The organism is Bacillus sp. SIMBA_005, from assembly GCF_046535585.1.
Lineage (GTDB): Bacteria > Bacillota > Bacilli > Bacillales > Bacillaceae > Bacillus > Bacillus pumilus.
Window position 1 is genome coordinate 115344 of sequence record NZ_JAWRWI010000007.1, and the last position, 57671, is coordinate 173014.

Below are 57671 nucleotides of genomic sequence, written 5' to 3' on the forward strand. Positions count from 1 at the left end.
AAAAGAAGAGGTGGCTGAATCGCTGGAGCTTTATGTCTTAAAAGGACTATCTGCAGCAACATAATTTTTTTTGAGTTCAAATGACCAAATTGTATATTTAGTCATTCATCTATGGGAGGAAAACAGCAATGAATTTAATTCGGAATCAATGGAAAGACATTGTAACGAGCAAAAAACTACTGATCCCGATTTTAGCTGTCTTATTTATTCCGCTGATTTACAGTGGTGTATTTTTAAAAGCGTACTGGGACCCTTATGGTACAGTTGATCAATTGCCTGTGGCGGTTGTCAACTTGGATGAGGGCAGTCATTATGACGGGAAAACCCTTCAAGTCGGCGATGATTTAGTAAAGGAATTAAAGAAAAACGATAATTTTAAATGGAACTTTGTCGATAGTCATGAAAAGGCCATAAAAGGATTAAATAACGAGGACTATTACCTCGTGGTGGAAATACCAAAGAATTTCTCGAAAAATGCAAGTACAGTGCTAGAAAAGCATCCGAAAAAATCGAATCTGAAATATTATACGAATCCGGGCGCCAACTATGCAGCGTCACAAATTGCGAATAATGCCATTATCAAATTAAAAGATTCGGTTTCAAAAGAAGTCACAAAAAATTATGCCGAGGTCATCTTTGATAATTTCAAAACGATTGCAAAAGGATTAGATCAAGCAAGCGATGGTGCGAAGAAAATTGATGACGGAACAAAAAGCGCAAAAGATGGCAGTACGAAATTAAAAGACAACTTAGCCAAATTGGCTGAAGGTACGTTAACCTATAGCGAAGGTGTTCATCAGTTCGCAGGGAAAATGGGTGAACTGAACACAGGCATACAGTCTTTAGACAGTGGACTTGGTCAGCTTTTAACAGGCTATCAAACCATTGATCAGAAATTTGGAGAGCTTGGTTCAGGAATTGATACATTAACCGAAGGATTAAACACAAGCCGAGAAGGACATCAGCAGCTCGCTTCTAAAATGCCGCAATTCACAGCAGGCATTGAGCAGCTAAACAACAAAGCACAATCCTTTTCAGAAAAAATTGCAGCAGTAGAAAAAGTTTTATCGTCACCAGAATTAGCGAATCTTGAAAAAATGGCGCCTAAACTCGATCAGGTGAAAAAAGACGCAAAAACGTTCAGTACAAAACTTGCTTCATTAAAAGAAGCATTATCAAATCGAGATGCTAAAGTAAAAAGCATTATCCAAAACAGCTCTATGACAGATGAAGAGAAAAAGGCGGCAATGGATCAGCTGAACAGTCTGCCTAAAATTGAACTGCCTGATCTGTCTGGACTCGAACAAAGCTTAGCGGCCTTGCAGGAACTGCCTGATGCAAGTGAGGTTCAACAAGCAGTTGCATCTGCAAAAGCGCAGCTGCAGCAAGTCAAACAGCTGCCAGAGAAAACAGAACAGCTATACACATCTACAGTCGCGATTCAAAATGCGATCGACCAAATGACATCTGGTACGAATAAATTGTATCAAGGTGCACTGAAGCTTCAAACAGGTCAAGGCCAATTACAAGATGGCCTGCAAACAGCAAATGGAAAGCTTGATTCGGCGAAAAGCGGAGCGGATAAACTTGCAAATGGATCAAGTCAGCTTAGCGCAGCGTTAAATAAGCTGGAAAGTGGTTCAACAAATATCCAAAGCAATACATCTAAGCTTGCCGAAGGCTCAAAATCGCTTGATAAAGGATTGGGAGATTTAAAAAGCGGTACAGGTAAGCTGTCCAATAAATTGAAAAGCGCTGCTGATGAAACAGGTGAAATTGATGCAAATCAAGATAATTACAATATGATTGCAAGCCCTGTTAAAACAGAAAACGATACAGCGAAAAAGATTGATAATTATGGAACAGGGCTCACGCCTTATATTTTATCCATGGGACTCTTTGTTGGGGCTCTAATGCTCACCGTCGTATTCCCAATGAAAGACCCTGCTGGACGCCCTAGAAATGCGTTTGAATGGTTTGTCAGCAAATATAGCGTGCTTCTGCTTGTCGGTATCCTTCAAGCAGTCATTGCAAGTACGATGCTCATCTTTGGACTTGGTCTTGAGGTGGAAAGTCTCTGGCGCTTCTATCTATTTGCAATCGTCGTCAGTCTGACATTCTTAGCGATTATTCAGCTGCTAGCCACAACAATGGGGAACCCAGGACGCTTCATTGCCGTCATTATCTTAGTTCTTCAGCTCGCAGCAAGTGCTGGTACATTCCCGCTTGAGCTTGTACCGAAGTTCTTCCAAGTTATTCATAGTCTGCTTCCAATGACGTATACAATCAATGGATTTAGAACGATCATTGCAAGCGGTGATGACAGCTATTTATGGCACCAAGCAGCGATTCTCGGTACAGTTGCGATCATCATGATGGCGGCAACAACCGCATACTTTGCTTGGAACGTAAGAAAAATGAAACAAGACGAAGCTTAATCAATGAATCCTTTCTCTTGATGGAGAAAGGATTTTTGATTTGAAATTAGACATCTTGAACCCGAAGCGATATATTTTAAGAAGAGATGCTATAAAAGGCATACATGGAAGGAATTGCTTTCACACAAAGGAGGAAATGCCGAATGACAACTGAAGTAAATGAAACCGTTCAGCTGATTCAAAAGCTCGTATCGATTCCAAGTCCGTCAGGGAATACAGAAAAGGTGATCGGCTTTGTTGAACGCTTTTTACAAGATGTAAATATTGAGACAAAACGAAATCGTAAGGGCGGCTTAATTGCCACTATTAAAGGAACTGATGACAAGGAACACCGCATGCTGACAGCACATGTCGATACGCTCGGTGCGATGGTAAAGGAAATTAAATCAAATGGACGGCTTCGTCTTGCACTCATTGGAGGCTTTCAATATAACTCAATTGAAGGCGAATATTGTGAAATTGAAACAGCAGCAGGTCATACATACACAGGTACCATTCTGATGCATCAAACATCCGTTCACGTCTATGCGGATGCTGGAAAAGCAAAACGAAACCAAGAGAATATGGAGATTCGTCTCGATGAAAAGGTGCAAAATGCAGACGATGTCAAAGCACTTGGCATTCAAGTAGGGGACTTTATCTCATTTGACCCTAGAGTGGAAGTGACGTCATCAGGTTTTATTAAATCAAGACACCTTGATGACAAGGCAAGTGTAGCGCTTTTGCTGCGACTCATCCACCGCATTCAAAAGGAAAACATCACTTTGCCGCATACGACGCACTTCTTAATTTCTAATAATGAAGAAATTGGCTACGGTGGAAACTCCAATATTCCAGAAGAAACGGTGGAATACCTTGCTGTTGATATGGGAGCGATCGGCGATGGTCAATCAACAGATGAATACAGCGTGTCTATTTGTGTCAAGGACTCAAGTGGTCCTTATCATTATGGATTACGCAAGCATTTAGCCGCATTAGCAGAAGAGAATAATATTGATTATCGTCTAGATATTTACCCTTATTACGGCTCTGATGCATCAGCAGCGATTCGAGCAGGGCATGATATCATTCATGGACTGATTGGTCCGGGAATAGATTCCTCGCATGCTTTTGAACGAACGCATGAAGATTCCCTTGTCCATACAGCGAATCTTCTTTATCACTACGTGCAATCGTCATTAATCACAGCATAAAAAAAGAACCCCATTGATCGGGGTTCTTTTTCATTAGCTTGAAAGCTGTGTCGGTTCAGGTACATCTTGTCCAGTCATCACGCGATGTCCTTTTTCAGGGTCATATTGCCCTTCCCATTTAGACATCACAACAGCTGCAAGTGCATTTCCTGTTAAGTTAACAACTGTTCGTGCCATATCCATGATACGATCTACACCTGCAATAAATGCTAGACCTTCGGCAGGCACACCGATTGTTCCTAATGTGGCAAGTAATACAACGAAGGACGTACCAGGAACGGCAGCCATACCTTTAGATGTTACCATCAGTACAAGAATAAGTGTGAGCTGCTGGACAATCGTAAGATCAATGCCGTATACCTGTGCAAGGAAAAGCGCAGCGATCGCTTGATACAAGACGGAGCCGTCCAGGTTAAATGTATAACCGATTGGGATAACGAAAGAAACAATTCCCTTTGGACATCCAATGCGCTCCATTTTATCCATGACTCTTGGTAAAACTGTTTCAGAGCTGGATGTACTAAAGGCAAGAAGCATTTCGTCTTTCATGTAGGCAAGAAATCTGAAAATATTGACGCCAATCATCTTTCCAATAATTCCGAATACAACGATAAGGAAGAGAGCGAGCGCAAAATAAACAAGACCTACAAGCTTACCTAATGAAATAAGAGATTCAAGACCAAATTTTGATACAGTCACACCAATGAGTGCGAAGACACCAAATGGTGCAGCTTTCATCACAACATTGACGACATGGAACATGGCGTGTGATACACCTTCAAAGAAGGCGAGCACTGGTTTGCCGCGTTCACCGATGGCTGAAACGCCAAGAGCAAATAGCACAGTGAAGAAAATAATCGCAAGCAAATCACCTTCCGCCAATGATTGGAAGAAGTTCGTTGGAACGATATGAAGGAACGTATCAGCAATTGATTTGCTGCTTTGCTCTTTTTCCGTTTCAACATACTGGCTAATATCTTGTTTTTCCGTATTTCCAAAGTCAACGCCTGCACCAGGTTGAACAAAGTTTGCAAGCACAAGACCAAGAATAATCGCAAATGTTGTGATAATTTCAAAATAAAGAATGGTTCTAAAGCCAAGTTTCCCTACCTTTTTACCATCACCTGCACCTGCAACACCTAAAATTAAGCTAGATACGACAATTGGTATAACAATCATCTTAATGAGTCTTAAGAAGAAGTCTCCAATTGGTTTTAAATAAGTCTCAACGCCTGGGTTACCGAAAAAGATTGCCCCAACAACGACACCGAGAATAAGACCGATTAGGATTTGTGTAGCTAATCCAAATTTTAATTTTTTCATAGATTTCCTCCCTAACATATTCATTAAAGGAATATTCCCATCATATTAAGTTTTAATATATGAATTAAAGTATAACTAAAATTAAAGAGTTTCGTCCACGATTAAATTATATTAAGAAAATACAAAATTGTTTGAAAAAATGAACATTTAGAACCTCCATTATTGATTCAAGTCAATAAAAAGTGCCTTCGGAACTAAAACTCATCAGATGAAAATACTAAAAAACCCTTTTAGACCAAGGGTTTTACCTTTTTACCTATTTTTCAGAAAAAATAAAAAGCACTTTTGACTCCAACTGATGACGGAGGAAAAAAGTGCTTTTTAATTCAATTTTTTACCTTATTTAAGATAACTTACTTGTGAGCATTCCTCACATTCATTACCGTAACACTCGTGTTGTTCCATTAAATCATTTCCACATTTGGTGCATTTTTTTGAGGGCAAATTTCTAAAAAACTCTGTGATTTTTCCTAGCATTTGTCATCCTCCAATACGTTTTGTTGCTATCATTGTATTATAACAGATTAGTAATTGTCAATCTGTTTTGTAACAATAGGCAAGAAGAATGCTTTTTTCATGAAAAATGGGTATATTGTAAGAAGGGGATTTTTAGAAAAGGAGGGAAAAATGACGATGAAGTTAACTGTCATTGGATGCTATGGAGGGTTTCCGGCCGCTGGTGAAGCGACGTCGGGGTATCTTTTTGAATCAGATGGCTTTCGTCTACTTGTAGACTGCGGGAGCGGTGTTCTTTCCAAACTGCAGCAATACATAGATATAGAAGAACTTGATGCTGTTCTCCTTTCTCATTATCACCACGATCATATTGCAGATATCGGACCACTCCAATATGCGAAGCTAGTGGGATATCATTTAGGAAAAAGCAGCGGTCCGCTTCCGATCTATGGACATACAGGTAATCAAGAAGCATTTGGGCGGCTTGCGGATGACGTACATACTAAGGCAAAAGCTTATCAGCCAGAAGAGGGTATTCAAATTGGTCCATTTCAAATTGATTTTTTGAAAACGGTTCATCCGGTAGAATGCTATGCGATGAGAATTCAGAAAGAGGATGCTGTGGTGGTGTATACAGCAGATTCAAGTTATCAGGAGGCATTTGTCCCATTTAGCAAGGAGGCAGATCTACTGATTGCTGAAAGCAACTTCTACGCTGGACAGGACGGATCGGGTGCAGGACATATGAATAGCACAGAGGTGGGCAAGCTTGCAATGGAAGCAAATGTTGGGGAACTGATCATCACCCACCTGCCCCATTTTGGTCGTCATAAAGACCTAGTCAATGAAGCACATGCGTTATATACTGGCAATATACAGCTTGCCCATTCAGGGCTTAGATGGAACAAGGAAGGAAGATAGAGAGATGCTGTTTATCGATAACGAACAACATTATGATCCAATGATTAATTTGGCAATTGAAGAATATTGCTTAAAATATTTAGACCCAGAAGAAACGTACTTGCTGTTCTATATTAACCAGCCGTCGATTATCATTGGAAAGAACCAAAATACAATAGAAGAAATCAACACAAAGTATGTCGAAGACAACGGCATCAAAGTTGTCCGCCGTCTGTCCGGTGGCGGGGCAGTTTATCATGACAAAGGAAACTTAAACTTCAGCTTTATCACAAAAGATGATGGGGACAGCTTCCATAATTTTAAAAAGTTTACGGAGCCAGTCATTCAGGCGCTTGAAAAGCTAGGCGTCAAAGCTGAATTAAGTGGCAGAAATGACATCATGGCAGATGGTCGGAAAATTTCTGGAAATGCTCAGTTTGCTACAAGAGGGCGCATTTTCAGCCATGGCACGCTCCTATTTGATTCAGAAATTGAACATGTTGTTTCGGCTTTAAATGTGAAAAAAGAAAAGATTGAATCAAAAGGCATTAAATCCATTAGAAGCAGGGTTGCCAATATTAGTGAACTAATGGATCAAAAGATGACAACAGAAGAATTTAGAAAAATTCTGTTAAGCTACATTTTCGACACGAATGGGGATGTTCCTCAATATCAGTTGACTGAGAAGGATTGGGAAAAGATTCACGAGATTTCTCGTGATCGATATCAAAAATGGGAATGGAACTACGGCCGTTCGCCGAAATTTAATTTGCAGCATTCTAAGAGATTCTCAGCAGGCTCCATTGATCTTCGATTAGAAGTGAAAAAAGGAATGATCCAGGATTGCAAGATCTTTGGTGATTTCTTTGGTGTAGGGGATATTGCTGATATTGAAAAAAGACTCATTGGGCAGCAGTATGATCGCAAAACGATCAGCGACGTATTAGAGGATATGGACATGCGCCACTACTTCGGCAACGTATCAAAAGAGGATTTTCTTGATTTGATTTATTAAGAGGGACAAGCACAGCTAGAGATAGCGGTGCTTTTTTGATTGAAAGAAATGAAAGCGATTTACATTTGATCTTGTGGATTTTTTCAATTGTCTATTATAATAGAAAGGAGGAATGTTTGGCCATAAAATGAATGGTTATTCATTCATTGATGACATGTAAGGGGTGGGAGAATGGATTTGATCAAAAATCTAGAGCAGACGGCGATGACGAAAGGAGAAGATATCGCACTGATCTTTGAAGGAAATCAGTGGACCTACCGAGAGCTCATGACAAGTATCGAGCGCTTTGCAGATGGTTTAGTGAGCGAAGGGTTTCAAGCCGGGGATCATATCGCGCTTATTTTAGGAAATTCACCGCATTTTGTCATTTCTTTTTTTGGTGCTTTAAAGGCAGGGCTTGTCGTAGTACCAATCAATCCAACATACACGCCTAGTGAAATTGGCTATATGCTGATTACAGGTGATGTAAAAGGCTTTGTTGCCCCTGAACAGCTACTGCCAGTGTACGAGCAGGTGTACGAACAGCTTCCGTCTATTGAACGGGTGATTATTTGTGCAGAAAATGAATCTGCGTGCAGATCAAGTTTTAAGGAAGTATCAGATCAACTTGTCTTCTTTGGAAAGCTTGTGTCTGGCCATGCGAAAGAGAGCGTGCATCCTTCTATTCATCAGGATGATACGGCAGTTATTTTATTTACATCTGGCACGACAGGAAAACCAAAGGGTGCGATGCTGACTCATTTCAACCTGTATTCAAATGCTAGAGACGTTGCTGAGTACCTATCCATTGATGCAAAGGACAAGGTGATTGCCGCATTGCCGATGTTCCACGTATTTTGTTTAACGGTTTGTATGAATGCGCCACTGATTCATGGCGCGACCATCTATGTCCTGCCGCATTTCAGCCCATCAGAGCTTTTGCGAATGATGGAAAAAGAGAAGCCCACGTTATTTGTTGGTGTTCCGACTATGTATAACTATTTATACCGCCAGGAAGGGCATGAAAAAGCGATGTCCTCTGTGAGAATTTGTATATCAGGCGGTGCCTCAATGCCTGTTGCTTTACTTCACGGTTTTGAGAAAAAATTTGGTGTCACGGTGCTGGAGGGTTACGGATTATCAGAAGCTTCCCCAGTCACTGCATTCAACCCTCTTGATGGAAAGAGAAAACCTGGTTCAGTCGGGACCGACATTATGAATGTGAAGAATAAGATTGTGAATGAACTAGGAGAAGAAGTCGGTCCAAATGAAGTCGGAGAGCTCATAGCAAAAGGACCCAACATTATGAAAGGCTATTATCAAATGCCAGAAGATACTGAAGCTGCACTTAGAGACGGGTGGCTGTACACCGGTGATTTAGCAAGAAGAGATGAAGAAGGATACATTTATATTGTCGATCGGAAAAAGGATATGATTCTCGTTGGCGGTTATAATGTGTATCCAAGAGAAGTAGAAGAAGTGCTTTATCAACATGAAGCTGTAGCAGAAGCCGTTGTCATCGGTGTGCCGGATCCGAACACCGGAGAGGCTGTCGTCTGTTACATTTCCCCTAAGAAACATGCTCACATCGATCAAGAAGACATCATCACACATTGTTCACGCTTTTTAGCGAAATATAAGCAGCCCCAAACGATCCATTTCATAGATGATATTCCAAAGAACACAACAGGTAAAATTTTAAGAAGAGCACTAAAGGAAAAGTATCAAGCAGAGGAAAGTAAATAAGAAAAGGGAGTCTCTCTTATGAAGAGACTCCCTTAGTGTGTACAGGTTCTATAACACTGTTCAGAAGACAAAGAGATAAAATTTCAGCTCTTTTGAATGGCTTCTTTTAACTGTTTCTGAAAAGAATGAGACTGTTTTTGATTCAGCTCATAATAAGTCCCATCTACTAAAAAAACAACCTGCGAACGGTTTGTCCAAAGCTGAAAGGTGGTGCCGTTTGTTCGGCCGTACATCACCTTGGCGATATAATCTGGTTTCTTTAAATTTTTTTTGAGATGATTGCTTGTTTGTTTGCCTTTGTTTAATTCTTCTATTAAATCTTCTGCTGTGTCCTTATCATCTATTTCATAAGAAATGGACTCGTTTTCAGATGAAAGGAGCAATTTTTCTGCTCGATTCTCATCAAAGATGTCGCTCGTCCGGCTGAATACATAAAAGAAGGTAATAAGTAAAAGTCCAAAGATCACAACTCCTGCAAGGATTTTCTTCATTTCGATCCTCCAACTCACTATTTTATATGTAGCATCTCCGATTTTTGAGTAGCATAATCATTTTTTTCGTGAAAGCTTTTTCAGATAGGGCATGCTATGATGGAGCCACATGAGACAGGTTCTAAACAAAAGAATGGATGCTTAGAATAAAGAAAGGGATGGAAAGGAGGCTGACCTGTGCGAGGACGTAAATGGGTAGCTCTTGCAACGGTAGCATACATATTGTACGGTCTTTTTATTTATTCTTATTTGTTTCTATTTGGGGATGCATCGGTTCCTGACAGTGTAAAAGGAACAAGTGCAGATCCGCATACCTTTATGACAAGCCATGAGCTTGTCATCAGCGAGAATTTCTCGAACATACGTAACTTGCTGTTTTTCATGACAATTCCATTAGATTGGTATGTCTTTTTTCTTCTGCTCATTTCAGGGTTTTCACGAAAATTAGCAGACTGGAGTCTGGCAGCAGCTCGTTTTACATTTTTAAGCAAACTTGTATATGTGTTTGTATTGTCGCTGTTGACAATGCTGATTGCGCTTCCCATTAAGTGGATCGGCTATCAGCTGTCTTTGCACTACGGAGTATCTGCTCAAAGTACGGCAAGCTGGTTGAAAGATCAAATTCTAGATTTCTGGATTCAATATCCGCTTCTTGCCCTATGTGCAATTATATTCTTTTGGCTTATTCAAAAAAGAAGAAAGCGCTGGTGGCTGTATGCTTGGTGTCTGACAGTCCCATTCACACTATTTCTCTTCTTTATACAGCCAGTCGTCATTGATCCGTTATATAACAGTTTTTATCCACTAAAGGATCAAGCTCTTGAGAACAAGATCTTAACGCTTGCAGACAAAGCTCATATCCCGGCAGATCATGTATATGAGGTCAATATGTCTGAGAAAACGAACACGATGAATGCTTATGTCACAGGGATTGGTGAAAATAAGCGTATTGTGTTATGGGATACGACACTGCAAAAGCTGAAAGATCGCGAAATTTTATTTATCATGGCGCATGAAATGGGACATTACGTCATGAAGCATGTCTATATAGGATTAGCAGGATATTTAGTACTGTCGTTTGCGGGATTTTTTGCAATCGACCGTCTCTATTTTTATTTCTATCGCAAAGGAGCAGTTCTATTTCGGCTGAGGGAGCCGCGCGATATCGCCGCTCTTCCGCTTCTTCTCATGATTGTATCGATGCTGTCATTTGCAGCATCACCTTTTACAAATGCAGTTTCAAGACATCAAGAACGTGCAGCAGATGAGTATGCGATAAACCTGACTAAAGACGGAGAGGCAGGGGTGACGTCTTTTCAAAAGCTTGCAAAATCAGGACTGTCTCAGGTGAATCCACCACTTTTAGTGAAGGTCTTCCGCTACGGGCACCCAACGATGATGGAGAGAATTATGGAGATGGAAAAAGCAGCGGAAAAAGAGGAAACATCGAGGAAGCAATAAATAAAATCCGGCTGCATCAGCCGGATTTTATTTATTCTTTTTTAGTTAGAAGCCGCTTGAACGTTGATTAACCCTTTTCCGTAATAGAAGGAGTTACCAAGCGGTGTTGCTGTGTTTTCTAAGCGCTGACGGACCTGAGAAGTTGATAGGTTCGGGTACTTAGAAAGGATAAGCGCTGCTGCTCCTGCTACATGAGGAGACGCCATAGACGTTCCAGTATAGGAAGTGTATCCACTGCTTGGTACAGTACTTAAAATAGAAGTACCAGGTGCAGAAACATCTAATTCAGGACCTGCGCTGGAAGACGTATTTCTGACATTGTTGCTGTTTACATTGGCAACGGCAATGGTAGAATCATATTTTGCTGGATAGCCAACGGTACTTGTAGAACCAGTGGAACCTGAGTTACCTGCAGCCGCCACAACAACGACTCCGCGATTATTCGCTGTATCAACGGCATTTTTAAGCGCTGTTGAACCGTTTGGTCCGCCTAAGCTCATGTTGATGACATCCATATTATTGGCTACTGCCCATTCAATACCGCTAATGATCCAGCTATATTGTCCGTCGCCATAGCGGTCTAATACTTTAACAGCATATAGGGAAGCACTTGGAGCGACCCCAAGAACACCAATTGTGTTATCAAGGGCAGCGATCGTTCCGGCTACGTGAGTTCCATGTGATTGAAAGTCTTGGGTGGCATTTGGTTCTGAAGGGACGAAGCTGGCACCGCCTGCAACATTTAAGTCAGGGTGTGCAGCGTGGATGCCCGTATCAAGGACAGCTACTTTGACATTAGCACCTTTATAACCTTGAGCGTGTACAGCGGGAGCTTTGATTTGAGGGATTCCATAAGGGACGGTTTGTGCATATGCTTCTGCTTTGTGGTCTTCTTCTACGTAAGCAATGCTAGGGTCATGTTCAAGTTTTTTCGCGGCTTGTTCGGACATTTTTACTTGTGCGGCATTAATGAGACGATATTGCTTTTCTAGTTTTCCACCATTTTGAGTGACGGCTTGTTTCTTAGAGCTGTTTGTGGTGGCGGAGGCTTTAAAGCCAACAATATAGCTCTTTTCACTATCTGACTTTGAGACCGTCTCGGCATTTGCCATGGAGCCTCCAAACCCTGCTGAAAACAAAAGAGGGACAGCCAATAAAACACTTGTCATCACATTTTTCTTTTTCACGCACAATCCACATCCCTTTTTTTTATTTCAGAATAATCATCCGTAGTCTATAAGAATGATCCGTTTGACTATTCTGTATATTCAGTTTAATGGAAGTAGGCAAATAAGAGTAGACCTGAATTTTTGTGAAAGTCCTAGCGAAAATTGGGGAATTAAGTCACTTGGAAATGATGGTAAAATATGTTTATTCTACTATTTCAGCGGTTATCTATTAAAAAGGAAGTGTGCTTTTTTTCTTATGATCCATTTCTGGAGAAATATTCGATACACGAAAAGCCTTAAAATAGGTAGAAACGTCTAGCATCTATTTCGAATTTCGATATAAAAAAATATTATTTTATCATTGTTTTTGTCATTTAAAAAGAACCTGTTTACATAACAGGTTCTTTAAGTAGGAGAGGATTGAGTTAAATGGCTGACCACATTGTAATCAAGCACCTTCCATTTACCATCTTTCCATTCCACATAATTTAAGCAAGCATTGACGAGTCTCGTGTTCTCAAGACCAAGATGTTCATCCGCTAAGGTGGTGAGTAAAGCATGGATGGCAGCGCCGTGTGCCACGATTAGGACTTGTTGATTCGGATAGGCTGCTCTGACTTTCTCAATGCCTTCTACCATTCGATCTTGGATTGTCTCAAGCGGCTCCATATTTGGATACTGTTTATTTGGAAACAGCTTTTGGCGCTCCTCAAATGACATGCCTTCAGCATCGCCATAATCACGCTCAATGAAATCATCCATGATGACAAGAGGCGCATCTACATGTTTTAAAATCAAATGTGCTGTTTCTTTTGCCCTTGTAAGTGGACTGGAAATGACAACATCCCAATGGGCATCTTTTAAATAAAGGCCCGTTTGTTCAGCCTGCCATTTACCAGTATCATTTAAAGGGATATCTGTTCGTCCTTGAATTCGTTTCGCTGCATTCCAATCTGTTTCCCCGTGTCTGACTAGGCAAATTGTTGTCAATCAAATCCCGCCTTTTCTATCTTTTCTTCTATTATACTAAAGCAGAAGAAAAAAGACTGGATTAGCGATTTGTGAGACTTGTTAAGGATTCGACTGAGCTGGCAACTTGAGACACCGTTTGTTTGACTTCCTTCAGTTCGTTTAGGAAGGTTTGAAGGTCTATTTCAATTTTTCCATTTTGATTTTTGCTTAAGTTCATGCTGCTGACGATATCATCGAAGAGCGAATTGATTTGAGTCATTTTTTCTTTACTATCTGTCACGAGTAAATTCACGTCCCCAATGTGCTGAGACACAATGGAGATTTGTGAATTGGTATTGTTGACAAGTTCAGATACGGTTGACACCGTTTTCTTTGTGTCTTCTGATAATTTACGAACCTCGTTTGCGACGACAGCAAAGCCTTTTCCGTGTTCGCCTGCTCGTGCAGATTCGATGGAAGCATTTAAAGATAACAAGTTCGTCTGCTCTGCAATGCCTGTGACAATCCCAAAGATTTGTTCAATCTGTTTTGCGATTTCTTCTAAACGCTTAATTTCTGTTTCAATCTTTGTCATGCTGCCATCAATTTGGTTCATTTGTGTTTGTTGAATTTCTAATTCTTTTTTACCGCCGATCGATTTTTCCTCAACCTGTGCTGAAATTTGCGTTCCAGCTTGTGACATGTCTGCCATCTCATCAGATTTTGATACAAGCTTGTCCACTGCATTTGTTGTGTTAGAGAAGAGAGAAGCAAGTGAATTTGATGTTTCTGTGATCTTTGTATGGAGCTCCTGCTGCTGCTGTTCTGCTTCATCACGAATTTTAGAATATTCATTTTGGAACGTATCAAGGACAAGCTGCTGTTCTAAATTTAAAATTTTCGTCGTCGCTTTCACTGCTGTCTGATATTCTTTGAAATCTTGGATATGCTGAGCAAATAAATCCATAATCGATAGCAGAAGATCCTGGAATGCTGCCATATACCACTTAGGCTGAAGGCCAATCCGTAAATGAACTTGCGCAATTTTAATTCGTTTTGCCACATAGGCTTCATCAACCACACCTGCAAACATTTCACTAATATGAATGCGGAGTGTTTTTTTCAGACGCTCGACAGAACTATTATCCTGAATGATATGCATCAAGGAAGACTCAACTTCTAAATTTTTATAAAATTTATCAACGATATGTGCGATATCGTCCTGAACAATTGGATTGAGCTGTTTTAGAATCAATAGGTCATGCTGCGTCAGATCTATCATCTTGATTTGTTTTGCGATATCCGTATTGTCAGAAAAGTTGATACGTTTTATTCCATCGTCCTGCTGTGTGAAAAAAGCAGTGTTTTTTCTTTTCTTCTCTTTTTTAAATAACAATGTTTTTGTCCCCCTATAATCATCACAAATTATCAGACTTTATATTATCTATCGGATAATATTGGATTTTTTAAAGGGAATCAGTAAAATTTTACTGTTCTTTATATGACCTTTTTAGTGGTTTCTTTGCTGGGCCTTCTACTACTTCTCCAGTAATAGAAAAACGAGAGCCGTGACACGGGCAATCCCACGTGCGGTCGCTATTATTCCAAGCGACTTCACAGCCTAGGTGAGTACACGTTGTATCGACAAGAAAAATGTTCCCGTCCTCTGATTTAAAGGCACCGCATTTTTTATGTTCATAAGAGACAATACCGCCTTCACCTGGCTTTAAATCATCAATGGTTTGATCGGTTCGTTTTAATTTACCACTGATCAGCTTGGCTGCGACATTGCTGTTTTCTTTAACGAAATCTTTGACGAAAGAATCAGAAACAGGCCTTGATGGCGTAAAAATGGATTCGGATGGATTCGATTTTCCTTCAATCAAATCACCGATAAGAGTAGCTGCGACATGGCTTGTTGTCATGCCCCATTTTCTAAAACCGGTCGCAACAAAGATATTTTGATGGTGTTTGGTCAGGCGGCCGATGTAAGGGATTTGATCCATTGTCACCATATCGTGTGTCGACCAGCGATACAGCACCTCTTCAATTCCAAGGGTGGCGTCTCCAAAACTTTCTAATCCTTCATAGTGAGCAGATTCATCTCCGCCTTGTCCAGTTTTATGACCTTCTCCTCCGATGAGCACCACTTCCTCACCCTCCCATTCTGCCGTTCTTAAAGAATGAGCAGGCTGGTCGATCCCTAAGTACATTCCATCTGGGAGCGGCTTCGTTGTTTTGGCTGCTACCACATAAGATTGCTCTGGGTGAATGCGCGTGAAATAAAGTCCTTTCCCATCATAAAAAGGAAAGTGCGAACAGGAAATAATATAGCGGCCTGTCAGGTGATGGCCGTTTTTGGTGACGACAGCAGGGCGGTTTCCTTCGTTCACGTCAACAGCAGTTGTCTGTTCATAAATACGTACACCTCGCTCTAGGAGCTGGTCAATGAGCGCATTGAGATAATGAAGGGGATGGAACTGTGCCTGCTGCGTCATTGCTAGGGCAGCCTTGATGTCAGCATCAAAAGGAAGCGCTGTTTTCCATTCCCGATCAATCCCAAGCTGTTTGTAGGCATCTAATTCCTTTTTTAATTTTTTGACACCGTTTTCTTCCTTTGTATAGAGGTACGCATCTTTGACTTCTAGCTGACAATCAATGTCGTACTTTTGAACGCGTGCTTGAATCAGCTCTTTTGCTTTCTCATTTGCTTCTACATACAAACGGGCTTTGGGCATTCCAATTTGCTGGATCAGCTCATGGTAGTACACATCGTGCTGTGAGGTAATCTTAGCTGTCGTATGTCCGGTCGTACCTTGCAGCAGTTGACCAGCATCAATGATGATGACATCCAGCCCGCGTTCTGTCATTTCAAACGCGGTAGCGATACCGGTAATACCGCCGCCGACAATGATGACATCTGCTGTGAGATCCTCATGTACTGCAGGAAAAGAATGCTTTTGACTATCCGCAATCCATAACGATTTTGCCTGTTCCAACCCCTTATGTTCTTGTTCCATATTGTCGCCTCCAGTTAGTCACTTGTTGTGTATAATTTTTCCTCGATGAAGAAAAACATACATTCGAAAGGAAACTAGTTCGACATACATAAAAAAATAGCCAACACATAAAAATAAACAAGATAAAAGGAAGGAGTGGACAGACGTGTCAACAAAGCAGCCGAAGAAAACATTGCCGCCTCAGCATCAAAGTGAGCGTCCAGGTCTTGAATATAAAATGAATCCAAGACCTGTTTTTGATCGAGAGGTGCCGAATAAAAAATTAGCAGGGAAAACAGCCATAGTGACAGGTGGGGACAGCGGGATTGGAAGAGCAGTCTCGGTCTTATTTGCGAAGGAAGGCGCCAATGTCGCCATTGTTTACTTGAGTGAGCACCGCGATGCAGAGGAAACGAAGGACTATATTGAAAAGGCGGGAGGCCGTGCTATTTTAATTGCAGGTGATTTAGGAGATGAGGCGTTTTCAAATGAGGTCGTCAAAAAAACGAAGGATGCTTTCGGTTCCATTGATATTTTGGTGAACAATGCCGGGGAACAGCATCCGCAAAAAAGCATTGAACAGATTACCTCGCATCAGCTTCTTCGAACATTTCAAACGAATATTTTTGCCATGTTTTATTTAACAAAAGCGGTACTTCCTCACTTAAAGAAAGGAAGCAGTATCATAAATACCGCATCTGTCACAGCCTATAAAGGGCATGAAACCTTGATCGACTATTCAGCTACAAAAGGGGCAGTCGTGACATTTACGAGATCATTATCTTTATCGCTTATTAAACAGGGAATCAGAGTAAATGGGGTAGCCCCAGGGCCCATTTGGACACCACTCATTCCATCAACCTTTACGGAAAAGGAAGTCTCCGAATTTGGCGGGGATGTTCCAATGGAGCGGCCAGGTGAGCCAGTAGAGCTTGCGCCGAGCTATTTATTTTTAGCGAGCGAAGACTCCTCTTATATAAATGGACAAATTCTGCATGTAAATGGCGGAACCATTTTAAATGGATAAACAAAAAACTTGCGGTAAAGAGACGAGTTGCTGTCTCTTTGCCGCAAGTAAAATCATCATGATTAGTGTAAGCAGTGTTCTGCATATTGAGCTGACAGGTCGTTGAATCGCTTTTCATCACGCTGATCCAGTGCCTTATCAATCTCTTCTCTAAGGAAGGTTAAGCGCTGTTTATAAAGCGCCTCATCTAAAACCATTTGAATATAGATGTCTAAAATCGTCACGCCGTTTTCTTCGGTTTTTTGGGTGTTGCGGGACTTCATGAGCTCAGCATACGTTTTTTTCTCTTTCATAAAGAATCCCCCCGATGCCTTTTTTATAGTATATGGATTGGTGGAGAAAAAATCAACAAGAATTTATAATTTTTAGACAATTTATTTTTGAGCGGAATCGACACCTCTTGTCCGATCGACACGATGTGATATAACTTTAAAAAAGGCTTTTCGATAGATCAAATGAACTAAATAACACGATAAAAAAATGATTTTTAATAAATTTTGAAAAAATCCTGTCGTTTCTTATATGTTGGTGATAGATTAATAGTATCTAAAATAACCAAAAATTAACACAGGAGGAAATGAAGTGTCAGGAATTAGTGAAACACCTTTAGATTCATACGTCATTAATCAAACAACAATGGCGGTCCTTCCAGTTGAAGAAGGAAAAAGAGTATATTCAAAAGTCATAGAAAGAGAGACAAGCTTTTACGTTGAATTAAAGCCCCTGCAAATTATTGAACGCAGCTGCAGATTCTTCGGCTCAAGCTATGCAGGCAGAAAAGCGGGAACATATGAAGTAACAGGAATATCTCATAAGCCTCCCATTGTAATTGACTCATCCAATCATCTGTATTTCTTCCCAACCTATTCATCCAACCGTCCTCAGTGCGGCTGGATCTCCCACAAATACATTCATACCTTCCAGGAATCATCCCTCGGAGACACGGTGGTCATCTTTACAAATGAGCAAACCGTCAAAATCGATGTCTCATATAAATCTTTTGAGAGTCAGGTACACAGAACAGCGTATCTCCGAACGAAATTTCAAGATCGCCTTGATGGTGGTCTTCCTAAAAAACAAGAATTTATGCTGTATCCAAAGGAACAACAGCTCAACCTTGTATACGATTTTATATTAAGGGAGCTACGGAACAGATATTAACTAAAACCAGCGGCAGTACAGCCGCTGGGCTCCTTATGTTATATCGTCTTCCTTTCTCGAAGAAAAAAACATTGATAATTGCATAATAAATTATATAATTTAAATATAATGTATAAAATTTTATATAATGAGCAGCAGAGAAGGGGATATGATGATGACTTATGATGAACTAGATACACCAGCGCTATTAATTGATAAACAGGTGATGATGGAGAATCTAGCTGCTATGCAGCAATATGCGGACCGTCAGCAAGTCAAACTGCGTCCTCATACGAAAACACATAAAACACCTGGTCTTGCGAAGGTGCAGGAGGAGATGGGCGCCTCTGGCTTAACTGTAGCGAAAGTAGGGGAAGCGGAAGTGATGGCAGCGCATGGGCTGACAGATATTTTTATCGCCAATCAAATTGTAGGTGAGACAAAGCTGAAGCGAATTCGAAAGCTGGCAGAGTCGATACACATTTCATTTGGAATAGATTGTGTAGAGCATGTGCATCAAATTGAAGAGGTTTTTCGAGGAGCAGAGAAAAAAGCGGAGGTTTTAATTGAGATAGAAGTTGGAGAAGAGAGGTCTGGTGTCATTGAAGAGAGTGATTTCTGTCAAATCTTGCAGGCGATAAAAACATGTGACTTTGTTCATTTAAAAGGGATTTTTTCTCATGATGGTCACACATACAAGGCGGAAAGTAAAGCGCATTGTCAGACATTATATGAAGACGCTGTGAATCGAACGCTTCGGTTTGCACAGATTGCAAAAGAAGCAGGCATGCTGCTAGAGGTGGTGAGCATAGGATCAACGCCGCCGTTCTTATTTCAATTTGATATTCCAAAGGGAGTCACCGAAATCAGACCTGGTACTTACATTTTCATGGATGCCTCTCAGTCCAATGTGATCGGCACTTTTTCATATTGCGCAGCAGCCGTCCTGACGACAGTCATTAGTAAGCCAACAAAGACTCGTGTCATTACAGATGTTGGAGCCAAAGGGCTCACGGCACAAACCCGTACAAAAGGTCTGACACAAACAAAAGGACTAGGCAAAGTAAAAGGCTATGATGATGTATTTGTTTCCAGTGTATTTGATGAGCATGCCATCATTTATCACGAAGGCTTCCGTCAGACTGTCCAGATCGGTGAGAAGGTGCAAATCATTCCAAATCATATTTGTCCTGCTGTCAATCTCCATGAAAAAGCCTATCTCATCCAAGATGGTGAAGTAGTCGAAGAGCTTGAAATTGCTTGTAAAGGTAAACTTCAATAAATCAACAGGACAAAGCGACTTTGATGAGGCATCATCATGATGACACGAAAACATCCACCATGACCATGAATTTGTTGAAACCAAATCCATATATCCAGTCGTCTAAAGAGTGTATCGGTAGACTGTTCACCAAATAAATGACAGGGAAATGTGGATCCTTAGACGTATTTTCAAGCAATTCCTCATAAATCACAGAAGTGACACGAGCCGTCTGTTACAATAAAAGAAATCATTTCTTGTAAAGTGTTCGTATGTGGTAAAGGATCCTCCTATTTTGACCGATATGAACGAATGGGAATAGGAAATGGAGGCTCTGTATGAAAAAACAATCGCAATTGATTCTGCTGTTCACTTTGACAGTGACCTTACTAGCAGCCTGCCAGCAAGCAGGTCAATCGCCTTCAAAACAAGACACAAAAGAAGCTGCGTATGAACAATGGGTTCAGCGTTATATGGATGAGTTAAATGAAGCTTATGAGAACATGACCGACCAATTTATTTCAGATGGACAGGGAAAGATCCAAGTAAATAAAAAATTGAAAAAGGCGACGAAAGCCTTTGATCATGTGATTCAAAAGGGGCTTGCTCATCAAGAAGTTCCAGCCGCGTATCAAGAGGCAGATGAACAGTTAAAGACAGGTCTTCATTCATTTGAAAAAGGAATTGGTCAGGTGGAGCAGCTATTAAAGCGCCCAGATCAAGAAAAGCTGTTTATTTCCGCTACTCATCATCTGCAAGATGGATTGCAGAGGGCAACTGCATTTATTGAAGAAGTCGGCCGTATTCAGCAATCAACGTAAAAAAGCTTGGAAGACGGACTTCCAAGCTTTTTTACATATAAAGTATTTGCTTTAAGCGGCGCACACCTTCTTGGATCATGTTTTCGTCCGTACAGGCGAAGCCTAGTAGTAATCCCTTTCGATTGCTCTCAAAACAATAAGGACTTAATGGATAAATGCCAATACCTGCTGCTTTTGCTGCCTCAATACTGCCTTTTTCGTCAAAGTCTGGTGCTCCTTCTAAAAAGACATGAAGACCCGTATCTGTTCCATAAATATGAAAGTGCTTGTCAAATTGTTGTGTTAAAAGGGCATCCATCATGGCAGCCTGTCTTTTTTTATATAGCTGTCTCATTCGCCTGACATATCTCGTGAAGTCTCCTTCTCTGAAAAAAGAGGCGAGTGTGATCTGTTCCATAATGGGTAGCTGCCTTTGAATGAGTGATTGCAAGGAAGCGGTCCGCCATGATAACGATAATCTCCATCAAAATCATCCTCTAGTATATAAGACTGATGGCTGACAGCAAATTTTAGCAGCTGCTGCCTTCTGCTCACACTCATACATACACCGGTTGGACGCTGATGGGAGGGTGTCACTGCAATCAGCTTTGTTCTTCGTGGTAATGTATTCACCATCATTCCTTCTTCATCGACGGGCGCGGGATAAATGTTCATTTCACGATGCATAAATGAAAGCCTTGCTCCAGGAAAGCCTGGATCTTCAACAGCTACTGTATCGCCTTTTTTGAGTAATACCTGTGAAATCAAATCAATGGCTTGCTGCGTGCCTCCTGTTAATACGATTTGATCCTCTTCTACATCAATGCCTCGTTCTACAGATAAGTATTGGCGTATTTCTGAACGTACTTCCCATAAACCATGCGGGGAGGAATAGCCCCAATCTTTCATCTCTAATCGCTGTAATGCTTTCATGAGCGAGCGTTTCCATATGTTTTGGAAATGTTCGTCGATGGCTGGTTCCTGATGACGAAAATCAATATCAAGCTTTTCATGAAATTGATTGGCCGACAGCCAGTGGTTCATTTGTTTCTCCGCCTCTTGAAAGTGTGGTCTTACCGGAAGAGGAAAAGGGGGCTCACCTTGATGGGGGGCGGAGGCCGCATAGTGATCACTCGAAATGACCTTCGTACCGCCTCGTCTAGATGTGCTGACATAACCTCTTGCCAGCAGTTCATCATAAGCAAGCTGTATTGTTGATCTTGATACATTGAGCTCCTGTGCTAATACGCGTGTCGGTGTTAACTGATCATGAGGATTCAGTTTTTTGGAATGAATTTGTTGAATGATCCCAGTCACGATTTGCTGCCAGAGCGGGGTCGTACTTGAGCGGTCTAAATAAATATACATCGGACACCTTCTCTCATTGTCACATATAACATGATGATGATACGGAAATATGGAGTGGTCAATAGCGTCATTTTTGGATATAGGAAGTAAGCCAAAAGGTGTGTACACTGTTCTCATATGCTTATGACTAAAGGAGAGAGTGAAATGATCCCTGCATCTAAAGAAGACACTACACACCTATCTATCATTCCATTTACATTCGTTTTATTTGGTCTTTTTATGATTACAACCGCAGTAAATCTGCAGGTGCCCCTTTATACGTTGTATGCCGAACAAGCAGGGTACGGAAAAGCGGCGACAGCCCTTGTATTTGCTGCATATGTCTTCGGACTGATTCCAGTCTTGCTTTTTCTTGGGGGGATATCTGACCGGGCTGGACGTAAACCGGTTTTATTGGTTGCACTTAGTTTTTCATTATGTGCTACCTTATTGATGATCGTACATCCTACCATTCAAATGCTCTTTTTGGCCCGGCTGCTGCAAGGGGTGGGGCTTGGGCTGAGTGTTGGCACATGCACCGCTTATTTAATTGCTTTATATCCAGAAAAGTCAAACTGGATTCCAACGTTTATTGCGTTATGCAGTTCGATTGGCTTTGGGGGCGGTGCTCTTTTTACGGCACTTCTTTCTTTTCAGCATATGACGCTTGCGCCGCTTAGCTATTGGATTGTGCTGGGCTTTTTAATCCTAACGATTGTGGGTGTCTTCTTTTTCGTTCCGCCTGTACAAGGAGATTCAGGTAAACCGATGATGAACATGCCAACATTTCCAAAAGGAACAATGCCAGCGAATGCAGCGATTGCTGTCGCGTGGTCGGTGTGCGGCCTTGTGATTTCGGTTTTGCCAGCACAGCTTAAATTAAATGGATATGAATTATGGGTAGGGCCGGCACTATTTTTAATTAATATGGCAGGTGTCCTGATGCAGCCTTTTGTTCGCAAAATGAATAGCACAGCAGCGCTCCTCGCCGGATTTATTTGTCTTCCATGCGGATACGGCCTCTTGCTAATTGGAGCAAATAGCGGATCCATCATTCTTGTGCTTGCCGGAACGATGCTTGCGGGTACGGCCTGCTATGGATTTACTTATTTAGGTGGTCTTCAGCTGATTGTCGAGAGGGGAAAAAAGGAAGCAGCTAGAGCCGTTGCAGGGTTTTATTTATTTGCCTATTTAGGTCTGGGTCTTCCAAGTGTTTTTGTCGGACTTTTCGCTGATTTGTACGGAACCCAGATGGTGTTAACCGTCTTTTTCTTGGTCGTTTTGGCAGCTTGTCTCATCCTTTTGATCTCAAGTGTCAAGAAACAAAAGTGAGGAGCCTGGCTTTTTCTTTTTCCTTCCATTCGTTTAAAATAAAGGTATGAGAGGGGAAGATGACATGAAAAAAGTGCAGCTGGACGGTGCATCGTGCAGGTCGCAAGAAGAGCTTCATGACCAACTAAAAACAGTTTTACACCTTCCTGACTACTACGGGAAAAATCTTGATGCCCTATGGGACTGTTTGACAGGAGAAGTAAATCTGCCAGTAAAGCTGACATGGGTGAATTTTGACACGAGCAAGGACGCTCTTGGCGAGTATGCAGAAAACGTAAAGCAGTTATTTCAAGAAGCAGAAGAGGAATTGAAGGGACAATTTCAAGTGAGCATTCAATAATGGTGAAAAAGCAGCCGACATTAGAGGTTGCTTTTTTTCTGATTCTCACCTGCGATGATATGGATAGACAATGCTAACTACACAGAATCATTTAAAAAGAATACTACTAGCAGAAAAGCATGGGTTATCTGAGTTTTACAAGTTTTTAATTGTGGGTTCATAAAAATAAGTTGCGTGTAGGAAACTTTCATCAAAATATGTTATAGTGGAACCTACATTGATAGACTAAGATAGAGTGAGGGTTCGGAAAGGATGAAGGAAAAAACTAGAGCAAAAACAAGATCCAAAAGAAGGCTGAGACCTTGGGTGAAAGCAGTGCTGTTTATCATGGCTTTTGTCATGGTGATGGCAGTATCCGTAACAGGATATGCCTACTTTAAAATTTCAAAAGCGTCAGATAAGGCGCAAGTGTCATTAGAAAGAGGAGACACCTCGCAAAAGCGTGTAAAAGCTTTTGATCCAGGAAAGGACAACTTCTCGGTGCTCTTGCTTGGAATTGACAGCCGTCCAGGTGAAACGGTAGACGAAGCACGAAGTGATGCGGTCTTACTGGCGGCGGTGAACCGAACAGAGAAAACCATCAAGCTCCTTAGTATTCCTCGTGATTCTTATGTTGATATACCAGGAAGAGGATATGATAAAATCGCCCACGCCCATGCATTTGGAAGTGCAGATTTGTCAGTCAAAACGGTCGAAAATTTGCTGAACATCCCTGTAGACTATGTGATTTCAGGGAACTTTAAGGCGTTTCAAGACATTGTAGATGAGCTAAACGGAATTGACGTCACGATTGAAGATGAAGGTATCGCAAAACAAATGGAAAAGGACTCAAAAGGGAAAGTTCATGTGCAAACAGGTACACATACGTTAAATGGTGAAGAAGCATTAGCGTTTGTAAGAACGAGAAAGGCAGACAGTGACCTCATGCGCGGGAAGCGCCAAATGGAAGCACTTCAAGCCATCTTTGAAAAGTCTAAATCCATTTCTTCGATCCCATCCTATGACAACATCATTGATACACTTGGTGATAATGTTTCAACCAATCTGTCAATGAAGCAGTTTATCGGCCTTTTCCCGTTATTGAGCTCATTGAAATCAGTGGATACCATTCAGCTAAAGGGCCATGATTATCAGCCTGGGAATGTGTATTACTTTGAGTTAGATGGCGCTGGATTAGAAGAAGTGAGAACAGAGCTGAGAGAACAGCTTGAATTATCATAATATGTAGGAGCCTGCCGCTGTGGCAGGCTTTTTGCTTTGAATGGAGACGCGCGACAATGAAGCAAATTCAATTCGCTTGATGAAGAAAATACCGAGTCAGCAGTTCCTCTACCCGGTGACGTATACGTGGATTAAAGTATTTATGTTTTTCTTCATAGCCATCCATGATAAATAGATACGTTGTAAATCCTTCATCGTGTTCAATTTGCTGTACCTTCATTTTTTCTTTACGTAAATGCTGCTTTAGTTCATAAAGTGCTTTCTGTGCTTCCTTTAAGGCGGAGGTCACTAGCTGAATGTATGGTTCATTTAGTTTAAATGTTTGATGTTGTTTTAAGTGAGTCAAATCACGATTGAGGATGGAGACGACCATTGGAAGAAAGATGGCCTGTTCCATCATCTGAAGCTGTATTCTTGATAGTCTCGTCATGTCCAAGCCTGCTTTCTTTCTTAATAGAACACATGTTCTTGTTTATTATATCGAATGAGTCAAATAATCTCAAGGGGGGGGATTCATTTGTATATTTTTATGTTTTCCATGTAAAATGAAAAGTAGACAAACCTTGAAGGAGTCAAACAAGTTGACATCATTTCTTTCCCTATTTACTCACGAAAATATCACATCATTTTTTGAGAGCTACAAGGCCTTTGGACCGATTGTCGCCATATTGCTCCCTTTAATAGAAGCATTTCTTCCGTTTTTACCACTCGTTGCGTTTGCTGTAGCAAATGCAAATGCATTCGGCCTGTGGGAAGGCTTTTTATTGACCTGGATTGGCGCAAGTGCAGGGTCTATTCTTGTCTTTTTGCTGATTAGAAAATTTGGACGAATGAGAATGCTCAACTTTATTAGCAGGCATCCTTCCATTAAAAAATTAATGCTTTGGGTGGAGAAGCGGGGATTTGGTCCATTATTTATTTTACTTTGCTTTCCTTTCACACCCTCTGCTGCCGTCAATGTTGTAGCTGGTTTATCAAGAATTAGCTTTTGGCAATTCTCATTAGCTACTTTATCTGGTAAGTGTGTCATGCTTTTTATCATTAGTTTTATTGGGTATGATCTCTCTGCTTTAGTTAAGAATCCGTTAAGAAGTGTTTTTGCGGTTCTAGTTATTGCAGTATTATGGTATGTTGGAAAGAGAGTAGAAAATAGGTTAAACATTCGAATGAGTAAACGTGAGGACAAAGGAGGCTCTTAATGAAAAAGAAGCCATTGCTATGGTTGATGATTATTACAGGCATCGTCTTATTGTTCCAAGTAAAGAATTTCATGTTTGTCACATACAAAGTAGAAGGGGTTAGTATGGACCCAACTTTTACAGATGGAACAGAATTATTAATCAATAAGTTCTCGCCAAAACTCACGAAAATTAGCCGGTTTGATTATGTATTATTTCACGGACCTAAAAATCAAATCTTGATCAAGCGGGTCATTGGACTCCCAGGAGAAACGATCAAGTATGAAGATGATCAGTTATTTGTCGATGGTGAAAAAAAGAAGGAACCTTATTTAAAAGAGCAGAAACAACATAAAATGGGGAACGTTCTAACAGGGGATTTTCAGCTGAAAGCCATCACAGGAGAAGATAAAATTAAAAGCAATCATTACTTTGTGGTCGGAGATAACCGAATACATAGCTTCGACAGCCGGCATTTTGGCACCATTTCAAAGGATCAAGTTGTCGGTGTCAAAAGGAATACCAGCGAATAAAAAAAGGCGCTCTGCATATGCAAAGCGTCTCTTTTTTATTTTGCGGCTTTATAATCAGGCTGCCTTTTTGCCCATACATGATGTAAGAACCGGAAAAACGGTGGCAGCATTGCAATGACGAGAATAATTCTGACGACTTGTACAGCCACAACAAAGGTAGAATCCTCGTGCAGTGTGACTGCTGTTGTTGCCATTTCTGCAATACCGCCAGGCGAAAAAGCAAGAATGGCTGTAATGACAGAAATACCTGTGATCTCAGCGATGGCAATAGAGCTGAGGACAGTTGCAGCAATTAGTCCAGCTGAGCTGACGACAGCCACAATGAGAGTGTTTTTTAGCCCGACAAACATCTGTTTATTCATTTTTGAACCGATGGTTGCACCTAGAAATACTTGAGACGCAATGTTCGCTTGTGCCGGCCAATAAGGAATCAAATCATAACCTATGAGCGCGCCCGCACCAACTTGAAGAGCTGCGACGCCTAGCATACTGCCGATCAGCCAAGGGGCAGGAAAATGAAGACGAACTGCTAGGCGTGACATGAGCCAGGCACCTAAAATAAGCGCAGCGGTCCAAGAGATGTTTGAAAGGGTGAAAACGCCCGAAGAAAAAGCGCTCCCTTGCGTAACTACAGCCGCATCCGCTTGGTTTTTTGTATTTAAATAAAACACTGTAAAGGGGATAGTGAGTACAACCATTAATACACGTATCGTTTGCACGAGACTCACAACAGCTGTATTGGCTCCCACCTCTTGGGCAATCCCCGGCATAGCGGATAAACCGCCGGGGGCAGTTCCGACAAAGCTTGTCAGCATATCAGTTTTGCTCAGCTTCCATAAGACAAAGCCTGAGAGCATCGCCAGTAGAATAGAAAAGATGAGCATGAAACTCACAGGGAGCCAATTTTCAGCGAAAATGTGAAGGACCTTCATATTCATTTTCTGTCCGAGTTCAATTCCGAGAATGAATTGACCAAGGAGCAGCCATCTGCTGTGAATACGTAAGGTGCTGGTTCCTTTACGCTGAAACAGGGTGGGGCGGCGCATCGCAATAAAAGCTGCGGTGATTAATGTACCTACCATCCAGCTAATAGACATACCTGTTAAAGACAAAAGAAATCCACCTAAACCGCTTGTCGCAATGAGAATGAGATCGGTTCGAAGGCCTTGTTTCATTACATGTAAACCTTCTTCCTATATGTTTGTTCAGTAAGTGAAATGTTGTTAACTTCACTATAATACAAAAGTCTCTATAAATAAAATACGAATTTTTTCACCATTTACATAAGATTATCTTATCACTAAATGATTAGTACATTTTTATAAAGAAAGATATAATTTTTACCAAAAACAAAGTCAATATACAACGATTTTCCCCTATTTTTGTTATCAGTTGACTATCATTTTCAATTACACTACACTACTTAGTGTGAGGTGATAACATGAAAATTCCTTCTTTTAAATATAATGAAAAGGGATTGAATCGCTTTTTTGGTCCTTTAGAGGGGAGAATTATGGAGATCCTTTATGATGGTGAGGATATGCCGATTAAAGAGGTGCAGCAAAAGCTGTCAGATGAGAAGCCGATTAATTTCAACACAGTGATGACTGTGTTGAACCGCTTAACCGAAAAGGGAATTGTGGAGAAAAAAACAAAAGGGCGCTCATCTATTTATAATCCTATTTTAACAAAAGAAGAATTTCTAAATGAGCAAACAAAATGGATTACACAAGGATTGATGGACGATTTCGGTCCGCTGGCAGTCAATCATATGGTGGATGCAATTGAAAGTGCTGACCCTGAATTGCTCAAAGTGCTTGAAGCAAGGCTAGCGTCTAAAAAAGAGGAGCAGCAAAATGAATAAAATGAAGTCGAGTCTGCTGTTTTTAGGCGGTATATTGATTGGTCTAACGATTTTTTATCAGATGGGGTATTATGTGCTATCAAGCTTTTTTGGCTGGAATCAAGCATATAATCTGATTCATGTATGCCAGTCTGTGCTCGAATTCTATGGATTCACTCCTTTAAAATACTTTCTGGATGCCTTAGTCCTTTCCACATTGGGTTTTGCGATTTTCTATATGGCAAAGCAAATCAGAAAGTACATTCAATTCAAACGACATATGATGCTCGCAGTCGAACAACCGTCAACCGAATCTCTGTCAGAGAAATATCAAAACGATATCATTGTATTTCATTGTCATGAACCGCTTGCTTTTGCAATGGGGATGCTTCACCCAAAGGTTTATTTATCAACAGCTCTCATAGACATGCTGGATGAAGAAGAGATTGACGCTGTAGTTCATCATGAATTGCATCACAAATACAGCTATGATCCTTTGAAGGCTTTTATGTTCTCAATGCTCACAAAAGTCATTTGGTACATTCCAGTGTTAAAGCATATGAGACAAAGCTACTCTGTTTTTCGTGAAGTGATTGCAGATGACTATGCCATTCAGAAGACAGGCACTGAGCTTGGAGTAGGGCAGGCCCTTTTGAAACTGGTTAAAAAAAGAACCCAGTTTCAAAAACAAACAAAGTTTGCGGTGTCCTTTGGGGATCGGGCATTGAATTTAAGAATACAAAAAATCTTAAATCCAACTTACAATATTCCTTTTAATGTACCAATGATTCCAATCGTCACTTCAGCCATTCTGATGGTGATCTTGATAATTATGCTCAACCTTAATTACTAATTTTTTTACTTATTAACATTACATTGTGTAGTGTAAAAACAGGAGGAAATCACTATATGAAAACAAATCAAGAAATAGGAACACTTTTTGTACGCGTTATTTTAGGGATTATTTTCTTTTTACATGGGCTTCAGGCATATCAAGGAGGGCTGGGAGGTACAGCAGCATTCTTCGGGCAAATCGGTGTACCTGAATTTATGGCTTATATTGTGAAGACAATTGAGCTGGTCGGTGGTATCGCCTTGATTTTAGGTCTAGGAACTCGAGTTATCGCAGCATTATTTGTACCAATTATGGCAGTAGCAATTATCACTGTTGGTTTTTCTAGAGGATTTGTAGGTGGTTATGAATTTGAACTTTCGCTTCTCGTCATGGCGCTTTATTTAACTCTCAGCGGCAGTAAGCTGCTATCAATTGATGGGATTCTCAAGCATCAGCAGCAAAGCAATGAAGCAAAATTTCATTAAAAGATCATAAAAACTCCTTCTGCTCTTTGTGGCAGAGGAGTTTTTTTAATGATCGAATTCTCATTTTCTCGTTTGAAAATGAGGAAGGGATGGGAGGCTTTGCTACATTTAGCGCTTTCTTTGACAGTTTGAATGAACGAAATATCGATTTCATCTTTTGACGGAACATACGCTCTCCTATTAAAATAGGACTATCTATGATACATGGTGCGTTAAAAGATATAGAAACCATACAGCGTGCTGCTGCTCATCTTGAGCGATACGTTTCATTAGCTCTTTTGTTCCTTGATCTCGGACATAGTCTGATACGCTTAAGTAAAAATCAACCGTTTTTTGTTCATCTTTAAAGGCAAACAGAAGCCCTTCTCTGAATTGGTCTGGACAAGGTTCTGTTACGCTTGGTTTGTGATTTTTACCTGTTAAAGAATAATATAGCTTTGAAAATAGTTGATAGTGTCTGACTTCATCCTGACGTATTTCTTGAATGATCTTTTTTGCTTCAGGATTTTTTGCTTTTTGGGCAAGTTTTTCGTAGCACTGGATCGCAGAATATTCACCATTGATCGCCTTCTCAAGGTCTGAAATGATTCTTGTGTTTTGGCGCATGTCATAAGGCGAGTAGTCATAGTAACCGTAATACATGATATTGCCAGCCTCCTTTATGTTCATGATGGTTTATGATATGAAAAGAGTGAGGAAAGGTGCCTATGTTTTTTTCAGAAAGGAGAATGGGAACGTGATCGGAAAATAGCTATTTACCTTTATTTTCGCTAGAATATGAGTACATAAGAAAGGTGTTGTGGAACGTGGAGATTCAGTTTTTAGCAGGCAGATCGGGGAGTGGAAAAACGACTGCAATCTTAGAGGAAATCAAAGAACAGCTTCGGCTTGATCCGTTGGGTCCGCCAATCATTTTTTTAGTCCCGGATCAAATGACATTTTTAATGGAATATGAGCTTGCGAAAACGTCTGAAGCCGGTGGAATGATCAGAGCTAAAGTTTTTAGTTTTACTCGTCTTGCTTGGTCTATTTTACAGCAGACTGGTGGAGCGAACCGGCAATTTGTGACAAGCACAGGAATTCAAATGCTTTTAAGAAAAGTGATTGAAGAGCAGAAAGACAAGTTTAAAGTATTCAAAAAAGCCAGTGATAAGCCAGGGTTTGTGGAGCAAATCGAAAAAACGATGGCTGAATTCAAAAGATACTGTATGCCGCCTGAGGAAATTGAGAAAATTTCAGTGGAAAGCATGCATTCAGAGTATACAGAAGAAAGACGGGCAGCCGAAAAATTGCATGATCTCCATGTTCTTTATCAGCAGATGGAGGAGCATTTACAAGATGAATATGTGCACTCAGAAGACTATTTGACTCTTCTTGCCCAGCAAATTCCTTCAGCTGAAGAAATAAAAGGAGCACATATTTATATCGATGGTTTTTATCAATTTACACCGCAGCAGCTTCTTGTCATTGAACAGCTCTTGCTCCATGCAGCAAAAATAACTGCGGCTTTCACAGTAGATCGATCCTATCATGATAGGCAGCCAAATGAACTTGATTTATTTCGTATGACAGGTAAAACGTATTTCCAGCTCTATCAGCTTGCGAAAGAGTGCGGAGCTGACATTTCTGAAACCATTTTTGAAAGAAATCATCGGCACCTTTATACACCAGATCTTGCTTATTTAGAACACCAATATGAGCAGCGGCCAGTACAGCCATATCAGGAAAACACCCCTCATCTCACAGTGTCTAAAAGTGCAAATAAACGAGCTGAAATTGAGGGAGTAGCGAGAGACATCCTTGATTTAGTGAGAGAAAAAGGACTCAGACTCCGAGATATCTCGATTGTAGCACGGCATGTAGACGACTATAAAGATACGTTAAAAGAGGTTTTTCGAGATTACGACATTCCTTTTTTTATTGATGGAAATGAATCGATGCAGTATCATCCGCTTATTGAATTGATTCGTTCGAGCTTGGATGTCATAAAAGGAAATTGGCGGTATGAAGCGGTATTTCGCTGCGTGAAAACAGAGTTCTTATTTCCGCTTGAAATCACTAAGAACAAAGCGAGAGAGCAGGCAGATCAGCTCGAAAACTATTGTATTGCTTATGGTGTAAAAGGAGAGCGCTGGACAAATGGTTCCCGGTTTCATTACAGGCGCTTCCAATCATTAGATGAGGATTTCAGGCAAACAGATCAAGAAATCGAAATGGAACAAATGCTAAATGATGTCAAAGAATGGATCGCGCCCCCGCTTTACCAGTTGCAGAAAAGACTTAAAAATGCACAAAAGGTAAGGGACATGGTAGAGGCTGTCTATGTCTTTTTAGAAGAGATACAAGTACCAGATAAGCTTGAAAAAGCGAGGCTTGAGGCTGAAGAAGCAGGTCGATTAGCTGAAGCGATGCAGCACGGGCAAGTATGGGATGCTGTGATTCAATTAATGGATGAATTTGTTGACATGCTAGGTGACGAAGAGCTCTCATTTCCTTTATTCCAACAGATGATAGATACAGGATTAGCTTCTCTAAAATTCGCTTTGATTCCGCCTTCACTCGATCAAGTATTTATCGGAAGTATGGATTTATCCAGAATGTATCAAGTGAAGTGTACGTTTATCATTGGTGTAAACGATGGCGTTATTCCCGCACGCCCCTCTGATGAGAGTGTATTGTCTGAGGATGACCGAGAATGGTTAAAACGAGCAGGAGCAGAGCTGGCAGAGACAGGAAAAGAACGGCTGCTAGATGAGCAATTTTTAATTTACCAAGCGTTATCAAGTCCATCCCATCATTTGTATCTATCCTATGCGGCTTCTGATGCAGAAGGACGTTCTTTATTGCCTTCAACACTCATCAAGTATTGCCAAGAGCTTATGCCAAATCATCAGCACGCTCTTTATGTGTTAGATCCAGAACAGCTGGAAGACAATGAGCAATTAAAATTTGTAGCGAATGAGCATGTTTCGTTGTCGTATACTGTCTCACAGCTGCAGCAATGGCTCAATCAATATCCCATTAGCGGTGTATGGTGGAGTGTCTATAACTACTTAATGACATCTCCTAATCGGGATGTATCAAAAAACATCATGTCAAGTTTGTTCTTTACAAATCGAGCGAAGCCTTTAAAGCAAAATGTCACAAAAGAGCTTTACGGTGATCATATTCAGGGCAGTGTTTCAAGAATGGAGAAATTCAATGCGTGTGCATTTTCTCACTTTGCTTCCCACGGCTTAAAACTTAAGGATCGACAATTTTACAAATTGGAAGCACCCGATATCGGCCAGTTGTTTCACTCGGCTTTGAAGCATATTTCAGATACGCTAGTTGAACAAAAAAAGGATTGGAAAAACCTAACGAAGGAAGATTGTGTCACCTATTCAAGACATGCAATCGAACAGCTTGCTCCGCGTCTTCAAAAGGAAATTCTATTAAGCTCTAATCGGCATGCTTATATTAAAGAAAAGCTCCAGAAAATCCTAATTCGAGTCTCTTCTATATTAAGTGAACATGCCAAAGTGAGTGGATTTTCTCCAGTAGGGCTTGAGTTAGGTTTCGGGGGGCAAGGACCTTTGCCGCCGTTTACTTTTCAATTAAAGAATGGCTGCACGATGGAACTTGTCGGAAGAATTGACAGGGTAGATAAAGCAGAAGGTTCAAAAGGGCTGCTTTTAAGAATCGTCGATTACAAATCCAGTGAGAAAGGTCTTGACCTAGCAGAAGTATACTATGGTCTTGCCTTGCAAATGCTCACATACTTAGACCTAACCATTACGTATTCGAAAGAGTGGCTCGGCGTAGAAGCAACGCCTGCTGGCATTTTATATTTCCATATTCATGATCCGCTCATTCAAGCACCAATTCCGCTTGCAGAAGATGAAATTGAGCAGGAAATATACAATAAATTTAAAATGAAGGGTTTATTGCTTGAAGATGTGGAAGCAGTAAAGCTAATGGATCAAACGCTTGATTCAGGTAGATCGCAAGTCATTCAAGCTGGCTTGAAAAAGGATGGGTCTTTCCGTTCTGATTCGGCAGTTTTAAGTGAAGATCATTTCCATATACTCACACAACACGTTCGGCGTACATTTGAAGAAGCAGGTGAAAGAATTACAAATGGAGAGGTCACAATTAATCCATATAAATTAAAGGATCAAACACCTTGCCGCTTTTGTTCTTTCAAGTCTATTTGCCAATTCGATGAATCAATAGAAGATAATGATTTTAGAGTGCTCACCTCTGAAAAGGACGATGTTGTGATAGACCGGATCAAAAAAGAAGGGGATCAGTATGCAAATACCAAAACCGAATAACAGTACGTGGACGGATGACCAGTGGGAAGCCATCGTTTCAGAAGGACAAGATATCTTGGTTGCGGCGGCGGCAGGGTCGGGTAAAACAGCTGTTTTGGTTGAACGCCTGATTCGAAAAATGACCCGGCCTGAACTTCCAGTTGATGTGGACCGTCTGCTTGTTGTAACTTTCACAAATGCTTCTGCGGCAGAGATGAAGCATCGGATCACAGAAGCACTTGAAAAAGAATTAGCCAAAAACCCTGGGTCTCTTCATATGAGAAGGCAGCTGTCCCTCATGAATCGAGCCAATATTTCAACCTTGCACTCCTTTTGCTTGCAGGTTTTGCGCACCTTTTACTATGAAATTGATCTTGATCCAGGCTTTCGTTTGGCCGATCAAACAGAAGGAGAACTATTAGGAGATGAAGTGTTAGATGAACTGTTTGAGGATGAATATAAGGCTGGAAAGCCATCATTCTTTGAACTGGTTGACCGTTACACGTCTGACCGTCACGACTTAGATTTGCAATGGCTCGTGAAGAGAATTTATGAGTTTTCAAGATCGCATCCATCCCCTGAGCAATGGATGCGGGCATTTCTTTCACTTTATGATGTAGATGCTCAAACAAAAGTAGAAGAATTACCGTTTTATCCATATATCAAAGAAGATCTTTCTCTCGTTCTCCGGAGCTGTCAGGAGCTGCTTGAACGAGCTCTTTCGCTATCAAAAGAGCCGGGTGGCCCAGCACCGAGAGCAGAGAATTTTATAGATGATTTAGAGCAAGTCAATGAATTAATCCGTCATCAAGATGATTTTGAGAAACTTTATGAGCTTTTGCCGAACGTCAATTTTAAAAGGCTCAAAACGTGCAAAGGGGACGAATATGACCCTGCTTTATTAGAAAAAGCCACAGATGCACGTAATCAAGCGAAAAAACAATTAGAAAAACTAAAAGATGAATACTTCATGCGCAGTCCTGCCCAGCATTTAAAAAGCTTAGCTGAAATGAAGCCAGTTGTGGAGACGCTTGTAGAGCTTGTGATCCAATTTGGTGAGCGTTTTGAAAGAGCGAAGCAGGAAAAGTCAATTGTTGACTTTTCGGATTTAGAGCACTATTGCTTACGCATTTTAGCGGAGCAGGATGCAGAAGGACATTTGATTGAAACAGAAGCTGCCAAGTACTATCAACAGCAGTTTGAAGAAGTGCTCGTTGATGAATATCAGGATACAAACCTTGTACAAGAAACCATTTTAAAGCTTGTATCTAAAGGAGAACATTCTGCAGAGGGCAATCTGTTTATGGTTGGTGATGTAAAGCAGTCTATTTATCGTTTTAGGCTGGCAGAGCCTATGCTCTTTTTAAACAAATATAAACACTTTCAACCAGACGGCAAAGAAACAGGGAAGAGAATCGATTTGAATAAAAACTTCCGCAGCCGTTCAGATGTTTTAGATAGTACGAACTTTTTGTTCAAGCAGCTGATGGGGGAAACAGTTGGAGAAATTGAATATGATGAACAAGCTGAATTAAAGCTTGGAGCGAGTTATCCAGAAAGCAAAGATACAACGACAGAAATGCTTCTTGTCCACTTAGATCAGCAGGAAGCAGAAACCGGCGAAGAGCGAGAAGAGCTCGAGACCGTCCAATTTGAAGCGAGAATCATTGCTAAAAAAATAAAAGAATTAGTGGAGCAGCCATTTCAAGTGTACGATGCAAAGCAGCAAATGACCCGTAACTTACAGTATCGTGACATTGTCATTTTGCTTCGATCTATGCCGTGGGCTCCACAAATGATGGAGGAATTAAAGAAGCAGGGAATCCCCGTATATGCCAATCTTTCCTCTGGTTATTTTGAAGCAACAGAGGTGTCTGTCATTCTTTCTTTGTTAAAAGTCATCGATAATCCATATCAGGATATCCCGCTTGCTGCTGTTTTAAGATCACCTCTTGTTCATTTAGATGAAAATGAATTGGCTCTGATTCGAACAAGTGATAAAAAAGGCACGTATTATGATGCTGTAAAGGCATTTATGAGTGTGACGCATTCTGATCACCCTACATGCAAAAAGCTAGAGCGATTTTTCCAATTCCTGCGCAAGTGGCGTGATTTTTCTATCAATCATTCGGTGGCAGAATTAATTTGGGAAGTCTACCGTGACACGCAGTATCTTGATTATGTTGGCGGGATGCCTGGAGGTAAGCAGCGGCAGGCGAATCTTCGTGCCCTTTATGACAGGGCCAAGCAATATGAAAAAGCTGCCTTTAGAGGGCTATTCCGATTCCTTCGTTTTATTGAAAGAATGCAGGAGCGTGGGGATGATCTTGGTGCGGCAAAAACGTTCAGTGAAACAGAGGACGTTGTGCGTATGATGACGATCCACAGCAGTAAAGGATTAGAATTTCCAGTCGTCTTTACCGCAGGACTCGGCAGGAACTTTAATATGATGGACTTAAACCAGTCCTATTTACTTGATAAAGAACTAGGGTTTGGAAGCAAGTACATCCATCCTGAACTGAGAATTAGTTATGCGACATTACCGCTTGTGGCGATGAAAAAAAAGATGAGAAAAGAGTTATTATCTGAAGAGCTGAGAGTCCTATATGTGGCACTCACAAGGGCTAAAGAAAAATTATTTCTGGTCGGCTCTGTCAAAAATCAGGTGAAAGCATTAAGTAAATGGCAAAATGCCGCAACCGGAGAAGAGTGGCTGCTTCCTGATTTTGAACGGTATCAATCAAAAACATACTTAGATTTCATTGGACCTGCCCTCATCCGTCATCAAGCGATGGCATCTGTTTTAGAAGAAGCAGGAGATGTTGTTCTTTCACATCCGTCTACATTCACTATCTCATTTACGCAAGCTTCTGATCTTTTAACGGAAGATATGTCACTTGAAAAGAAGGAGCAAGACGAGATTGTACAAGCATTGATGGATGGTCTGCCTGTTGAAGGATATGGTGATGCTGATGAGAAGGTGGCAGAGAGGCTCTCATGGAAATATCCGTATCTAGCGGCCTCGCAAGTCGGCACAAAGCAGTCAGTTTCCGAGATAAAAAGAATGAAAGAAATACAGGATGAGTACAGTGTTCCTTCTTCTATTCGAAAAGCTCGTGCAACATTGTATGACCGGCCGGCTTTCATGAAGAAAAAAACACTCACTGCCGCAGAGCAAGGCACCGCAATGCATACAGTGATGCAGCATATCCCGCTTCCTTCTGAGGAGCCTTATGATGAATCACAGATAGGACACTTGCTCGAATCTTTACAGCAGCGAGATTTGCTAACAGATGAGCAGATCCGGTCAATTAATCAAGAAGGAATTGCATCTTTCTTCTCTACTTCAATTGGCCAAAAACTGCTAAAAGCGGACTGGGTGAAACGAGAGGTGTCTTTTAGTATGGTGTTACCTGTTAAAGAGGTATACCGTCATATAGATACTGAGGGAGAGCCTGTTCTGATTCAAGGAATGATTGACTGTTTATTTGAAATAGATGGAAAGCTATATTTACTAGATTATAAAACTGATAGAGTACAAGGCAGATATACAGTTGACGCTGCTGAATCGATCTTGAAAAAGCGTTATGAAACCCAAATAGCATTATATGCAAAAGCTGTAGAGCGTTTGACAAACAGAACATTAGAGGAGAAAATTCTTTATTTCTTCGATGGGAATTTAGAAATCTCTTTATAAATGTATCGAAATGAGAGGTGAATCACATGAGGATTCTGCATACAGCGGATTGGCATTTAGGGAAAACCCTTGAAGGTCGAAGCCGGCTCGATGAGCAAGCACAGTTTTTAGATGAGCTGTATCAAATCGTGAAAGACGAACACATTGATGTCATTGTGATGGCCGGTGATGCCTTTGATACAGTGAATCCGCCTGCTAGAGCAGAGCAGCTTTTTTATGAAAGTCTATCTGCTTTATCTGATAAAGGAAAACGCCAGGTAGTGGTCATTTCAGGCAACCACGATAATCCGGATCGTTTATCAGCCGCATCTCCTTTAACAAATGATCAAGGGATTCATTTAATTGGATATCCGACAAATGACATCATCCGTGTCGATGTTTCTTCTGCGGATGAACGTTTATCCATTGCAGCACTCGCTTATCCGTCTGAGGCGAGGCTAAATGAGGTGCTGGCTGAAACATTCGAAGAGAAATTGCTTCGTGATCATTACAATTTAAAGATTCAACAAGCGTTTCAACATTTAAGTACTCAATTTCAACCGGATACGGTCAATATCGCAACAAGCCACATTTATGTGGCAGGAGGAAGTCAAACAGATTCAGAAAGACCGATTGAAGTAGGCGGCGCATATACCGTTGCGGCTGAAAGCCTGCCAGAATCCGCTTGCTATGTTGCACTTGGTCATTTGCACAGGCCGCAAACGATCAAACGTGCCAAAACGATTGCTCGTTATTCTGGATCACCTCTTGCTTATAGCTTTTCTGAATCAGGCTATGCCAAATCAGTCACAATTGTGGAGGCAAAACCGAATGAAAAAGCGAGCTGGAAAGAAGTGTTTTTATCAAGTGGAAAACCACTTATGAAATGGAAGGCGACTGAGGGACTGAGTCAAGTGTACGAGTGGCTGGATGAAAAACGGGATCTTCAGGCATGGATTGATCTAGAGATTCATTTAACAGATCAGCTCTCTATTGAAGAGATTCATCAACTCCGAAAGCAGCATAGTGGGTTTGTTCACATTCGTCCAAAATTCAAAGAACTACAGCAAATAGAAGAGCAAAAGCAAGTGGAAAAACTCTCGATCGAAGAGAGATTCGTGAAGTTTTATGAGCGCCAGACAGGTGGCGGTCTGCCTGATGAAAAAACAGTCAAACTGTTTTTAGAGCTAGCCAATGATATGCAAGAGGAGGAAGCGACTTGAAGCCGATTACGCTGACCATTAAAGGACTTCATAGCTTCAGAGAAGAACAAACAATTGACTTTAGCTCATTATGTGATGCGGGTGTGTTTGGCATATTTGGACCGACAGGAAGTGGAAAGTCGTCCATATTAGACGCTATGACACTGGCACTCTATGGCAAAGTGGAGCGTGCGTTAAATAATACACATGGTATTTTGAACCAAGCGGAAGAAAAGCTGTCGGTTTCCTTTACATTTGCTTTGCAAAAGGAACACCACATTTCTTATAAAGTCGAGCGTGCTTTCAAACGAGCGGATGAAATGAAAGTCAGAACGACTTTATGCCGCCTGATTGAAATCGGTGATACGCAGACAGTTCTCGCAGATAAAGCGAGTGAGGTGAATCGTAAAGTAGAAGAACTACTCGGATTAACCATTGATGATTTTACCCGTGCGGTCGTCTTACCTCAAGGGAAGTTTGCAGAATTTCTCTCCTTAAAAGGGGCAGACAGACGTCAAATGCTTCAGCGGTTGTTTAACTTGGAGAAATATGGGGATCAGCTCGTCAAGCGATTGCGTGCAAAGGCTCAAAAGCATTATGGACAAAAAAATGAACTGCTGGCTGAACTGAATGGTTTAGGAGAAGCTGGCCCAGAGGCGCTGGCAAAAGCAAAGGAAGCAGCAGAGCAGGCAAAGGCTATTTTTCATGAGAAAAAACAAGCGCGGGACGAAGCGCTCACTGCTTTTACAAAGGCGCAAACGATCTGGCAGTATCAAAAGGAACAAGAAGCTTACGAGACTGAACAAAACAAGCTGAATTTACTGGCACCATCAATAGAAGAGAAAAGGGCGAAGCTCCATATCGCAGAGCAGGCAGAGACGCTAAAGCCCTATGCGAATGCATTGACAAAGGCTGAAAAACAGCTTTCTCAAGCATCGAAAGAGAAGCAGGAAGCAGAAAAGCAGCTGCTGCATCAACGAACGATCTATGATCAAATGGCGCGGGAGTATGAGCAAGACCGGCAAAAGAAAATAGAGACAGAGCCAGACCTTCTCCAAAAGAAAGAGCAGCTGATTCAGCTAAAAGAAATTGAACGTAAAAAAGAGGCAGCTCTTCGGGAAAAGACGGGCATAGAGCGCCAAAAAAATGAAAAAGCGCAGCAGCTCCTCCAAAAGAAGAAAGAAGCGGAGAATCTCCAATCTCTATTAGAGCGTGCACTAACGAAACAAACACAGCTGAAGAATGAGCTGGAGCTGTTACAAGTTTCAGTGAAAGAACGCAAAAGTGTACAGGATGCTTTACGTTTAAGTGAAAATCTTGAAAGAATAAACTTTAGCATTCAAAAGGAAAAGCAAAAGCTGGAGGAGTTCAACAAGCGGGCCTTACAGACTTCAGAAGCATATGAAAGGCTTCAAAAGCAGCAAAACGACCATCATGAAAAAATAGACCAATCGTTTCAAGCAATTGAACACCTCTATTTTTATGTATGTGAACTCGAACGAGCTCTGACAGAATGGAGTCAAAAAGAACAACAACAGAAACTCGAAAAATTAAAGCAGCGAGATGCTGTAAGAGCGGCAGAATTAAGAAAAGAATTAGCAGCAGAGCTAGTAGATGGTGAGCCATGCCCGGTTTGTGGGTCGATTCATCATGATCCAAAGGCTTTGCAATCCAATGACCATGAAGAAACCGTGGCACAAGTCGATGAAGTCATTCAACGGATGGACAAAGAGCTCAAGCAGGCAGAGGATTATGGAAGAGACATGTATGCCGCAAAGCAGCTTCTCGAAACGCATGCCAATCAATTAGTGAAGCAATTCGCTTTCTTATCTCAGAAAGCCCCTGGAGCGGAAGTCGCTGCAGCAGTAGAAATGGTACAAAATTCGCAGTCTTTGCAGGATCTGATGCAAGAATGGAAAGGCATAAAGCAAGATATTCAAGAAGTTGAGCAGAAACGAGCTCGTTTAATGGATGAAACGCATGATCAATCAGCAGAGATGAGCAAAATGAAAGAGCAAATGACTTTTGAACAGCAGCGCATTGAAGAATTAGAAGTGCTGATCAAAGAGCTTCATGCTGAGCTTTCAGAGCAAACGACTCAATTTGAACAGACCTTCCCGCATCTTACATTGAATCAAGTACAAGAAATGCAAAAGCAAATCGATGAAAAGGACCAACAAGCGGAAGGCTATAAAGAACGAATTGAGAAAAGTATTTCGTTTTTGGAAGAAAAACAGCTAGCAAAAGAGCAGCTGCAGACAGTGATATACAATGTCGAGAAAGAACTTGATAAACTAGCGCATCAGTTAGAAAGTCAGCAGCAGCTTATCCAACAATATGAAATAGATTTAGGCCGATATCCATTAAAAGCTGCCTCTATTTCTGATGAACTTATAGAGGTTGAACACACCCTTTCTCTTCTTAATGAAAAAGAGCAGCAATCGTACAAGCAATTGCAGCACGCGCAGCAGTTGTTTAGTGAGGCGCAAAGTCATTTTTCAAGCAGTGAGCGTCAGCTTCAAGAGGCGAACAAGCGAAAACAAGAAACAGCAGCAGCTTGGGAAACAGCAGCAGAATCTTCTCCTTTTCATATGCCGCAGGAAATTGAGTCTGTTTCAATGGAACAAGCAGTACGTCAATCGGTCAAACAAGAAATTGAGGAATTTGAGGATAAAAGAAAGGAATGTGCCGCAAACTTAAAGCGAATTTCTGAATTATTGAAAGAAGAGTCTCTGGATGAAAAGCAGTGGATGGACATTCAGCACAGAAAAAAGGCAGCTGAAAAAGCATTGGAAGAAGCGACTGCAATGAGTGGGTCCGCACATGAACACCTGCGTGTGATGGAAGAGAATAATCAGCGCTTTGCAAGTATTCACGAACGATTGGAAGCACTGCAGCAAGAAATTGATCGCCTTGATAAACTGCAAACTGTTTTTAAAGGGAATACGTTTGTTGAATTTTTAGCAGAAGAACAGCTGGAAAGTGTCAGTCGTGATGCATCCGCCCGCTTAGGTATGTTGACGAGACAAAGATATGCGATTGAGGTCGACTCAGAAGGCGGCTTTGTTATGCGTGATGATGCAAATGGCGGTGTTAGGCGTCCCGTGTCCAGCTTGTCCGGCGGGGAAACCTTCTTGACATCACTGGCTCTTGCCCTTGCTCTTTCTGCACAAATTCAGCTGAGAGGTGAATTCCCGCTGCAATTCTTTTTCCTTGATGAAGGATTCGGTACGCTCGATCAAGACTTGCTTGATACGGTCATTACCGCATTAGAAAAGCTTCAGTCTCACAATTTAGCAGTTGGTGTTATTAGCCACGTGGAAGAATTGAAAATGAGGCTACCGAAGAAACTGATTGTCCATCCAGCAGATCCAAGCGGGAAAGGAACAACAGTCTCAATGGAATTAATGTAAAGTGAGGTGATGTCAGGATGGCAAAGCAAACGATTGGATTATGTGAGCTGTGCGGAAGACAAGAGGTCGTCCTTACGGAACATCACTTGACCCCAAGAGAAGAGGGCGGAGCCTTTCTACCGACTGCCTTCCTGTGCATCCCTTGCCATAAACAAGTACATGCTCTTTATACAAATCAGGAGCTTGCCGCACGTTTGAACACGCTTGATGCGCTTAGACAAGATGAAAAGCTTGTTCCGTACATCAAATGGATTCGAAAGCAGCCGGCAAGTAAGTTGGTCAAAACAAAGAAATCAAGACAACGTAGAAAGAAATAAACATAAAAAAGCGCTCCTCTAAGTGAAATGGATGTAGAGGAGCCGCTTTATGCATTGCCTACCATATTCTGATCGTTTAAGTCAGGATCCACATAGTTAGTGGCGCTAATGCCATTATTTAAAATCAAGAAATCTCCGGTATTCCCCGCTCCAGAGCCTAAAGCAGATTTTGAAGAACTTTTAGGCGAAAGATAAAATGAGTCACCGACGTTTACGACGCCCCCAGAAATCGAGTTAATGTAAATGGGTCCGACAATTGCTGGCATAATCGACATCCTTTATTCGAAGTCATATCACCATCATATGCGCAGGGAGGTCCAATTGTGAGTTTGGCGGATTTTCGTCGTTGTTGCTAAATAACTCTCGAATATGCTTTACTCGTGCAACGGCATTTATCCCGCACGTAGAGCCGATTTGATAGATAGAGGAGGAAGAGACCCCTTCTACATGAATTGACGAAACTTTAATGAGAGGCTTTTCATGATAAAAGGCCGTTCTAACTTTTCGTTCTGGCAGCATCAATGGGATTGGCTCATAATACACTTCAAATTCTTTTGCATCTAGGTTTTCGGCTTCATTTCCATAAAACAAACTAATCGTTCGCTGAACAGCTAACACCTTCACGTTCGGGCATAACTCTTGTGTATCACCAATTTGAACCACACTCGAAATCCCCACAGAATTCACCTTCGAGAACTTCACTTGAGATGTGCGCTTTATCATTATCGAGGGGATAGAGGAACAAACGGGCCAATAATTAATGATTCTGGCGGTGTATCGAAAATCGATGACAATTGTACATGGTCTGTGTCCCCGATAATAAATAGGGAAGAGGACGATACCCCAACTACTTTGATGCTTCCGGTTTCGATGTTGCGGTTGACGACTGTGAAATTCATCCGTTTTCCTCTCCTTTCGTTTCATTTGGAATATGGGCTAAAAAGTGTTCGATTGCCCGTTTGACATCATGTTTCACATATTCAGCAATTTGCTCGGAACGTTGAAGTGGTGTCATATCTTCCCTTTGTGGCAGCTGTCCCGCGTAATATTTGATTCTGCTGTCTATCTGTTTTCGAATGTCCTCAATGATATGGTGCTTGTTGCTTTCATCAAGCGAGCCTTCGTATCGCTGCTCTAGTTCTTCAAGAAGCTGTGGTGCTTCTTCATTTAAGAATGCATCGACAAGCTGGCGTGTTTGATTGAAAAATTGATCAGCCATTTCTTGCTGCATCATTCCAATTCCCGGGGTTGTTGTTTGACCCACTTCAAAATTTTGAACACTATTTGGATCAGATGGATTGAGGCCGATATTTAATGTGCCTTCCAGCCGCTCGATTTTCAGTTGATCAAATTGATAATCAATCCGTTCAATTGTTGTTGTCGGTTTATCTTTGATCATTTGCATTTCCTGCTGAAGCTCATTAAGCCTTTTTTCAAGCATCATGATTTGCTGTGTTTGCTTTTGAATGATGCCATACATTTGTGAAGCGTTGTTTTGATAGTCATACATATGCATACACCTCCGGGGATTGCAGATGAACTTATGTTGTTGGTGACTGAAGCGGTACAAAAGGTGTCGTGGTTGCGCCTTGAGATTCTGCAATGCCTTGTGTGCCTGCTGCGGCAGGTGCTGATTCTACGTAGCTTCCAGTGTTATACAAATTGGATAATGCCTTGATGGATCCAGCACTTCCGATTTGCAGAACGGATGAGTTACTCACAGACTCCACTCGTAAGTAATTAATTTGTATCGCTTGATTAATATAGAAGTTCAATGGATTCTCACTCCTTACAAGTTACCAACAAGCGGTTGATCAATGACATCACTATCATACGTATTTGTCACACTTTTATAGTTGCTAATGCGTAATTGATCACCAGTATTAAAACTGCCTGCGCCAGCAAACGTTTTAACCTGACTATTTGGAGAAATGGTGATGCAGTCTCCAACATGAACGACTCCGCTCGTTCCGACGGCATTTACTTTAAAGGCTCCAACAATAGCCGGCATAGCGGTGCACATCCTTTATAAAAATAAGGCACTTTGTTTTTGGGCGTTTCACCATAGCTTATGATGGGTCTTTTAATGTGTGATTGTCTTTTTGAAAGCTTTTGATGAGAGGAATGAGGTGTATGGTTTACCCTTTTTTAGAGCATTCATTCGAGGTGTATTTGATGCCTTTATTTAAAAGTGTGTCAAGCTCTTGACTGCACCTGATGGTTTCTTCGGCATTCATCCCGAATTTTTTTGCGGTCTCAATTAAATGTAATCTTTTTTGTTCAATTTCATAATTGATCATAACGGACGCCAACTCTCACATTTTTTATCAAATAGAAGGATATGGTTAGTATACCCTATTTTTCTATAAAAAAAGTTGTTTCGTCAATATGAGTAATAAAGTGACAAAATTCGAAAGCGTCCTTACGTGACATCTCTCTCTTTTCTTATTTCAGTCTGTAAATAACGTCGTCTTTTGTTGATATACTGCCGGATGACCTCTCGTTCTGATCGTAGAATGTCTTTTCGGTCTCTTGTATAAGGATCATCTCCAATTCGCTTCTCAATAGAAGCATGCCATTTCTCAATGATTGGACAAAGCTGGTCTTCTAAAAAATGTGTATCGAGTACGTGCTGGAAAAGCGTGTAATAGGCTCTCTTAAACGAAGGGATATCTAGTAATCTAGCAGTTAACGTATTAAAGCCGCTTACTGGAATATAATCAAACGCCATTTCTTCTCCATGAATGTCACGGCCCCATGTCGCATCATAATCCCAAGGAAGCACTTGGAATCTGCCTTGTTCATTCACATAAAGAGCGTAGTTATGGACAAAGCCGTCAAAGTTTTGTGTGCACACGACACCAATGAGCCAGCGGAAATACTGGGTCACATCTAGGTAATGCCCAATCTTTTCGGCAAATATGTCATCTTTCGCTGTGTTGAGAAAGTAAATAAATTCACTCAGCTGTTGATCATGTTGAGAACTCCCTGTTTTTTTCTCGTACCCGAGGAGAAGGTGTTTTTTTGGCTTTTTATCAAATGAACTCAAAAGGGAAAAGTTGGCGTCGTCATCGACTGCATAATAAATGCCGCCTTCTGAAAGCTCTCTTTTCTGAAAAAAGTGCTCATCGACGGATTCTATTTTTAAATAAATGCCTTCTTTTCTTCCGTTTATCGTGAGAAACACATGAGCCGCAGCAGGACTTAGCACCCCTATCTGCTCGAAGAAATAAAAGGACAGTCTGTTTCGGATAAACGAAGGGTCATTGTATTCTGCATTTAAATGAAAGATCGATTCGCCTTGTCTTTGCTTTGGCTTTCGATATTCAATTTGATAGGACTTTTTTTTCAGCTTTCTGATGTGAGACCCCCGATATGAAGCATAAATGTGTGATTTGATCTGGCCAGTTTTCAAAATGCCCTCAACAGGTTCGTCGTTCCATATGTCTTTTCTTAATTCAATCAGGTCCTTTGGATGAATCCAAATATCCATTTGCTTTAAAGGTTCTGTGGTCATGCGTTCATCCTCCTCCTTTGCTCTTCTTTACGATATGAAAATGAAGGAATGTCCTGTACCCGTTTGTTAGGTATTCATGGAGTTTTAAAAGAAAGGGGCATCCGCCAAGAACACTTGTCTATCAATTCTCGTAACATAAAGCAGAGAAGATAAACAGCTTGATCTGTTTGTTTTGTCAAAGTATAGACTGGGAGGGGAATCGTTCGTGAGCACATTTGATCATTCACATATTGAGCATGCAGTGGATTCACTTAAAAGTGAGGGGCGTGATCATCACTTAGATCGTGAACCAGAATCGAGACGTTCGCATAAGTCAGCTCGTTCTCGTCATTCAAGTCGCGGTCATTGGTTCTTTGGCGGTGGTGGACGCCGTAAATCATGCCGCAGTAAAAAAAGCTACAGAAGCTATCGTTCAAAGAAAAGTTATCGCTCGAAGAAAAGCATGAAGAGTAAAAAGTCATATAAAAGCAAAAAATCTTGCAGAAGCAAAAAGAGCGAACCGAAAAAATCATGTCGCAGCAAACACAGATCCCATCATAAGAAAAGCTGCCGCAAGTCACACCGCAGCAAATGCAGATCGCATCATAAGAAGAGCTGCCGCAAGTCACATCGCAGCAAGCACAGATCGCATCATAAGAAGAGTTGCCGCAAGTCACATCGCAGCAAGCACAGATCCCATCATAAGAAGAGCCACAAGTCGCGCCGCAGCCACTCTTGCAAAAGATGTGGAAAGAAAAAGCATTATTCCCGCAGCAGAGGAAATGTTGATCGTAAATGGGATCAAGGGAACATGTGGGAGTATCGCCGCTACCGCTAAACATCAGATCATCTTTTTTGAAACCCTTTTTAAAAGAGAGTATGATAAAAAAGGGTTTTTTTTATTTCATAGAGAAATAAAATGAGACATCACCACTTAGCGAAATGAAGATTGTGAGGGGAAGACATGAAGTTTTTTACAGGTGAGATACATAGCAGGATGTTTATTGGGGTAGTCATTGATGATGAATGGGTCATGGACGTCAAAAAGGCAGAAGCCAAATTATTCGAGCTAGAGACACTGCCGAACTCTTTAGCTGAATGTATTCATATGGGGGACAAGTTTGTTGAGCATGTCAAACAGCTCCTTGACTGGGCTGAGAAAAAAGAAGAAGACCGCGGTTCTTATGTTTATCCGCTGTCGGACGTGAAACTCCATGCGCCCATTCCAAAGCCAGCTAAAAACATTATGTGTGTTGGAAAGAATTATCAAGATCATGTCATGGAGATGGGAAGTGCAGCGGATATTCCTAAAGATGTGATGATCTTTACAAAGGCACCTACTTCAGTCGTTGGACATGAAGCGGATATCCTCCTTCATGAAGATGTGACGAGTGAACTGGATTATGAAGGGGAGCTTGCGATCGTGATGGGCAAATCGGGAAAGAATATTGCACCTGAAGAAGTCAAGGATTATCTATTTGGTTACACCATTTTAAATGACGTAACGGCAAGAGATTTACAGAAAAAACACAAACAATTTTTTATAGGGAAAAGCTTAGATACAACCTGCCCGATAGGACCTTATATTGTGCATAAGTCTGTAATCGAGGATCATAGCGCGCTTCATGTGGAAACAAAGGTTAACGGAGAGGTTCGCCAGTCTGCAAGTACAGAATTAATGATTTTCTCCATCGAGAACATTGTGTCTACTCTTTCAAAAGGGATGACACTAGAAGCTGGTGACATCATTGCAACGGGAACACCTTCTGGGGTTGGAAAAGGCTTTGAACCGCCTAAATTCTTAGCTTCAGGGGATCAAATCGATATTACGATTGAACCGATTGGAACGCTATCAAATCGCGTCAAATAAAGAGTAATATGACACAGGATTGTCGTTTTGTGTTCGACTTATTTCGTGGTACGATGAGAAGGTAATTGTTCTGATAAAGGGGGAAATAACAAATGGGAACGCATTTACATATTACAGCATGGGTGCTAGGAATTATTTTATTCTTCGTGGCCTTTGCTCTAGCAGGTAAAAACGACAAAGGTGCTAAAATTGTGCACATGATTGTCAGACTATTGTACTTGATCATTATCGCCACAGGCGTAGAGCTGTATGTTCGCACAGGAATGAAGATTCCAGGTTTCGGTGGCGAGTATATCGGTAAAATGATTCTCGGTATCCTTGTGATTGGCTTCATGGAAATGACTCTTGTACGCAAGAAAAAAGGAAAATCGGTGACTGGTGTATTGATTGGTTTTATCGTACTCGCGATCGTGACCATTCTTCTCGGTTTACGTCTGCCGATTGGTTTTCATATCTTTTAACAGAAAAAGGACATTGCTTATACGAAGCAGTGTCCTTTTTATATGCCATCAAACTGTGAAACCGACCGGTGACCGTCAGAAGTGGTCCATTCAAACCGAATTTGACCTGCAGTTGAGTCGTGGTGAGATTGAAGGGCAAGCGATTGTGTATCTGTCGAAAACTGAAAGAAAGTAACTCGTTGAAAAGAATGAAAGGAGGAGAAAACACAATCATAGACGGAAAAGCCAAGCTGCTCGATCTGTGCAATGATTTCATAAAAGACGTTTTCAGGAACAAACATGAGAAGGTCAAGCAAGCCTTTGGCGAGTGATGCCGTATATTGAATTTCTTCACCGCCTTGTACTTCTAACAGCTGTCCATTTTCATGAAGTATCATGGAACCGAGCAGCTCTCCTTTTATCCACCTATCATTCTCCTTCAAACAGATCATCGTGCTTTGAAGACTTTCTGGCAGCATGAGTTCTCCTTCTTCATCTTCAATCAGACAATGCCCATTTTCAATGAGTAAATACCCGCTACACCATCTTCGGCTACAGCGTTCAAGCTGCTTCATTCGTTTTTCCATTTGCAGACGCTCCTTTCCTCTTTCTTTTTCTTACCAAAACAAGCTTGTCCTATACGCCCGAGAAAAAAGGACAAATCAACTATCGAGGAGACGATGCATAAACTAAGAAAGGCTGAATGAGAACACTTGAGGAAAAACGGATGGGAGCTGATGATGATGTGTGGAATAACAGGCTGGGCAGACTTTAAAAAGCAGCTCATCCAACAGGATCATGTAATCAATCAAATGACAGATACATTATCTAAAAGAGGGCCAGACGATACAAATACGTGGAAAAGTGAGCACGTTCTATTTGGGCATAAAAGGTTAGCGGTTGTAGATGTAGAAGGCGGAAAACAGCCGATGACATATACACATCAAAACCATGCTTATACCGTTGTATATAATGGAGAGCTCTATAACACAGAGGATATAAGAAAGGAATTGTTAAAAAGGGGCCACCGCTTTCTTGGGCATTCTGATACAGAGGTACTTCTTCATGCCTACACAGAATGGAAGGAAGAGTGTGTGACCCATTTTAATGGTATTTTTGCATTTGTGATTTGGGATAGTGAGCGTGAATTATTATTTGCAGGGAGAGACCGGCTCGGCGTCAAGCCATTTTTCTATACAGAACGTCATCATTCCTTTTTATTTGGTTCAGAAATCAAAGCGCTTCTTGCTCACCCTGATATGAAAGCAAAAGTCGATCATGAGGGATTATCGGAGATTTTTGGTCTAGGACCATCTAGAACACCAGGCCAAGGAGTGTTTAAAGGGGTAAAAGAGCTGAGACCTGCTCATGCCTTGACCTATTCAAAAGACGGACTATGTGTGTGGAGATACTGGAATGTCCAAAGCAAGGCGCATACGGACTCACTTGATGACACCGCACAGCACGTCAAGGATCTCTTTACAGATGCCGTCACAAGGCAGCTTGTCTCTGATGTGCCTGTTTGTACATTTTTATCGGGTGGCGTCGATTCGAGTGCCATTACCGCCATTGCCGCTAAGCACTTTGAGAAAATAGGGAAAGCACCGCTTCATACGTATTCTGTTGACTACGAAGGGAATGATCAATTCTTTGAAGCAAGTCAGTTCCAGCCGAATGCAGATGGTCCATGGATTGACCGCATGACCAAGGCATTTCAAACGAATCATCACAGCTGCATCATTGGACAAAAGGATCTGGCTGCTTATTTAAAGGAAGCGGTTGAGGTCCGAGACTTACCGGGTATGGCAGATATTGATTCTTCCTTGCTTTGGTTCTGCCGAGAAATTAAAAAGGACTTTGTGGTCGGTTTGTCAGGTGAATGTGCGGATGAAATTTTTGGAGGCTATCCTTGGTTCCATTCGGCAAATGAAACGAATGGTTTTCCTTGGATGAGATCGACGGAAGCTAGAACGCAGCTCTTACAAGACTCGTGGCAAAAAAAGCTGTCACTAAGAGAATATGCACAAAGCAAATATGAAGAAACCGTGGCTGAAACGCCTCTTTTAGATGGAGAAACTGGAATAGATAAAGCACGGAGAGAACTTTTTTACTTAAATATGGTCTGGTTTATGACAACGCTGCTAGATCGAAAAGACCGGATGAGTATGGGGGCGAGTCTTGAGGTACGTGTGCCATTTGCGGACCATCGCCTTGTCGAATATGTATGGAATATTCCTTGGGAAATGAAAATGCATGGAAATCGTGAAAAAGGGGTTTTACGGAAAGCATTAGAGGGAATTTTACCGAATGAAGTGCTTTATCGCAAGAAGAGTCCTTACCCGAAAACACATCATCCAGCCTATACTCAGGCTGTAAAAGAGATGTTAACAGGTTGCCTTGCGCAAAAAGATTCTGTTCTCCATGAATTTCTAGATCCACATCAATTAAAGCAGTTGATTGAAACGGAAGGAGCATCCTTTCAAGTGCCTTGGTATGGCCAGCTCATGAAGGGCCCGCAATTAATCGCTCATCTGGCGCAGATTCATCACTGGTTTGAGACGTATCGAATTGATATAGAAGCGTAATAAAGGGCCGGCTTTCTTACATTTGTTGAAGGGAAGCCGGCTTTTTTTGATACATAACATGAGACAAATAGAGCACATCGAAAGTTGATCTAATCTTTCTAATTTGTATAATTAACTTAAAGTGAATTAATTTGGAGGAAAAAGGATAATGAAAATCATTGTGATCGGAGCAGGACCAGGGGGACTTGCGGCAGCTATGATGCTTCAAAGCAAAGGACACGATGTTCATGTTTACGAAAAACAGCCCTTTGTTGGCGGACGTAATTCTAAGTTTCAACTTGGTGATTTCACGTTTGATACAGGTCCTACCTTTCTCAGCATGATTCATATTGCAGAGGAGCTGTTCACCTTTGCTGGTAAAAATCTTTATGACTATATTGATGTGATCGAATTAAAAGAAATGTATAGATTGATTTTCCGAGACGATCAGCTAGATATGATACGAGATCGTGAAGAAATGTATAGACGGTTAGAAGCCTTTGCACCTGGAGAGGGAGAAGGGTATATACGATTTATGAACGATACGAAACGCAAAATGGATCGACTTACACCTATATTACAAAGTAAAATGGATCGTTTTCATCATTATTTGCGTCCGAAGGTGCTCAAAGCACTTCCGCAGCTTTCATTGAATAAGAGTTTATATGATGTACTGTCAGATTATTTCTCAAATGAATCAGTGAAATATGCCTTTACATTTCAATCAAAGTATTTAGGCATGTCACCGTGGGAATGCCCGGGTGCTTTTTCCATTCTATCATTTATGGAGCATGACACAGGTGTGTTCCATCCGAAGGGCGGGGTCAATCAGCTGTCAGAAGCGATGGCAAAAGCAGCGGTTGAAGCTGGAGCAACGATTCATTTGTCAGCCGGCGTCGAAAAGTTGCTGACAGAAGGCAGGAAAGTAAAGGGCATTCGCTTAGAATCGGGGGAAGAAATAGAGGCAGATGAGGTTGTCGTAAATGGAGATTTTGCACATGTAATGACAAAGCTTGTAGAGCCAGGACTTTTAAAGAAATATAGCGAGAAAAAATTAAAAAAGAAAAAATTCTCATGCTCGACCTTTATGCTTTATTTGGGATTAGATACCATATATGAGGAGCCCCATCATACTATCGTTTTTTCTGATGATTATGCGCAATTCGTCAAAGGCATTACGAAAACATATGAGCTGCCAGATGATCCATCTATTTATATTCAAAATGCTAGTGTCACAGATGACTCACTTGCGCCAAAAGGAAAGTCAGCTCTTTATGTATTAGCACCCGTTGCCAATAATCAAAGCAGCATTGACTGGGAAGCGCATCAAGATGAATTCAGAGAACTTGTACTGGATACACTGGAGCGAAAAACCGGTTTTAAGAATGTAAGGCAGCATATAGAAGTCGAGCGGATGATCACACCGAAGCAATGGGAGGAAGACCTTTACGTATACGAAGGAGCCACTTTTAACCTTGGTCACCAGCTGACGCAGATGATGGTTCTAAGGCCGCACAATGATTTTGATGAATTGGATCATTGCTGGCTTGTAGGAGGAGGAACGCATCCAGGAAGTGGACTGCCGACCATTTTAGAATCAGCACGTATCACGACAAATGCGATTCTTTCAAAAGAGAAACATACGCACAAAACATTGCCGCAAGAAGAAAAGGGGAGCGCCTCATGAAAAAACATATATTGATTGCAGGTGGCGGTATTGGCGGGATGATCTCGGCACTTTATTTAAAAAGAGCTGGACATGATGTGACGCTTGTCGAAAAAAATGAACGACTTGGCGGAAGACTTGCTTTTGTACGTGAGAAAGGATATAAAGTAGATGAAGGTCCGACCATTGTCCTACTTCCAGCTATGTTAAAAGGTATTTTACATGAGGTAGGAATTGACGAAGCATCTCTTGATCTTTTGCAGCTTGATCCGCTGTATACGATTCAATTTCAAGATGGAACCTCCTACACGAAGTATTCTGATGCACTTCGTCAGCTAGAGGAAATCAGACGTGTATTTCCAAAGGAAGATCAAGGATTCCTAAGGTTTATGGAAGAAATGACAGACCGGTTTCAAGAAGGACAGCAAGCCTTTTTAGAGAAATCATTTCATGAAAAGCGGACATTTTTTACAAAAGCAAATATGAAGATTTTAATGAAATTAAAGGCGTATCGCACGGTTCAAAGTGCTCTGAAAAAGTATTTCTCAGACGAACGCCTGCGAGATGCATATGCACTTCAAACCCTCTATGTCGGAGGAAATCCATATGAAGCATCTGCTATTTATTCGCTTGTTTCATATAGTGAGCACGCACATGGCATCTACTATTTAAAAGGCGGCTATGCGAGTTTAGTAGATATATTAGAAGAACAGCTCATGAAAATGGGTGTGCATGTGAGAAAAAATGCTGAAGTCACGGAGCTCGAGTTTGAGGGGAAACGCGTGGTTAAAGCAAAAGTCATTGACGACCAGATAGCAGCTGATGCTTTTGTCATCAACGGAGATTATCCGGCTGCGTTAAAACAGCTTAGTTTAGACGAACAAGATCGGCGAAAATACGTGCCATCTTCTGGCTGTGTGATGGTGTATGTTGGGTTAAACAAAATGTACCATGATGCGCCTGTTCACCAATTCTTTATGGGCGAACACTTTGAACAGCATATGAAAGAGGTTTTTCAAACGAAGACGATCCCTCAAGATCCGTCGTTTTATACATTTAATCCATCGATTATTGATCCATCTCTTGCCCCGGAAGGCTGTAGTGTTTTATATTTGCTGATTCCCGTTCCCTCAGGAGATCATATCAACTGGGAAGAGGAGACAGATTTTGTAGAGAAAATGGTGGATCGTCTTGAGAAAAGAGGCTTTCCGAGATTGCGAGAGTCGATTGTCTGGAAAAAAGTCAGAACACCAAATGATTCCTTGCGGGAAGGGTTGTTTGAAGGCGGCAGCTTTGGACTTGCGCCTAACTTATTTCAATCAGGTGTGTTCCGCCCGCAAGTGAAGGCAGCTGAGACCGATAATCTTTATGCGGTAGGTGCTTCCATCCATCCTGGTGGCGGAGTGCCGATCGTGATGCAAAGTGCGAAGCTGATGACATCTGTGCTGTTAAAAGATTTGAATGACAGAAAGGAAGTGAAACTAAGTGGTTGATGTACAAACAGCATTGAAATTGTGTGAGGAGACCATTCAAACCCATTCCAAAACGTTTTACCGTGCCTTTTCCATGCTGCCTAAAAAGAAACGACAGGCTGTATGGGCCGTGTATTCCTTTTGCCGAAGAGCAGATGATATTGTAGATGAGTCACCCTCGCCAAAAGAGGAGCTTGCCTCCTTTCGAGAGACGTTTGATCGATTTTTACAAGGTGAGGTAGATCGGAATGATCCGATGTGGGTAGCGCTGGAACATACATTTCAAGAGTTTCGTATGGATGAAGCACCGTTCCGTGACTTGCTCCAAGGTCAGGAGATGGATTTAGAGCAGCATCGATATGAAACGTTAGATGAACTGCTCATTTATTCCTACCATGTTGCTAGTACCGTTGGACTTATGCTGCTTCCTATTATTGCACCGCGTAAAAAAGAACAGCTAAAAGAAGCAGCGATTTCATTAGGAATTGCCATGCAGCTGACCAATATTCTTCGTGACATTGGCGAGGATAAGGCTGAAAGAGACCGCATTTATTTGCCAAAGCAAGTCATGGATCAATTCGGATATACAGAGCAAGAATTGCAAGAAGACATTGTCAATCAAGCATTTCAGCACGTATGGGAGTACATTGCCTTTGAGGCAGAGGCATACTACGAGGAGTTTTTTGACCATCTTCATGAATTCCCGCTTTATTCACGTATACCAGTGAAAGCAGCTGCTCACTTTTATAAAGCCATTTTAGATAAAACAAGAGAAAATGAATACCGCGTATTTACACAGCGATCATTTATTTCAAACCAAGAAAAAGCACTTATTTTAGAAGGTATTAAGTAAAAAGGACTGCACCCGCAGTCCTTTTTATGTGGATGAAAAGCGATATTCCGTCCAAACCCTTGAACGCCAACGCCTATACATAAAGATGCCTCTCACCCATTCATCCACGATAAAAGAAATCCAAATTCCAATGAGACCCATCTCAAGCTGTATGCCTAACAAGTAAGCGATCGGAAGCCCGATGCCCCACATTGAAATCATCGCCATATACACTGGAAACTTCGCGTCCCCGGCAGCCCGCAAGGAATTAATAATGACCATATTAAACGAACGGCCCGGTTCTAAAATAATGGTCAAAAGGAGGAGGGTGGCGGCTGTTTGAATGATCTCGCTGTTGCTAGTAAAGAAAGTAAGTAAATGCGTCGATGATAAAGATAAAGCAGTGGAAGAAAGAAGGGAGATGCCAATGGCCCAGTATAAACTTTTCATGCATCTGTGATAGGCAGCATCGAATTCCTTCGCCCCAATATGGCGTCCGATTAAAATTTGTGTCCCTTGGCTAATGGCTGCACCAAATAGCATAATGAACATCATGATATTTTGAGTATAAACCTTTGCTGCTAATGCCTGCGTCCCCATAAATGTAATAAACAGTGTAATAATCATTTGGGAGCCGTTATAAGAAAGCTGCTCTCCAGCAGAAGGAATCCCGATCTTTAGCAGCTTTTTTAAATATGTCCGCTGGATGTGAAACATCTTCTTTAGTGAAAAGCGTAATCCAATTCGGCGGCGTACAATGAGGATCATGGCCATTAATCCGATCAATCGAGCGAGTGAGGTTGAAAAAGCGACCCCCATGACACCTAATATAGGGAAGCCAAACGGACCGAAAATCACCAAATAGTTACCAGCAACATTTAGCAAGTTCATTCCGATGGTGACATACATCGTATCTCTTGTATATCCATAGCTTTTTAAAATAGCACTATACGTCATAATGAGCGCTTGAATAAAGGAAAGCAGCCCGACAATTTGTAAAAATACAGTCGCATCCGGCATGAGCTCACTTGATAGGCCCATCAGATGTAAGATGGGGACAGCTAATACAAACATGAGAAGACTAATAACAAAGCTAATCAAGAAATTGGTCCCTAGCGAGACATAGGCGACTTGAGCCGCTTCCTGCCTGCGGCTTGCTCCTAAAAGCTGCGCAATCACAATCGTCGTTCCAGTTGTAATGAAACTGAACATGACAATCAATAAATTCAACAGCTGATTGCTTACACCAACTGCGGCAACACTATTATCGGAATATTGGCTGAGCATGAGGGTATCAGCGCTTCCCATGAGCATATATAAAGAGATTTCAATAAAAATAGGCCAAGTTAATTCAAATAATGAAGGGTGGTTTTTCTTCCCCCTAGCTTGAACTTTTTGAATTGGCAGTGATTGAGGTTTCATCAATCAACCTCCTTTCGTATAAATCCGATTTATAGTGTACCTTGCATCGACTATAATAAGAAGAGATGAAACCGAAACTTATTGGAGAAATCCGACTTCATAAGGGGATGAATATGAATCGATTTATTACATTTACTGTACCGCCGTTTCCGGTTTATATCGTTTCTGGCAAAGGCGTATTTTATGAAGGAGAAAGACATATCTCTAGAACCTTTACCGTGTTTGATCTTCTTTATGTCACAAGAGGGCAGCTATGGATCACAGAAAACAGGGAGGCTCACCACGTAAAAGAAGGAGAATATATCATTCTCTCACCAGGCTTGTCACATGGCGGACACCTGCCATGCGAAGAAGAAACGCACTATGAGTGGCTTCATTTTTCGATTGATCCTTTTGATTTGACGAATCGGCCGAGAGAACACTGGTTTGATATGAAACAAAATCAAGCCACCTTTGAAAAGCCGGCAACATATGAATTTAGCCTGCCCCGTATAGGAAAAGTGAAGGGGAGAAATGTATTTGAAAAGCACCTTGCACAGATGCGGGCACTAAATGATGACGCGTCTGAATTGCCGCTGAAAAAACAGCTTCAGTTTGAAGAACTGCTCATTCATTTACAAAAAGAAGCATTTCATATTCCAAGTGCAAAGGAGAATGTCGCCTCAGAAGTGGTTCATTATCTTGAGCGTCACTTTATGAAGAAACTACAAATGGAAGAGCTGGCAGAGAAACTGCACTATCATCCTGATTACATGACAAGATGCATGCAGACGGTATATGGACTCACGCCAACCCAATACATCAATCGTCTCAAGGTCGAAAAAGCCAAAAGCATGCTTGCTTCAACGAATAATCAAATCGCAGCGATTGCTGAACAGGTAGGCATTGATGACCCTACTTATTTTTCTAAGCTGTTTCGTCAAAACGAAGGCATGACGCCTATCGAGTACCGTCATCTCGCAAAAAGAACGACAAAGTAAAGGAACGTGAACAGATGAAAAGGGAAAAGGAAAAGCTTGTGAGCATACGACCATTAAATGAAGCTGATTTAGAGATGGTATGGTATTTAAGATTCAAAGCACCAGACCAGTCCTATCGAAAGTGGAATGCCCCATATTTTCATGAACACGAAATCCCGCTTGCTGCATTTAAAAAACGATACTTACAGGATACATCCATTCCGCCAAAGCTATATGGTATTGAAATAGACGGCGAAATCAAAGGCACCGTGTCATATTATTGGGAGAATGAACGTACACGGTGGCTTGAATGCGGCATCCTCATTTATGATTCGCGTTTTTGGAGCGGTGGCGTTGGGACAAAGGCGTTAAGTCTATGGACAGATGAGTTATTTACACACATTGATATTCCTCGAATTGGTCTTACTACATGGTCGGGAAATGAACGAATGATGCGGTGCGCAGAGAAATGCGGATTTGTCCTTGAAGGAAGGCTGCGAAAGGTCCGTTACTATCAAGGAGAATATTATGATTCGATGCGCTATGGGATGCTGCGTGAGGAATGGAAAAGCCTTCTGCAATAT

At 41.3% G+C, this 57671-nt stretch carries 56 protein-coding genes and 1 pseudogene (2 of these 57 cut by a window edge); 33 read left to right on the plus strand and 24 right to left on the minus strand.

Annotation, left to right across the window (positions count from 1 at the left end):
* From SB660_RS13200 to SB660_RS13210, 3 genes are all read left to right on the plus strand, one after another.
* A protein-coding gene (locus SB660_RS13200; protein WP_180309285.1) for a TetR/AcrR family transcriptional regulator crosses the window boundary here: on the plus strand, positions 1 to 64 show its end. It extends 515 nt beyond the left edge of the window; the window shows 64 of its 579 coding nt (coding positions 516-579); the start codon falls outside the window, past its left edge; the stop codon is at positions 62 to 64.
* Positions 65 to 128: 64 nt separating this feature from the next.
* Positions 129 to 2438, plus strand: a complete 2310-nt coding sequence (locus SB660_RS13205) for a YhgE/Pip family protein (RefSeq protein ID WP_410582867.1) — start codon at positions 129 to 131, stop codon at positions 2436 to 2438.
* A gap of 143 nt (positions 2439 to 2581) precedes the next feature.
* Positions 2582 to 3631, plus strand: a complete 1050-nt coding sequence (locus SB660_RS13210) for a M42 family metallopeptidase (RefSeq protein WP_169056227.1) — start codon at positions 2582 to 2584, stop codon at positions 3629 to 3631.
* A gap of 33 nt (positions 3632 to 3664) precedes the next feature.
* Here SB660_RS13210 and gltT read toward each other — a convergent pair whose 3' ends face one another.
* Positions 3665 to 4954 (minus strand): glutamate/proton symporter GltT, encoded by a 1290-nt coding sequence (gene gltT, locus SB660_RS13215; protein ID WP_058014381.1) that lies wholly within the window; start codon positions 4952 to 4954, stop codon positions 3665 to 3667.
* A gap of 339 nt (positions 4955 to 5293) precedes the next feature.
* Positions 5294 to 5431, minus strand: coding sequence for a protein YhfH (yhfH, locus tag SB660_RS13220; protein ID WP_008359029.1), 138 nt, complete (start codon positions 5429 to 5431; stop codon positions 5294 to 5296).
* A 156-nt stretch (positions 5432 to 5587) separates the two neighbouring features.
* Between yhfH and SB660_RS13225 the strand changes: the two genes are divergently transcribed.
* The 3 genes from SB660_RS13225 to SB660_RS13235 all read left to right on the plus strand — a co-directional run bounded on the left by SB660_RS13225 (position 5588) and on the right by SB660_RS13235 (position 9050).
* Positions 5588 to 6331 carry an MBL fold metallo-hydrolase gene (locus SB660_RS13225; protein WP_410583027.1) on the plus strand — a complete coding sequence of 248 codons (744 nt, stop codon included), beginning with the start codon at positions 5588 to 5590 and terminating at the stop codon, positions 6329 to 6331.
* Positions 6332 to 6335: 4 nt separating this feature from the next.
* Positions 6336 to 7325 (plus strand): lipoate--protein ligase, encoded by a 990-nt coding sequence (gene lplA / locus SB660_RS13230; RefSeq protein WP_044140700.1) that lies wholly within the window; start codon positions 6336 to 6338, stop codon positions 7323 to 7325.
* A 171-nt stretch (positions 7326 to 7496) separates the two neighbouring features.
* Positions 7497 to 9050 (plus strand): fatty acid--CoA ligase family protein, encoded by a 1554-nt coding sequence (locus SB660_RS13235; protein ID WP_410582870.1) that lies wholly within the window; start codon positions 7497 to 7499, stop codon positions 9048 to 9050.
* An 83-nt stretch (positions 9051 to 9133) separates the two neighbouring features.
* Here SB660_RS13235 and SB660_RS13240 read toward each other — a convergent pair whose 3' ends face one another.
* The gene (locus SB660_RS13240) at positions 9134 to 9541 is read right to left on the minus strand and encodes a YhfM domain-containing protein (protein ID WP_058014379.1); all 408 of its coding nucleotides are present in this window, start codon (positions 9539 to 9541) and stop codon (positions 9134 to 9136) included.
* Positions 9542 to 9718: 177 nt separating this feature from the next.
* Between SB660_RS13240 and SB660_RS13245 the strand changes: the two genes are divergently transcribed.
* On the plus strand, positions 9719 to 11002 hold the full coding sequence (locus SB660_RS13245; RefSeq protein ID WP_058014378.1) for a M48 family metallopeptidase: 1284 nt from the start codon (positions 9719 to 9721) through the stop codon (positions 11000 to 11002).
* A gap of 41 nt (positions 11003 to 11043) precedes the next feature.
* On the opposite strand, the gene SB660_RS13250 is transcribed toward SB660_RS13245, so the two are convergent.
* The 5 genes and pseudogenes from SB660_RS13250 to SB660_RS13270 form a co-directional block, all read right to left on the minus strand.
* A complete protein-coding gene (locus SB660_RS13250) occupies positions 11044 to 12189 on the minus strand; it encodes a serine alkaline protease SapB (protein ID WP_339165431.1) in 1146 nt (381 codons plus the stop codon).
* 387 nt (positions 12190 to 12576) lie between these two features.
* Positions 12577 to 13161: a histidine phosphatase family protein gene (locus SB660_RS13255; RefSeq protein ID WP_058014376.1), complete on the minus strand. Its 585-nt coding sequence runs from the start codon at positions 13159 to 13161 to the stop codon at positions 12577 to 12579.
* Positions 13162 to 13222: 61 nt separating this feature from the next.
* On the minus strand, positions 13223 to 13834 hold the full coding sequence (locus SB660_RS13260) for a methyl-accepting chemotaxis protein (RefSeq protein WP_404841025.1): 612 nt from the start codon (positions 13832 to 13834) through the stop codon (positions 13223 to 13225).
* A 144-nt stretch (positions 13835 to 13978) separates the two neighbouring features.
* A pseudogene (locus SB660_RS13265) lies at positions 13979 to 14518 on the minus strand (protoglobin family protein); the annotation flags it as partial.
* A gap of 91 nt (positions 14519 to 14609) precedes the next feature.
* Positions 14610 to 16142, minus strand: a complete 1533-nt coding sequence (locus tag SB660_RS13270; RefSeq protein WP_410582873.1) for an FAD-dependent oxidoreductase — start codon at positions 16140 to 16142, stop codon at positions 14610 to 14612.
* Positions 16143 to 16287: 145 nt separating this feature from the next.
* Here SB660_RS13270 and SB660_RS13275 point away from each other — a divergent pair, with 145 nt between their 5' ends.
* A complete protein-coding gene (locus SB660_RS13275; protein ID WP_058014373.1) occupies positions 16288 to 17148 on the plus strand; it encodes an SDR family oxidoreductase in 861 nt (286 codons plus the stop codon).
* Positions 17149 to 17210: 62 nt separating this feature from the next.
* On the opposite strand, the gene SB660_RS13280 is transcribed toward SB660_RS13275, so the two are convergent.
* On the minus strand, positions 17211 to 17441 hold the full coding sequence (locus tag SB660_RS13280) for an IDEAL domain-containing protein (protein ID WP_003210924.1): 231 nt from the start codon (positions 17439 to 17441) through the stop codon (positions 17211 to 17213).
* 289 nt (positions 17442 to 17730) lie between these two features.
* On the opposite strand from SB660_RS13280, the gene SB660_RS13285 reads away from it, so the two are divergent.
* The 3 genes from SB660_RS13285 (at position 17731) to SB660_RS13295 (ending at position 20370) form a co-directional block, all read left to right on the plus strand.
* Complete coding sequence (locus SB660_RS13285) at positions 17731 to 18309, plus strand: competence protein ComK (protein ID WP_339165433.1); 579 nt, start codon at positions 17731 to 17733, stop codon at positions 18307 to 18309.
* Positions 18310 to 18463: 154 nt separating this feature from the next.
* On the plus strand, positions 18464 to 19570 hold the full coding sequence (locus SB660_RS13290; RefSeq protein WP_339165434.1) for a D-TA family PLP-dependent enzyme: 1107 nt from the start codon (positions 18464 to 18466) through the stop codon (positions 19568 to 19570).
* A 317-nt stretch (positions 19571 to 19887) separates the two neighbouring features.
* Positions 19888 to 20370: a hypothetical protein gene (locus SB660_RS13295; protein WP_268466937.1), complete on the plus strand. Its 483-nt coding sequence runs from the start codon at positions 19888 to 19890 to the stop codon at positions 20368 to 20370.
* Positions 20371 to 20401: 31 nt separating this feature from the next.
* On the opposite strand, the gene SB660_RS13300 is transcribed toward SB660_RS13295, so the two are convergent.
* Positions 20402 to 20704: an aminotransferase-like domain-containing protein gene (locus SB660_RS13300; RefSeq protein WP_410582877.1), complete on the minus strand. Its 303-nt coding sequence runs from the start codon at positions 20702 to 20704 to the stop codon at positions 20402 to 20404.
* A complete protein-coding gene (locus tag SB660_RS13305; RefSeq protein ID WP_410582879.1) occupies positions 20701 to 21717 on the minus strand; it encodes an aminotransferase-like domain-containing protein in 1017 nt (338 codons plus the stop codon). The genes SB660_RS13300 and SB660_RS13305 overlap by 4 nt, the downstream gene beginning before the upstream one ends.
* Before the next feature lie 144 nt (positions 21718 to 21861).
* Between SB660_RS13305 and SB660_RS13310 the strand changes: the two genes are divergently transcribed.
* The 3 genes from SB660_RS13310 (at position 21862) to SB660_RS13320 (ending at position 24589) form a co-directional block, all read left to right on the plus strand.
* Positions 21862 to 23028, plus strand: a complete 1167-nt coding sequence (locus SB660_RS13310; protein ID WP_339165435.1) for an MFS transporter — start codon at positions 21862 to 21864, stop codon at positions 23026 to 23028.
* A 64-nt stretch (positions 23029 to 23092) separates the two neighbouring features.
* A complete protein-coding gene (locus SB660_RS13315; RefSeq protein WP_058014369.1) occupies positions 23093 to 23368 on the plus strand; it encodes a barstar family protein in 276 nt (91 codons plus the stop codon).
* Between the two features lie 252 nt (positions 23369 to 23620).
* Positions 23621 to 24589 (plus strand): LCP family protein, encoded by a 969-nt coding sequence (locus SB660_RS13320; protein WP_339165436.1) that lies wholly within the window; start codon positions 23621 to 23623, stop codon positions 24587 to 24589.
* A 67-nt stretch (positions 24590 to 24656) separates the two neighbouring features.
* Here the strand turns inward: SB660_RS13320 and SB660_RS13325 are convergent, their stop codons facing one another.
* Complete coding sequence (locus SB660_RS13325) at positions 24657 to 25019, minus strand: YhjD family protein (protein ID WP_003210969.1); 363 nt, start codon at positions 25017 to 25019, stop codon at positions 24657 to 24659.
* A gap of 115 nt (positions 25020 to 25134) precedes the next feature.
* Here SB660_RS13325 and SB660_RS13330 point away from each other — a divergent pair, with 115 nt between their 5' ends.
* Positions 25135 to 25788, plus strand: coding sequence for a TVP38/TMEM64 family protein (locus tag SB660_RS13330; RefSeq protein ID WP_058014367.1), 654 nt, complete (start codon positions 25135 to 25137; stop codon positions 25786 to 25788).
* On the plus strand, positions 25788 to 26300 hold the full coding sequence (gene lepB / locus SB660_RS13335) for a signal peptidase I (RefSeq protein WP_144462407.1): 513 nt from the start codon (positions 25788 to 25790) through the stop codon (positions 26298 to 26300). The genes SB660_RS13330 and lepB overlap by 1 nt, the downstream gene beginning before the upstream one ends.
* Before the next feature lie 35 nt (positions 26301 to 26335).
* Here the strand turns inward: lepB and SB660_RS13340 are convergent, their stop codons facing one another.
* A complete protein-coding gene (locus SB660_RS13340; RefSeq protein ID WP_410582882.1) occupies positions 26336 to 27475 on the minus strand; it encodes an AbrB family transcriptional regulator in 1140 nt (379 codons plus the stop codon).
* Between the two features lie 266 nt (positions 27476 to 27741).
* On the opposite strand from SB660_RS13340, the gene SB660_RS13345 reads away from it, so the two are divergent.
* The 3 genes from SB660_RS13345 to SB660_RS13355 are packed head-to-tail and all read left to right on the plus strand — an operon-like array spanning position 27742 to position 29463.
* A complete protein-coding gene (locus tag SB660_RS13345; protein ID WP_058014365.1) occupies positions 27742 to 28164 on the plus strand; it encodes a BlaI/MecI/CopY family transcriptional regulator in 423 nt (140 codons plus the stop codon).
* Positions 28157 to 28996, plus strand: a complete 840-nt coding sequence (locus SB660_RS13350; RefSeq protein WP_339165440.1) for a M56 family metallopeptidase — start codon at positions 28157 to 28159, stop codon at positions 28994 to 28996. Before SB660_RS13345 ends, SB660_RS13350 begins: the two co-directional genes overlap by 8 nt.
* A gap of 56 nt (positions 28997 to 29052) precedes the next feature.
* A complete protein-coding gene (locus SB660_RS13355; RefSeq protein WP_058014363.1) occupies positions 29053 to 29463 on the plus strand; it encodes a DoxX family protein in 411 nt (136 codons plus the stop codon).
* A 195-nt stretch (positions 29464 to 29658) separates the two neighbouring features.
* On the opposite strand, the gene SB660_RS13360 is transcribed toward SB660_RS13355, so the two are convergent.
* Positions 29659 to 30105 (minus strand): ferritin-like domain-containing protein, encoded by a 447-nt coding sequence (locus tag SB660_RS13360; RefSeq protein WP_061407295.1) that lies wholly within the window; start codon positions 30103 to 30105, stop codon positions 29659 to 29661.
* A gap of 164 nt (positions 30106 to 30269) precedes the next feature.
* Between SB660_RS13360 and addB the strand changes: the two genes are divergently transcribed.
* Genes addB through SB660_RS13385 form a run of 5 tightly spaced genes read left to right on the plus strand, consistent with a single transcriptional unit; the run spans position 30270 to position 42366 of the window.
* Entirely contained in the window at positions 30270 to 33779 is a 3510-nt protein-coding gene (gene addB, locus SB660_RS13365) for a helicase-exonuclease AddAB subunit AddB (RefSeq protein WP_410582885.1), read from the plus strand.
* Positions 33757 to 37455: a helicase-exonuclease AddAB subunit AddA gene (gene addA / locus SB660_RS13370; protein ID WP_410582887.1), complete on the plus strand. Its 3699-nt coding sequence runs from the start codon at positions 33757 to 33759 to the stop codon at positions 37453 to 37455. Before addB ends, addA begins: the two co-directional genes overlap by 23 nt.
* Before the next feature lie 26 nt (positions 37456 to 37481).
* Entirely contained in the window at positions 37482 to 38657 is a 1176-nt protein-coding gene (gene sbcD / locus SB660_RS13375; protein ID WP_058014359.1) for an exonuclease subunit SbcD, read from the plus strand.
* Positions 38654 to 42049 carry an AAA family ATPase gene (locus SB660_RS13380; protein WP_410582889.1) on the plus strand — a complete coding sequence of 1132 codons (3396 nt, stop codon included), beginning with the start codon at positions 38654 to 38656 and terminating at the stop codon, positions 42047 to 42049. Before sbcD ends, SB660_RS13380 begins: the two co-directional genes overlap by 4 nt.
* 17 nt (positions 42050 to 42066) lie before the next feature.
* Entirely contained in the window at positions 42067 to 42366 is a 300-nt protein-coding gene (locus tag SB660_RS13385; protein WP_017360217.1) for a hypothetical protein, read from the plus strand.
* A gap of 47 nt (positions 42367 to 42413) precedes the next feature.
* Here the strand turns inward: SB660_RS13385 and SB660_RS13390 are convergent, their stop codons facing one another.
* The 8 genes from SB660_RS13390 to SB660_RS13425 form a co-directional block, all read right to left on the minus strand.
* On the minus strand, positions 42414 to 42632 hold the full coding sequence (locus tag SB660_RS13390; protein ID WP_003211468.1) for a spore germination protein: 219 nt from the start codon (positions 42630 to 42632) through the stop codon (positions 42414 to 42416).
* A gap of 22 nt (positions 42633 to 42654) precedes the next feature.
* Positions 42655 to 43089 carry a spore germination protein GerPE gene (locus SB660_RS13395; protein ID WP_058014356.1) on the minus strand — a complete coding sequence of 145 codons (435 nt, stop codon included), beginning with the start codon at positions 43087 to 43089 and terminating at the stop codon, positions 42655 to 42657.
* Positions 43089 to 43265, minus strand: a complete 177-nt coding sequence (locus SB660_RS13400; RefSeq protein WP_058014355.1) for a hypothetical protein — start codon at positions 43263 to 43265, stop codon at positions 43089 to 43091. The genes SB660_RS13395 and SB660_RS13400 overlap by 1 nt, the downstream gene beginning before the upstream one ends.
* Entirely contained in the window at positions 43262 to 43876 is a 615-nt protein-coding gene (locus SB660_RS13405) for a spore germination protein GerPC (RefSeq protein ID WP_058014354.1), read from the minus strand. The genes SB660_RS13400 and SB660_RS13405 overlap by 4 nt, the downstream gene beginning before the upstream one ends.
* Positions 43877 to 43907: 31 nt before the next feature.
* The gene (locus SB660_RS13410) at positions 43908 to 44141 is read right to left on the minus strand and encodes a spore germination protein GerPB (protein WP_058014353.1); all 234 of its coding nucleotides are present in this window, start codon (positions 44139 to 44141) and stop codon (positions 43908 to 43910) included.
* 14 nt (positions 44142 to 44155) lie between these two features.
* Positions 44156 to 44377, minus strand: coding sequence for a spore germination protein (locus SB660_RS13415; RefSeq protein ID WP_003211745.1), 222 nt, complete (start codon positions 44375 to 44377; stop codon positions 44156 to 44158).
* Between the two features lie 127 nt (positions 44378 to 44504).
* Positions 44505 to 44666, minus strand: coding sequence for an aspartyl-phosphate phosphatase Spo0E family protein (locus tag SB660_RS13420; protein WP_012009503.1), 162 nt, complete (start codon positions 44664 to 44666; stop codon positions 44505 to 44507).
* Between the two features lie 122 nt (positions 44667 to 44788).
* Entirely contained in the window at positions 44789 to 45883 is a 1095-nt protein-coding gene (locus tag SB660_RS13425; protein ID WP_180309266.1) for a CotH kinase family protein, read from the minus strand.
* A 241-nt stretch (positions 45884 to 46124) separates the two neighbouring features.
* Here SB660_RS13425 and SB660_RS13430 point away from each other — a divergent pair, with 241 nt between their 5' ends.
* The 3 genes from SB660_RS13430 to SB660_RS13440 all read left to right on the plus strand — a co-directional run bounded on the left by SB660_RS13430 (position 46125) and on the right by SB660_RS13440 (position 48193).
* Positions 46125 to 46700 (plus strand): spore coat protein CotG, encoded by a 576-nt coding sequence (locus SB660_RS13430; RefSeq protein WP_486304199.1) that lies wholly within the window; start codon positions 46125 to 46127, stop codon positions 46698 to 46700.
* A 126-nt stretch (positions 46701 to 46826) separates the two neighbouring features.
* Entirely contained in the window at positions 46827 to 47732 is a 906-nt protein-coding gene (locus SB660_RS13435; protein WP_058014351.1) for a fumarylacetoacetate hydrolase family protein, read from the plus strand.
* A 92-nt stretch (positions 47733 to 47824) separates the two neighbouring features.
* Complete coding sequence (locus SB660_RS13440; RefSeq protein WP_058014350.1) at positions 47825 to 48193, plus strand: YisL family protein; 369 nt, start codon at positions 47825 to 47827, stop codon at positions 48191 to 48193.
* 38 nt (positions 48194 to 48231) lie between these two features.
* On the opposite strand, the gene SB660_RS13445 is transcribed toward SB660_RS13440, so the two are convergent.
* On the minus strand, positions 48232 to 48759 hold the full coding sequence (locus SB660_RS13445) for a DUF2777 family protein (protein WP_268466943.1): 528 nt from the start codon (positions 48757 to 48759) through the stop codon (positions 48232 to 48234).
* Between the two features lie 156 nt (positions 48760 to 48915).
* Between SB660_RS13445 and asnB the strand changes: the two genes are divergently transcribed.
* The 4 genes from asnB (at position 48916) to SB660_RS13465 (ending at position 54727) form a co-directional block, all read left to right on the plus strand.
* Positions 48916 to 50757 (plus strand): asparagine synthase (glutamine-hydrolyzing), encoded by a 1842-nt coding sequence (gene asnB / locus SB660_RS13450; protein ID WP_306011968.1) that lies wholly within the window; start codon positions 48916 to 48918, stop codon positions 50755 to 50757.
* 148 nt (positions 50758 to 50905) lie between these two features.
* Entirely contained in the window at positions 50906 to 52423 is a 1518-nt protein-coding gene (locus SB660_RS13455; RefSeq protein WP_339165451.1) for a phytoene desaturase family protein, read from the plus strand.
* Positions 52420 to 53895 (plus strand): phytoene desaturase family protein, encoded by a 1476-nt coding sequence (locus tag SB660_RS13460; RefSeq protein ID WP_339165453.1) that lies wholly within the window; start codon positions 52420 to 52422, stop codon positions 53893 to 53895. Before SB660_RS13455 ends, SB660_RS13460 begins: the two co-directional genes overlap by 4 nt.
* Positions 53888 to 54727 (plus strand): phytoene/squalene synthase family protein, encoded by an 840-nt coding sequence (locus SB660_RS13465; protein ID WP_410582898.1) that lies wholly within the window; start codon positions 53888 to 53890, stop codon positions 54725 to 54727. The genes SB660_RS13460 and SB660_RS13465 overlap by 8 nt, the downstream gene beginning before the upstream one ends.
* A 24-nt stretch (positions 54728 to 54751) precedes the next feature.
* Here the strand turns inward: SB660_RS13465 and SB660_RS13470 are convergent, their stop codons facing one another.
* The gene (locus tag SB660_RS13470; protein WP_410582900.1) at positions 54752 to 56128 is read right to left on the minus strand and encodes an MATE family efflux transporter; all 1377 of its coding nucleotides are present in this window, start codon (positions 56126 to 56128) and stop codon (positions 54752 to 54754) included.
* 113 nt (positions 56129 to 56241) lie between these two features.
* Between SB660_RS13470 and SB660_RS13475 the strand changes: the two genes are divergently transcribed.
* Together SB660_RS13475 and SB660_RS13480 are read left to right on the plus strand one after the other, a co-directional pair.
* A complete protein-coding gene (locus tag SB660_RS13475; protein WP_339165458.1) occupies positions 56242 to 57108 on the plus strand; it encodes an AraC family transcriptional regulator in 867 nt (288 codons plus the stop codon).
* A 14-nt stretch (positions 57109 to 57122) separates the two neighbouring features.
* On the plus strand, positions 57123 to 57671 hold the 5' portion of the coding sequence (locus tag SB660_RS13480) for a GNAT family N-acetyltransferase (protein WP_339165459.1). The gene runs 12 nt beyond the window's last position; the window shows 549 of its 561 coding nt (coding positions 1-549); it begins with the start codon at positions 57123 to 57125; its stop codon lies off the right edge, out of view.

Excerpts from the sequence above, each read along its gene's own strand:
- sbcD (WP_058014359.1), top strand. The coding sequence starts at position 37,482 with ATGAGGATTCTGCATACAGCGGATTGGCATTTAGGGAAAACCCTTGAA.
- SB660_RS13390 (WP_003211468.1), bottom strand. The coding sequence starts at position 42,632 with ATGCCAGCAATTGTCGGACCCATTTACATTAACTCGATTTCTGGGGGC.
- SB660_RS13305 (WP_410582879.1), bottom strand. The coding sequence starts at position 21,717 with ATGTATATTTATTTAGACCGCTCAAGTACGACCCCGCTCTGGCAGCAA.
- SB660_RS13280 (WP_003210924.1), bottom strand. The coding sequence starts at position 17,441 with ATGAAAGAGAAAAAAACGTATGCTGAGCTCATGAAGTCCCGCAACACC.
- SB660_RS13420 (WP_012009503.1), bottom strand. The coding sequence starts at position 44,666 with ATGATCAATTATGAAATTGAACAAAAAAGATTACATTTAATTGAGACC.
- SB660_RS13400 (WP_058014355.1), bottom strand. The coding sequence starts at position 43,265 with ATGAATTTCACAGTCGTCAACCGCAACATCGAAACCGGAAGCATCAAA.
- SB660_RS13395 (WP_058014356.1), bottom strand. The coding sequence starts at position 43,089 with ATGATAAAGCGCACATCTCAAGTGAAGTTCTCGAAGGTGAATTCTGTG.
- SB660_RS13455 (WP_339165451.1), top strand. The coding sequence starts at position 50,906 with ATGAAAATCATTGTGATCGGAGCAGGACCAGGGGGACTTGCGGCAGCT.
- addA (WP_410582887.1), top strand. The coding sequence starts at position 33,757 with ATGCAAATACCAAAACCGAATAACAGTACGTGGACGGATGACCAGTGG.
- SB660_RS13235 (WP_410582870.1), top strand. The coding sequence starts at position 7,497 with ATGGATTTGATCAAAAATCTAGAGCAGACGGCGATGACGAAAGGAGAA.
- SB660_RS13385 (WP_017360217.1), top strand. The coding sequence starts at position 42,067 with ATGGCAAAGCAAACGATTGGATTATGTGAGCTGTGCGGAAGACAAGAG.
- SB660_RS13360 (WP_061407295.1), bottom strand. The coding sequence starts at position 30,105 with ATGTATTACGGTTACTATGACTACTCGCCTTATGACATGCGCCAAAAC.
- SB660_RS13295 (WP_268466937.1), top strand. The coding sequence starts at position 19,888 with ATGAAAAAACAATCGCAATTGATTCTGCTGTTCACTTTGACAGTGACC.
- SB660_RS13240 (WP_058014379.1), bottom strand. The coding sequence starts at position 9,541 with ATGAAGAAAATCCTTGCAGGAGTTGTGATCTTTGGACTTTTACTTATT.
- lepB (WP_144462407.1), top strand. The coding sequence starts at position 25,788 with ATGAAAAAGAAGCCATTGCTATGGTTGATGATTATTACAGGCATCGTC.
- SB660_RS13425 (WP_180309266.1), bottom strand. The coding sequence starts at position 45,883 with ATGACCACAGAACCTTTAAAGCAAATGGATATTTGGATTCATCCAAAG.
- SB660_RS13405 (WP_058014354.1), bottom strand. The coding sequence starts at position 43,876 with ATGTATGACTATCAAAACAACGCTTCACAAATGTATGGCATCATTCAA.
- SB660_RS13470 (WP_410582900.1), bottom strand. The coding sequence starts at position 56,128 with ATGAAACCTCAATCACTGCCAATTCAAAAAGTTCAAGCTAGGGGGAAG.
- gltT (WP_058014381.1), bottom strand. The coding sequence starts at position 4,954 with ATGAAAAAATTAAAATTTGGATTAGCTACACAAATCCTAATCGGTCTT.
- lplA (WP_044140700.1), top strand. The coding sequence starts at position 6,336 with ATGCTGTTTATCGATAACGAACAACATTATGATCCAATGATTAATTTG.
- SB660_RS13460 (WP_339165453.1), top strand. The coding sequence starts at position 52,420 with ATGAAAAAACATATATTGATTGCAGGTGGCGGTATTGGCGGGATGATC.
- SB660_RS13445 (WP_268466943.1), bottom strand. The coding sequence starts at position 48,759 with ATGGAAAAACGAATGAAGCAGCTTGAACGCTGTAGCCGAAGATGGTGT.
- SB660_RS13320 (WP_339165436.1), top strand. The coding sequence starts at position 23,621 with ATGAAGGAAAAAACTAGAGCAAAAACAAGATCCAAAAGAAGGCTGAGA.
- SB660_RS13300 (WP_410582877.1), bottom strand. The coding sequence starts at position 20,704 with ATGAGACAGCTATATAAAAAAAGACAGGCTGCCATGATGGATGCCCTT.
- SB660_RS13205 (WP_410582867.1), top strand. The coding sequence starts at position 129 with ATGAATTTAATTCGGAATCAATGGAAAGACATTGTAACGAGCAAAAAA.
- SB660_RS13345 (WP_058014365.1), top strand. The coding sequence starts at position 27,742 with ATGAAAATTCCTTCTTTTAAATATAATGAAAAGGGATTGAATCGCTTT.
- SB660_RS13315 (WP_058014369.1), top strand. The coding sequence starts at position 23,093 with ATGAAAAAAGTGCAGCTGGACGGTGCATCGTGCAGGTCGCAAGAAGAG.
- asnB (WP_306011968.1), top strand. The coding sequence starts at position 48,916 with ATGTGTGGAATAACAGGCTGGGCAGACTTTAAAAAGCAGCTCATCCAA.
- SB660_RS13330 (WP_058014367.1), top strand. The coding sequence starts at position 25,135 with ATGAAAAGTAGACAAACCTTGAAGGAGTCAAACAAGTTGACATCATTT.
- SB660_RS13435 (WP_058014351.1), top strand. The coding sequence starts at position 46,827 with ATGAAGTTTTTTACAGGTGAGATACATAGCAGGATGTTTATTGGGGTA.
- SB660_RS13440 (WP_058014350.1), top strand. The coding sequence starts at position 47,825 with ATGGGAACGCATTTACATATTACAGCATGGGTGCTAGGAATTATTTTA.
- SB660_RS13350 (WP_339165440.1), top strand. The coding sequence starts at position 28,157 with ATGAATAAAATGAAGTCGAGTCTGCTGTTTTTAGGCGGTATATTGATT.
- SB660_RS13270 (WP_410582873.1), bottom strand. The coding sequence starts at position 16,142 with ATGGAACAAGAACATAAGGGGTTGGAACAGGCAAAATCGTTATGGATT.
- SB660_RS13415 (WP_003211745.1), bottom strand. The coding sequence starts at position 44,377 with ATGCCGGCTATTGTTGGAGCCTTTAAAGTAAATGCCGTCGGAACGAGC.
- SB660_RS13340 (WP_410582882.1), bottom strand. The coding sequence starts at position 27,475 with ATGAAACAAGGCCTTCGAACCGATCTCATTCTCATTGCGACAAGCGGT.
- SB660_RS13475 (WP_339165458.1), top strand. The coding sequence starts at position 56,242 with ATGAATCGATTTATTACATTTACTGTACCGCCGTTTCCGGTTTATATC.
- SB660_RS13260 (WP_404841025.1), bottom strand. The coding sequence starts at position 13,834 with ATGGCAGACATGTCACAAGCTGGAACGCAAATTTCAGCACAGGTTGAG.
- SB660_RS13355 (WP_058014363.1), top strand. The coding sequence starts at position 29,053 with ATGAAAACAAATCAAGAAATAGGAACACTTTTTGTACGCGTTATTTTA.
- SB660_RS13210 (WP_169056227.1), top strand. The coding sequence starts at position 2,582 with ATGACAACTGAAGTAAATGAAACCGTTCAGCTGATTCAAAAGCTCGTA.
- yhfH (WP_008359029.1), bottom strand. The coding sequence starts at position 5,431 with ATGCTAGGAAAAATCACAGAGTTTTTTAGAAATTTGCCCTCAAAAAAA.
- SB660_RS13290 (WP_339165434.1), top strand. The coding sequence starts at position 18,464 with ATGACTTATGATGAACTAGATACACCAGCGCTATTAATTGATAAACAG.
- SB660_RS13225 (WP_410583027.1), top strand. The coding sequence starts at position 5,588 with ATGAAGTTAACTGTCATTGGATGCTATGGAGGGTTTCCGGCCGCTGGT.
- SB660_RS13310 (WP_339165435.1), top strand. The coding sequence starts at position 21,862 with ATGATCCCTGCATCTAAAGAAGACACTACACACCTATCTATCATTCCA.
- SB660_RS13325 (WP_003210969.1), bottom strand. The coding sequence starts at position 25,019 with ATGACGAGACTATCAAGAATACAGCTTCAGATGATGGAACAGGCCATC.